Origin of the sequence: Nocardiopsis eucommiae (assembly GCF_965344335.1) — a bacterium.
GTDB lineage: Bacteria > Actinomycetota > Actinomycetes > Streptosporangiales > Streptosporangiaceae > Nocardiopsis > Nocardiopsis eucommiae.
The window spans coordinates 1-55,605 of sequence record NZ_CBDRIY010000040.1 but is presented as its reverse complement, the minus strand read 5'-3'; the positions used below and the strand labels follow the sequence as shown (position 1 = coordinate 55,605).

The 55,605-nt window shown below is 71.8% G+C and carries 54 protein-coding genes, 2 tRNA genes, 1 pseudogene and 1 riboswitch (1 of these 58 only partly in view); of the genes and pseudogenes, 30 read left to right on the top strand and 27 right to left on the bottom strand.

Annotation, left to right across the window (positions count from 1 at the left end; genetic code table 11):
* The 3 genes from eboE to ACRWK8_RS22010 form a co-directional block, all read left to right on the top strand.
* Positions 1-294: the 3' portion of a metabolite traffic protein EboE gene (gene eboE / locus ACRWK8_RS22020; protein WP_378743449.1), read on the top strand. Its footprint begins 870 nt before the window's first position; only the last 294 of its 1,164 coding nucleotides appear in the window; the start codon falls outside the window, past its left edge; its stop codon occupies positions 292-294.
* Between the two features lie 46 nt (positions 295-340).
* Positions 341-1,732 carry an alkaline phosphatase family protein gene (locus ACRWK8_RS22015; protein WP_431872583.1) on the top strand — a complete coding sequence of 464 codons (1,392 nt, stop codon included), beginning with the start codon at positions 341-343 and terminating at the stop codon, positions 1,730-1,732.
* 66 nt (positions 1,733-1,798) lie between these two features.
* Positions 1,799-2,803, top strand: coding sequence for a sugar phosphate isomerase/epimerase family protein (locus ACRWK8_RS22010; protein ID WP_431872581.1), 1,005 nt, complete (start codon positions 1,799-1,801; stop codon positions 2,801-2,803).
* A 46-nt stretch (positions 2,804-2,849) separates the two neighbouring features.
* On the opposite strand, the gene ACRWK8_RS22005 is transcribed toward ACRWK8_RS22010, so the two are convergent.
* Complete coding sequence (locus ACRWK8_RS22005; RefSeq protein ID WP_378743452.1) at positions 2,850-3,095, bottom strand: hypothetical protein; 246 nt, start codon at positions 3,093-3,095, stop codon at positions 2,850-2,852.
* Between the two features lie 73 nt (positions 3,096-3,168).
* Positions 3,169-3,873 carry a carbonic anhydrase gene (locus ACRWK8_RS22000; protein WP_378743453.1) on the bottom strand — a complete coding sequence of 235 codons (705 nt, stop codon included), beginning with the start codon at positions 3,871-3,873 and terminating at the stop codon, positions 3,169-3,171.
* Between the two features lie 276 nt (positions 3,874-4,149).
* On the opposite strand from ACRWK8_RS22000, the gene ACRWK8_RS21995 reads away from it, so the two are divergent.
* The 3 genes from ACRWK8_RS21995 to rsgA all read left to right on the top strand — a co-directional run bounded on the left by ACRWK8_RS21995 (position 4,150) and on the right by rsgA (position 7,092).
* Positions 4,150-4,788, top strand: coding sequence for a TetR/AcrR family transcriptional regulator (locus ACRWK8_RS21995; RefSeq protein ID WP_488186464.1), 639 nt, complete (start codon positions 4,150-4,152; stop codon positions 4,786-4,788).
* 167 nt (positions 4,789-4,955) lie between these two features.
* On the top strand, positions 4,956-5,774 hold the full coding sequence (locus tag ACRWK8_RS21990) for an MHYT domain-containing protein (RefSeq protein WP_431872578.1): 819 nt from the start codon (positions 4,956-4,958) through the stop codon (positions 5,772-5,774).
* 199 nt (positions 5,775-5,973) lie between these two features.
* Positions 5,974-7,092, top strand: coding sequence for a ribosome small subunit-dependent GTPase A (rsgA, locus tag ACRWK8_RS21985; protein WP_431872576.1), 1,119 nt, complete (start codon positions 5,974-5,976; stop codon positions 7,090-7,092).
* 57 nt (positions 7,093-7,149) lie between these two features.
* Here rsgA and ACRWK8_RS21980 read toward each other — a convergent pair whose 3' ends face one another.
* Both ACRWK8_RS21980 and metG read right to left on the bottom strand, forming a co-directional pair.
* Entirely contained in the window at positions 7,150-8,073 is a 924-nt protein-coding gene (locus ACRWK8_RS21980) for a TatD family hydrolase (RefSeq protein ID WP_378743456.1), read from the bottom strand.
* A gap of 236 nt (positions 8,074-8,309) precedes the next feature.
* Positions 8,310-10,127 carry a methionine--tRNA ligase gene (metG, locus tag ACRWK8_RS21975; RefSeq protein WP_378743457.1) on the bottom strand — a complete coding sequence of 606 codons (1,818 nt, stop codon included), beginning with the start codon at positions 10,125-10,127 and terminating at the stop codon, positions 8,310-8,312.
* 252 nt (positions 10,128-10,379) lie between these two features.
* On the opposite strand from metG, the gene ACRWK8_RS21970 reads away from it, so the two are divergent.
* Both ACRWK8_RS21970 and secD read left to right on the top strand, forming a co-directional pair.
* Positions 10,380-10,775 carry a hypothetical protein gene (locus ACRWK8_RS21970; protein WP_378743519.1) on the top strand — a complete coding sequence of 132 codons (396 nt, stop codon included), beginning with the start codon at positions 10,380-10,382 and terminating at the stop codon, positions 10,773-10,775.
* A 119-nt stretch (positions 10,776-10,894) separates the two neighbouring features.
* Positions 10,895-13,546, top strand: a complete 2,652-nt coding sequence (gene secD, locus ACRWK8_RS21965; protein WP_378743458.1) for a protein translocase subunit SecD — start codon at positions 10,895-10,897, stop codon at positions 13,544-13,546.
* A gap of 144 nt (positions 13,547-13,690) precedes the next feature.
* Here secD and ACRWK8_RS21960 read toward each other — a convergent pair whose 3' ends face one another.
* Both ACRWK8_RS21960 and rsmI read right to left on the bottom strand, forming a co-directional pair.
* Positions 13,691-14,353 (bottom strand): AIM24 family protein, encoded by a 663-nt coding sequence (locus ACRWK8_RS21960; RefSeq protein ID WP_378743459.1) that lies wholly within the window; start codon positions 14,351-14,353, stop codon positions 13,691-13,693.
* Between the two features lie 82 nt (positions 14,354-14,435).
* A complete protein-coding gene (gene rsmI, locus ACRWK8_RS21955) occupies positions 14,436-15,311 on the bottom strand; it encodes a 16S rRNA (cytidine(1402)-2'-O)-methyltransferase (RefSeq protein ID WP_378743460.1) in 876 nt (291 codons plus the stop codon).
* Positions 15,312-15,421: 110 nt separating this feature from the next.
* Here rsmI and ACRWK8_RS21950 point away from each other — a divergent pair, with 110 nt between their 5' ends.
* The 3 genes from ACRWK8_RS21950 (at position 15,422) to ACRWK8_RS21940 (ending at position 18,085) form a co-directional block, all read left to right on the top strand.
* Positions 15,422-17,059, top strand: a complete 1,638-nt coding sequence (locus ACRWK8_RS21950) for a dolichyl-phosphate-mannose--protein mannosyltransferase (RefSeq protein WP_431872572.1) — start codon at positions 15,422-15,424, stop codon at positions 17,057-17,059.
* 319 nt (positions 17,060-17,378) lie between these two features.
* Entirely contained in the window at positions 17,379-17,582 is a 204-nt protein-coding gene (locus tag ACRWK8_RS21945; RefSeq protein ID WP_017543917.1) for a cold-shock protein, read from the top strand.
* A 191-nt stretch (positions 17,583-17,773) separates the two neighbouring features.
* A complete protein-coding gene (locus tag ACRWK8_RS21940; protein ID WP_378743462.1) occupies positions 17,774-18,085 on the top strand; it encodes a sec-independent translocase in 312 nt (103 codons plus the stop codon).
* 10 nt (positions 18,086-18,095) lie between these two features.
* Here the strand turns inward: ACRWK8_RS21940 and ACRWK8_RS21935 are convergent, their stop codons facing one another.
* From ACRWK8_RS21935 to galU, 10 genes are all read right to left on the bottom strand, one after another.
* Positions 18,096-18,428 carry a hypothetical protein gene (locus tag ACRWK8_RS21935; protein WP_431872569.1) on the bottom strand — a complete coding sequence of 111 codons (333 nt, stop codon included), beginning with the start codon at positions 18,426-18,428 and terminating at the stop codon, positions 18,096-18,098.
* Positions 18,429-19,450: 1,022 nt separating this feature from the next.
* The gene (locus ACRWK8_RS21930) at positions 19,451-19,864 is read right to left on the bottom strand and encodes a hypothetical protein (protein WP_431872567.1); all 414 of its coding nucleotides are present in this window, start codon (positions 19,862-19,864) and stop codon (positions 19,451-19,453) included.
* Positions 19,865-19,866: 2 nt separating this feature from the next.
* Positions 19,867-20,475: a TetR/AcrR family transcriptional regulator gene (locus tag ACRWK8_RS21925; protein WP_431872565.1), complete on the bottom strand. Its 609-nt coding sequence runs from the start codon at positions 20,473-20,475 to the stop codon at positions 19,867-19,869.
* A gap of 452 nt (positions 20,476-20,927) precedes the next feature.
* A tRNA-Ala gene (locus ACRWK8_RS21920) sits at positions 20,928-21,001 on the bottom strand.
* Positions 21,002-21,058: 57 nt separating this feature from the next.
* Entirely contained in the window at positions 21,059-21,721 is a 663-nt protein-coding gene (gene sepX, locus ACRWK8_RS21915) for a divisome protein SepX/GlpR (RefSeq protein WP_431872563.1), read from the bottom strand.
* 404 nt (positions 21,722-22,125) lie between these two features.
* Positions 22,126-22,845, bottom strand: coding sequence for a GNAT family N-acetyltransferase (locus tag ACRWK8_RS21910; RefSeq protein ID WP_378743467.1), 720 nt, complete (start codon positions 22,843-22,845; stop codon positions 22,126-22,128).
* A 252-nt stretch (positions 22,846-23,097) separates the two neighbouring features.
* A complete protein-coding gene (locus ACRWK8_RS21905) occupies positions 23,098-23,607 on the bottom strand; it encodes a MogA/MoaB family molybdenum cofactor biosynthesis protein (RefSeq protein ID WP_431872561.1) in 510 nt (169 codons plus the stop codon).
* Positions 23,600-24,103: a cyclic pyranopterin monophosphate synthase MoaC gene (gene moaC / locus ACRWK8_RS21900; RefSeq protein ID WP_431872559.1), complete on the bottom strand. Its 504-nt coding sequence runs from the start codon at positions 24,101-24,103 to the stop codon at positions 23,600-23,602. Before moaC ends, ACRWK8_RS21905 begins: the two co-directional genes overlap by 8 nt.
* 326 nt (positions 24,104-24,429) lie before the next feature.
* Positions 24,430-25,656: a molybdotransferase-like divisome protein Glp gene (gene glp, locus ACRWK8_RS21895; protein WP_378743470.1), complete on the bottom strand. Its 1,227-nt coding sequence runs from the start codon at positions 25,654-25,656 to the stop codon at positions 24,430-24,432.
* Between the two features lie 110 nt (positions 25,657-25,766).
* A complete protein-coding gene (gene galU, locus ACRWK8_RS21890; protein ID WP_378743471.1) occupies positions 25,767-26,705 on the bottom strand; it encodes a UTP--glucose-1-phosphate uridylyltransferase GalU in 939 nt (312 codons plus the stop codon).
* A 150-nt stretch (positions 26,706-26,855) separates the two neighbouring features.
* Here galU and ACRWK8_RS21885 point away from each other — a divergent pair, with 150 nt between their 5' ends.
* The 4 genes from ACRWK8_RS21885 to ACRWK8_RS21870 all read left to right on the top strand — a co-directional run bounded on the left by ACRWK8_RS21885 (position 26,856) and on the right by ACRWK8_RS21870 (position 29,451).
* Positions 26,856-27,500: a 5-formyltetrahydrofolate cyclo-ligase gene (locus tag ACRWK8_RS21885; protein WP_431872556.1), complete on the top strand. Its 645-nt coding sequence runs from the start codon at positions 26,856-26,858 to the stop codon at positions 27,498-27,500.
* A 274-nt stretch (positions 27,501-27,774) separates the two neighbouring features.
* Positions 27,775-28,155 carry an FmdB family zinc ribbon protein gene (locus ACRWK8_RS21880; protein ID WP_378743473.1) on the top strand — a complete coding sequence of 127 codons (381 nt, stop codon included), beginning with the start codon at positions 27,775-27,777 and terminating at the stop codon, positions 28,153-28,155.
* A gap of 151 nt (positions 28,156-28,306) precedes the next feature.
* Positions 28,307-28,963 carry an SAF domain-containing protein gene (locus tag ACRWK8_RS21875; RefSeq protein WP_378743474.1) on the top strand — a complete coding sequence of 219 codons (657 nt, stop codon included), beginning with the start codon at positions 28,307-28,309 and terminating at the stop codon, positions 28,961-28,963.
* Between the two features lie 80 nt (positions 28,964-29,043).
* Entirely contained in the window at positions 29,044-29,451 is a 408-nt protein-coding gene (locus tag ACRWK8_RS21870; protein ID WP_378743475.1) for an MscL family protein, read from the top strand.
* A 105-nt stretch (positions 29,452-29,556) separates the two neighbouring features.
* On the opposite strand, the gene ACRWK8_RS21865 is transcribed toward ACRWK8_RS21870, so the two are convergent.
* A complete protein-coding gene (locus tag ACRWK8_RS21865) occupies positions 29,557-30,660 on the bottom strand; it encodes a D-alanyl-D-alanine carboxypeptidase family protein (RefSeq protein ID WP_431872553.1) in 1,104 nt (367 codons plus the stop codon).
* A 422-nt stretch (positions 30,661-31,082) separates the two neighbouring features.
* On the opposite strand from ACRWK8_RS21865, the gene ACRWK8_RS21860 reads away from it, so the two are divergent.
* Positions 31,083-31,155, top strand: a tRNA-Arg gene (locus tag ACRWK8_RS21860).
* A gap of 234 nt (positions 31,156-31,389) precedes the next feature.
* Positions 31,390-31,593 (top strand): hypothetical protein, encoded by a 204-nt coding sequence (locus tag ACRWK8_RS21855; protein ID WP_378743477.1) that lies wholly within the window; start codon positions 31,390-31,392, stop codon positions 31,591-31,593.
* A gap of 40 nt (positions 31,594-31,633) precedes the next feature.
* Here ACRWK8_RS21855 and ACRWK8_RS21850 read toward each other — a convergent pair whose 3' ends face one another.
* Together ACRWK8_RS21850 and ACRWK8_RS21845 are read right to left on the bottom strand one after the other, a co-directional pair.
* Complete coding sequence (locus ACRWK8_RS21850) at positions 31,634-32,872, bottom strand: phospholipase D-like domain-containing protein (RefSeq protein ID WP_431872550.1); 1,239 nt, start codon at positions 32,870-32,872, stop codon at positions 31,634-31,636.
* A 227-nt stretch (positions 32,873-33,099) separates the two neighbouring features.
* On the bottom strand, positions 33,100-33,891 hold the full coding sequence (locus tag ACRWK8_RS21845; RefSeq protein ID WP_378743479.1) for a class I SAM-dependent methyltransferase: 792 nt from the start codon (positions 33,889-33,891) through the stop codon (positions 33,100-33,102).
* A 280-nt stretch (positions 33,892-34,171) separates the two neighbouring features.
* Between ACRWK8_RS21845 and ACRWK8_RS21840 the strand changes: the two genes are divergently transcribed.
* The 6 genes and pseudogenes from ACRWK8_RS21840 to ACRWK8_RS21815 all read left to right on the top strand — a co-directional run.
* Positions 34,172-35,224: an STM4015 family protein gene (locus ACRWK8_RS21840; protein WP_378743480.1), complete on the top strand. Its 1,053-nt coding sequence runs from the start codon at positions 34,172-34,174 to the stop codon at positions 35,222-35,224.
* 55 nt (positions 35,225-35,279) lie between these two features.
* The gene (locus ACRWK8_RS21835; RefSeq protein ID WP_431872547.1) at positions 35,280-36,341 is read left to right on the top strand and encodes an STM4015 family protein; all 1,062 of its coding nucleotides are present in this window, start codon (positions 35,280-35,282) and stop codon (positions 36,339-36,341) included.
* Complete coding sequence (locus ACRWK8_RS21830; RefSeq protein WP_378743482.1) at positions 36,338-37,504, top strand: STM4014 family protein; 1,167 nt, start codon at positions 36,338-36,340, stop codon at positions 37,502-37,504. Before ACRWK8_RS21835 ends, ACRWK8_RS21830 begins: the two co-directional genes overlap by 4 nt.
* Positions 37,505-37,539: 35 nt before the next feature.
* Positions 37,540-38,367 carry an STM4013/SEN3800 family hydrolase gene (locus ACRWK8_RS21825; RefSeq protein WP_431872588.1) on the top strand — a complete coding sequence of 276 codons (828 nt, stop codon included), beginning with the start codon at positions 37,540-37,542 and terminating at the stop codon, positions 38,365-38,367.
* Complete coding sequence (locus tag ACRWK8_RS21820) at positions 38,364-39,713, top strand: STM4012 family radical SAM protein (protein WP_431872544.1); 1,350 nt, start codon at positions 38,364-38,366, stop codon at positions 39,711-39,713. The genes ACRWK8_RS21825 and ACRWK8_RS21820 overlap by 4 nt, the downstream gene beginning before the upstream one ends.
* Positions 39,710-40,615, top strand: a pseudogene (locus ACRWK8_RS21815) (STM4011 family radical SAM protein); the annotation flags it as partial. The gene ACRWK8_RS21820 and the pseudogene ACRWK8_RS21815, both read left to right, overlap by 4 nt.
* A gap of 72 nt (positions 40,616-40,687) precedes the next feature.
* On the opposite strand, the gene ACRWK8_RS21810 reads toward ACRWK8_RS21815, so the two are convergent.
* The 4 genes from ACRWK8_RS21810 to ACRWK8_RS21795 form a co-directional block, all read right to left on the bottom strand.
* On the bottom strand, positions 40,688-40,963 hold the full coding sequence (locus tag ACRWK8_RS21810) for a DUF6510 family protein (RefSeq protein ID WP_378743485.1): 276 nt from the start codon (positions 40,961-40,963) through the stop codon (positions 40,688-40,690).
* Entirely contained in the window at positions 40,960-41,685 is a 726-nt protein-coding gene (locus tag ACRWK8_RS21805; protein ID WP_378743486.1) for a ferredoxin reductase, read from the bottom strand. Before ACRWK8_RS21805 ends, ACRWK8_RS21810 begins: the two co-directional genes overlap by 4 nt.
* A gap of 3 nt (positions 41,686-41,688) precedes the next feature.
* The gene (locus tag ACRWK8_RS21800; RefSeq protein ID WP_431872542.1) at positions 41,689-42,288 is read right to left on the bottom strand and encodes a sulfite oxidase-like oxidoreductase; all 600 of its coding nucleotides are present in this window, start codon (positions 42,286-42,288) and stop codon (positions 41,689-41,691) included.
* A gap of 121 nt (positions 42,289-42,409) precedes the next feature.
* Positions 42,410-43,423, bottom strand: a complete 1,014-nt coding sequence (locus tag ACRWK8_RS21795; protein WP_378743488.1) for an alpha/beta hydrolase — start codon at positions 43,421-43,423, stop codon at positions 42,410-42,412.
* Between the two features lie 239 nt (positions 43,424-43,662).
* Between ACRWK8_RS21795 and ACRWK8_RS21790 the strand changes: the two genes are divergently transcribed.
* Together ACRWK8_RS21790 and ACRWK8_RS21785 are read left to right on the top strand one after the other, a co-directional pair.
* On the top strand, positions 43,663-44,475 hold the full coding sequence (locus tag ACRWK8_RS21790) for an HAD family hydrolase (protein ID WP_378743489.1): 813 nt from the start codon (positions 43,663-43,665) through the stop codon (positions 44,473-44,475).
* A gap of 92 nt (positions 44,476-44,567) precedes the next feature.
* Positions 44,568-45,059, top strand: a complete 492-nt coding sequence (locus ACRWK8_RS21785; protein ID WP_431872539.1) for a DUF2087 domain-containing protein — start codon at positions 44,568-44,570, stop codon at positions 45,057-45,059.
* Positions 45,060-45,073: 14 nt separating this feature from the next.
* On the opposite strand, the gene ACRWK8_RS21780 is transcribed toward ACRWK8_RS21785, so the two are convergent.
* The 4 genes from ACRWK8_RS21780 to ACRWK8_RS21765 form a co-directional block, all read right to left on the bottom strand.
* Positions 45,074-45,439, bottom strand: a complete 366-nt coding sequence (locus ACRWK8_RS21780; protein WP_378743491.1) for a VOC family protein — start codon at positions 45,437-45,439, stop codon at positions 45,074-45,076.
* Between the two features lie 87 nt (positions 45,440-45,526).
* Positions 45,527-45,841, bottom strand: coding sequence for a DMT family transporter (locus ACRWK8_RS21775; RefSeq protein WP_378743492.1), 315 nt, complete (start codon positions 45,839-45,841; stop codon positions 45,527-45,529).
* Between the two features lie 31 nt (positions 45,842-45,872).
* Positions 45,873-45,937, bottom strand: a riboswitch (guanidine-III (ykkC-III) riboswitch).
* A gap of 57 nt (positions 45,938-45,994) precedes the next feature.
* The gene (locus ACRWK8_RS21770) at positions 45,995-46,678 is read right to left on the bottom strand and encodes a GntR family transcriptional regulator (RefSeq protein ID WP_431872537.1); all 684 of its coding nucleotides are present in this window, start codon (positions 46,676-46,678) and stop codon (positions 45,995-45,997) included.
* 73 nt (positions 46,679-46,751) lie between these two features.
* A complete protein-coding gene (locus tag ACRWK8_RS21765) occupies positions 46,752-48,119 on the bottom strand; it encodes a molybdopterin molybdotransferase MoeA (RefSeq protein ID WP_431872535.1) in 1,368 nt (455 codons plus the stop codon).
* A gap of 78 nt (positions 48,120-48,197) precedes the next feature.
* On the opposite strand from ACRWK8_RS21765, the gene ACRWK8_RS21760 reads away from it, so the two are divergent.
* From ACRWK8_RS21760 to fdhD, 5 genes are all read left to right on the top strand, one after another.
* A complete protein-coding gene (locus tag ACRWK8_RS21760) occupies positions 48,198-49,181 on the top strand; it encodes a 2-dehydropantoate 2-reductase (protein WP_431872532.1) in 984 nt (327 codons plus the stop codon).
* A gap of 82 nt (positions 49,182-49,263) precedes the next feature.
* Entirely contained in the window at positions 49,264-51,228 is a 1,965-nt protein-coding gene (locus ACRWK8_RS21755) for a molybdopterin oxidoreductase family protein (protein ID WP_378743496.1), read from the top strand.
* A 193-nt stretch (positions 51,229-51,421) separates the two neighbouring features.
* Positions 51,422-53,575 carry an NAD(P)H-dependent oxidoreductase subunit E gene (locus tag ACRWK8_RS21750; protein WP_431872530.1) on the top strand — a complete coding sequence of 718 codons (2,154 nt, stop codon included), beginning with the start codon at positions 51,422-51,424 and terminating at the stop codon, positions 53,573-53,575.
* The gene (locus tag ACRWK8_RS21745; RefSeq protein WP_378743498.1) at positions 53,572-54,513 is read left to right on the top strand and encodes a 2Fe-2S iron-sulfur cluster-binding protein; all 942 of its coding nucleotides are present in this window, start codon (positions 53,572-53,574) and stop codon (positions 54,511-54,513) included. The genes ACRWK8_RS21750 and ACRWK8_RS21745 overlap by 4 nt, the downstream gene beginning before the upstream one ends.
* Positions 54,514-54,650: 137 nt before the next feature.
* A complete protein-coding gene (gene fdhD / locus ACRWK8_RS21740) occupies positions 54,651-55,529 on the top strand; it encodes a formate dehydrogenase accessory sulfurtransferase FdhD (protein ID WP_378743499.1) in 879 nt (292 codons plus the stop codon).
* Positions 55,530-55,605 lie beyond the last annotated feature (76 nt).

Genomic DNA, 55,605 nt, shown 5'->3' with positions numbered 1-55,605 from the left:
GGGCCCCGCCCCCTCGACGGCGGAGGCCCCTGGCGCACCCACTTCCACGCGCCCCTGCACTCCCCCGCCGCCGCGCCCCTGCGCGGCACCACCGACCACCTCGACCACACCCTGTCCCTCCTCCTGGGCCCCGGCGGCGCCCGCACCGACCACCTGGAGGTGGAGACCTACACCTGGACGGTGCTGCCCGAGAACCGGCGGCCCCACGGCGAGGAGGGGCTGATCTCCGGAATCGCCGCCGAACTGGCCTGGGCCCGCGACCGGTGCACCGCCCTCGGGCTCACCCCGCTCTGACGGCCGCCACCGCGCGCCAGGGACCACCTAGGAAGGGAACGCTCCCATGACCAGCCGCCTCCTCGTCGTCAACGCGGTCGGGCTCACCCCCCGCCTGCTCGAACACGCCCCGCGCCTGCGCGCCCTGGCCGAACGAGGATGGCGGGCGCCGCTGGACACCGTCCTGCCCGCCGTCACCTGCACCGTGCAGTCCACGTTCCTGACCGGGTCCGCCCCCGCCGAGCACGGCGCCGTCGCCAACGGCTGGTACTTCCGGGACCTGGGTGAGGTCCACCTGTGGCGCCAGCACAACCGGCTGGTCCAGGGGGAGAAGGTCTGGGAGACCGCCCGCCGACACCGCCCGGACTTCCGCACCGCCAACGTCTGCTGGTGGTACGCCATGGGTGCCACCACCGACTGGACGGTCACGCCCCGGCCGGTCTACCACGCGGACGGCCGCAAGTCCCCGGACTGCTACACCCGGCCGGTGGAGCTGCACGACGAGCTCACCTCGGAGCTGGGCCCCTTCCCGCTCTTCAACTACTGGGGGCCGACCGCGTCGATCCGCTCCACGGAGTGGATCGTGGCCGCCACCCGCAGACTCCTGCCCCGTGCCGACCTCACCCTCTGCTACGTCCCCCACCTGGACTACGACCTCCAGCGCTTCGGGCCGGACTCCGAGGAGGCCCGGCGGGCCGTCCGCGACCTCGACGCCGCGGTCGCCCCGCTGCTGGACGACGCCGAGGCGGCCGGGGCGGCCGTCCTGGTGCTCAGCGAGTACGGGATCACGCCCGCCGACCGTCCCGTGCACGTCAACCGGCTCCTGCGGCGGGAGGGGCTGCTGGAGGTGTACACGCAGGAGGGCATGGAGTACCTGGACCCGTGGACCTCGCGGGCCTTCGCGGTCTCCGACCACCAGTGCGCGCACGTGTACGTCCGCGACCCCGCCGACCTTCCGAGGGTGGCGGAACTGCTGCGGGGACTCGACGGGGTCGACCTCGTCCTGGACCGTGAGGCCCAGGCAGGGTACGGGCTCGACCACGAGCGCTCCGGGGAACTGGTCCTCTTCGCCGAGCCCGGGGCCTGGTTCACCTACTACTACTGGCTCCGCGACGGGTCGGCCCCCGACTTCGCGCGCGGCGTGGACATCCACCGCAAGCCCGGGTTCGACCCGGCCGAGCTCTTCCTGGATCCCGCCGACCCCCTGGTCAGGGCCCGGGCGGCGGCCAACCTGGTCCGCAAGAAGGCGGGCCTGCGCTACACGATGAACGTCGTCCCCCTGGACCCGGGCTGTGTCCGGGGCACGCACGGGCGCCCCCACGACGACCCGCTGGACGGTCCCCTCGTGCTGTGCACCGACCCCTCGCTCTCCCGTGACCGCGTCGCCGCCACCGAGGTGCGCGACCTCATGCTCGGCCTCGTCGGTGTGCCGGCACCGGCGGGGCCGACCCCGCGCTGATCCGACCGGCGCTCCGGGGCCCGGCCGTCCTGCCGGGCCCCACCCCGACACTCTGGAGGCAGCACGATGACCCGACCGGTCACTCTCTTCACCGGCCAGTGGGCCGACCTGCCCTTCGAGGAGGTGTGCGCGCTCGCGTCCTCCTGGGGCTACGACGGCCTGGAGATCGCCTGCTGGGGCGACCACCTGGACGTGACCCGCGCCGCCGTGGACGACGCCTACGTCCGGGAGCGGCGGGAGATCCTCGAACGGCACGGCCTCGGCGTGTGGGCTATCTCGAACCACCTCCTCGGCCAGGCCGTGTGCGACGACCCGATCGACCACCGGCACCGGGACGTCCTGCCCTCCCGAGTCTGGGGCGACGGCGAACCCGAGGGGGTGCGCCAGCGCGCGGCCGAGGAGATGAAGCTGACCGCCCGGGCCGCCGCGAGGCTGGGCGTGTCCACGGTGGTGGGCTTCACGGGTTCGGCGATCTGGAAGTACGTGGCGATGTTCCCGCCGGTCGGCGCGGACGTGATCGAGGCGGGCTACCGGGACTTCGCGGACCGCTGGAATCCGATCCTGGACGTGTTCGACGATGTGGGCGTGCGGTTCGCGCACGAGGTGCACCCGTCGGAGATCGCCTACGACTACTGGTCCACCCAGGCGGCGCTGGAGGCCGTGGGGCACCGGGAGGCCTTCGGGTTGAACTGGGACCCCAGCCACATGGTGTGGCAGGACATCGACCCGGTCGGTTTCCTGTGGGACTTCCGCGAGCGCATCTACCACGTGGACTGCAAGGACGCCCGCAAGCGCGTGGGCAACGGCCGCAACGGGCGTCTGGGCTCCCACCTGCCGTGGGGCGACCCGCGCCGGGGGTGGGACTTCGTGTCCACCGGTCGCGGTGACGTGCCGTGGGAGGCGTGCTTCCGCGTGCTGAACTCGATCGGGTACGCGGGGCCGATCTCCGTGGAGTGGGAGGACGCGGGGATGGACCGTCTGGCCGGGGCCGCCGAGGCGGTGCGGTTCGTGCGGGCCAACGCGTTCGACGCGCCCGAGGCCTCCTTCGACTCCGCCTTCGGGTCGGACTGACCCCCGGGAGGGTGTCCGGTGCCACGGCGTTCCCGTGGCACCGGACTCACATCATCGGCGCGATGACCACTCTGTAGTGTCCGCCGTCGGCGGTGACCACGTCGTGGCGGAAGTCGTTGATCCGATTGACCGAACGCTGCACCGCGTCACTTCCGAAGGCACTGGTGTCCACCGAGGGGAGGTGCTCCCGGAGGGCGTGGACCGCCTCGTCCACGGACAGGGCGGTTCCCCGGTGTTCGGGGGTGATGCGTCGACCCTCGTCGGTGAGCCGACTGATCGCGATCCGGAACATACCGGGTCTCCCTGCACTGCTGGGGGAAGGTCACCGGCATTCTCCCCCATACTCGGCGGGCTGGCCAGTGGGATCAGAGCCAGGAGACCTTGGAGTCCTCCAGGCCGTAGCGGGCGGAGACGATCTCCAGCTTGCCCTCACTGACGAACCCGCCCAGTTCGCTGTCGTCGCGCAGGCGCTGCGCGATGTGCTCGGCGTTGGCCCGGACGCAGTCGTCCAGGAAGTCCGTTCCGTCGTCGGGGGTGGACTCGACGACACCCAGGATCTCCCCGACCAGTCCGCCGATGTGGCCGTGCGGGAGCTGGCCGGTGCGGTGGGCCTCCACCGCGGCGTCGACGGCGCCGCAGGTCTGGTGGCCCATCACGACGATGAGCGGCGTGTGCAGGTGCTCCACGGCGTAGGTGAGGCTGCCGAGCACGGACCCGTCGAGGACCTGGCCCGCCGAGCGGATGGTGAAGAGGTCGCCCAGCCCCTGGTCGAAGACGAGCTCCGGGGGGACGCGGGAGTCCGAGCAGCCCAGGATGGTCGCGAAGGGGGCCTGGCCCTCGACCATCTGCTCACGGCGCGCTCTGCCCTCGTTGGGGTGTCTGGACAGGTACCGGGACCAGCGACGGTTGCCCTCCTTGAGGAGGCGCAGGGCCTCCCGGGAGTCCCGGGCGACGGGGGGAACGGGGGGTGCGTCCGCCCAGGCGAGGGAGGCGGGGATCGTGGTGGCGACGGCGGCACCGACACCACCGAGCAACGACGCCTTGAAGGCGCCGCGACGGGTTATGGCCATGTGGGGCTCTTTTTCCGTTTCACGAAGAAAGTGACTTTTGCCAGCAAAGCGGGTAAAAGCTACTCCCGGTGCACGGAGCCTCACAAGGGGATTGACGGCTTCCTAACGGGTTCTGGCCACATTCAGCCATCCGGGAATCAGCCGGGCCTCGGGGCGGACCCGCAGAGCGGGGTCCGGGGTGACCGACCGAACGATCGTGCTGTCCACGCGCTCCGACGCGGCCGCCCGGGCGGCCCCGCGCACGTCCGCCCCCGTCACGAGGTAGATTCGACAACCGTGTCCCGATCTTCCGCACCCGAACCAGCCACCCCGAGACCGACCGGCAGGCGCCGCTCCGGACGTCCGGGGCACGACGCCGACTCCGTGCTCCGGGTGGCCGCTCGCGTGTTCAACGAACGCGGCTACGACGGAACGAGCATGGAGGACCTGGCCCGCGCCCTCGGCGTGACCAAGTCCGCGATCTACCATCACGTCACCGGGAAGACCGAACTCCTGCGCCAGTCCCTGGACCTGGCCATGGACGCGCTGTTCGAGGTCACCCGCGAGGAGGGCGCGACCACCGGACCGGCCATCGCGCGACTCGAACACGTGATGCGCGGCAGCGTCCGGGTGCTCGTCGAGGAGCTGCCCCACGTCACCCTGCTGCTGCGGGTGCGCGGCAACACCGAGGTGGAGAAGCACGCCCTGGAACGGCGCCGCAGGTTCGACCACCTCATCGCGGACCTGGTCCGCGAGGGCGTGGTCGACGGTGACATCCGCAGCGACGTCGACCCGGCGGTCGCCTCCCGCCTCCTCTTCGGCATGGTCAACTCGGTGGTCGAGTGGTACAAGCCGGACCGCGGGATGTCCTGCGAGGAGATCGCTGACTCCCTGTGCCACATCGCCTTCGAGGGGTTGCGGTCCCACCGGGACTGACTCGCCCCAGCCGCCCCACTGGCCACATCAGGCCAGCGGATCGGCGACGCAACCCTGGCCATGGGTGACGAAGGTCCCTACGCTCCATGAACAGAGGTCACGAAAGTGACCCACATCATGGAAAGCAGAGAACAGGGACCGTGTCCGAACTCCTCCCCCAAGGCTGGATGACTCCCTCGATCGCCTACGCCATCTCGGCGGTCGGTGCCTTCCTGGGCCTCTCCTTCGCCGCCAGGGCCCGCCGAACGACCGGCTTCTTCCGATGGCAGTGGCAGGCCCTGGCCGCACTCGCCCTCGGCGGGATGGCCGTGTGGGCGATGCACTTCGTCGCGATGCTCGGCTTCACCATCCCCGGAACGCCGCTGCGCTACGACGGCCTCCTGACCGCCGTCAGCGGTGTGATCCCCATCGTGGTCGCGGCCCTCGCCCTCCAACTGGTGCTCCGCACCACCACCGCCGTCCGTGTCCTGGCCAGCGGCCTCCTGCTCGGTGTCGGCATCGTCGCCATGCACCACGTCGGCGTGGCCGCCATGAACCTGCACGGCACCCTGCACCACGACCCGTTCACCGTGGCGCTGTCCGCCGTCATCGCCGTGGTCGCCGCCACCGTCGCCCTGTGGTGCGCCGTCCAGCTGTCCGGTCCGACCGCGACCGTGCTCGCCTCCCTGGTCCTGGCGGGCGCGGTCACCGCGACGCACTACACGAGCATGGCCGGGACGCACGTCGTCCCCGCCGACTTCACCCCCGTGGCCGCGCCCGACGGCGCCAAGGCGTGGGACCTGCTGCTGCCGGTGATCACCGGCCTGTTCGTCCTCCTGCTGATCTGCAGCCTCTTCCTCCTGCTCGGTGACGACGAGTACGAGCGCGGGAACCGTTCCCCCCGTCGGGCGACGGAGGAGCGGGAGGCCGGGGAGACCTACACCCCCCGCCACGGCGTCCCGGTGGTGCCCAGGCCCGGGGACGACGTGTGGACCCGTCGCCGCTGAGCGGCGGCCACGAGAAAACCACTGGCACCGCACCGAGGCCCCGTCCTAGAGTCGGTGCGTGCCGTGCGGTCCGCGCCGGCCGCTGACGAGAGGAGCACGCCATGGCCCGCCTCATGCCTGGCCCCGGTTTCCGAACTTCCATCGTCAGCGAGCCCTAGGTCGCGTCCAGCGGCGGCTCGCGCTCCTCAGAGAGAGCACTGTGAGTCACCCCAGCACGAACACATCCGAAGAACACCCCGCCCACCCGCTCGCGGGTCTGGGCTGGAACGCCCGCGTCGAGGCGGCCTTCGACGCCGTCGCCCTCGGCGGACCGGACGTCCTGCTTCCCGCACGGGTCTCCGAGGCACGTCGCGGCGCCGTGGGCGTCCGCATGCCGAACCACGAGACCGCCACCCTGGCACCCACGGTGCGCAGGGCGGCGGAGGCCGACCCCTTCACCGCCCCGACCAGCGGGGACTGGGTGGCCGTCCGCCGGTCCGGCGACACCTGGCTGGTGGAGGCGGTCCTGGAGCGGTCCGGAACCCTCGTCCGCCAGGGCGTGGCCAAGGACTCCCACGACCAGGCCCTGGCCGCCAACGTCGACGCCGTCCTGATCTGCGAGGCCGCCGACCAGGGTCCCAACGTCGGGCGTCTGGAGCGGTTCCTCAGCCTCGCCTGGACCAGCGGCGCCGCCCCGGTCGTGGCCGTCACCAAGGCCGAACTCGCCGGTGACCGTCTCCCCGAGGTGGTCGAACTGGTCGCGTCGGTCACCACCGGGGCCGAGGTGCACGCCGTCAGTGCCCACACGGGCCTGGGGCTGGAGGCGCTGGCCGCCCAGCTGCGTCCCGGGGCCACCTGGGTCCTGCTCGGTACCTCGGGCGCCGGGAAGTCAAGCCTGCTCAACGCACTCGCGGGCCGGACGGCCATGGAGACCGGCGAGATCCGTGACGACCGGCGCGGCCGTCACACCACCACCCACCGCCAGCTGATCCCCATGCCCGGGGGCGCGCTGTTCCTGGACATCCCGGGGGTGCGCCGCATCGACGTGCCCGGGGACGGGACCGGTGTGGACCGCACCTTCTCCGACGTCAACGAGCTGGCCGATCGGTGCCGGTTCCGCGACTGCTCCCACGGCACGGAGCCCGGGTGCGCGGTCAGGGCCGCCGTGGACGAGGGGGAGCTGGACTCCGGGCGCCTCGAACGCTGGTTCCGACTGCGCCGCGAGGCCGAGTGGAACCGGTCCCGGAGCGACGCCCGCGTGCGCGCGGAGCGGCGCAAGGAGTGGAAGCGCAACACCCGCGAGGGCCGGGAGGCGGGCCGACTCAAGCGCGGCCACTGATCCCGGTCAGTCCCGTCCCAGCTCCGCACGGCGCGGGTTCTGACCGGTCCTGGCCGGTCAGAACCCGAAGGCCCGGCGGGCGTTGTCGGCGACGATCCCGGCCAGCTCGTCCTCGCCGAGGCCCTTGGTCTCGGCCAGCACCCGCAGTGTGAGCGGGATGAGGTAGGGGGCGTTGGGGCGGCCCCGGTAGGGCTTGGGGGTGAGGAAGGGGGCGTCGGTCTCCACCAGCACCAGTTCGGGTGGGGCGACCTTCGCCGCCTCACGCAGGGGCTCGGCGCTGGCGAAGGTGACGTTCCCGGCGAAGCTCATGAAGTAGCCCCGCTCGGCGCACACCCGGGCCATGTCGGCGTCGCCGGAGAAGCAGTGGAAGACCACCCGCTCCGGTGCGCCCTCCTCCTCCAGGACGCGGAGGACGTCCTCGTGGGCCTCGCGGTCGTGGATCATGAGCGCCTTGCCGTGCCTCTTGGCGATCGCGATGTGGCGGCGGAACGACAGCTCCTGCGCGCGGGCACCCTCGGGACCGGTGCGGAAGGTGTCCATCCCGGTCTCTCCGACCGCCACCACCTGCGGCAGCGCCGCCAGCGCGTCGATCTCGGCCAGCTCGGCCTCCAGGGCCTCGATCCCCCCGGCGGGGCGAGCCTTCCCCGCCCAGTCGGTGTCGTCGGCCTCCACGCCCTCGGCGCCGTCGCCGTGCACCACGCGGGGCGCCTCGTTCGGGTGCAGGGCCACGGCGGCCCACACCCTGCCGGGATGCTTCGCGGCGGTCTCCGCCGCCCAGCGCGAGGAGGACAGGTCGACGCCCACCTGCACGAGCGGGGTCACTCCCACGGCCTCCGCCGCCGCGATGACCTCCTCGACCTCGGGGGTCTGCATGTCCATGTGGGTGTGGCTGTCGGCCACCGCGACCCGCAGCGGCTCGGGTGCCGGTGGCGGGGTCTGCGCGTTGCGCTCCCTGACCGCACTGCCCTTGCGTCTGCCCATGTCATGCCCCCATCACGTGTACTGCGTGCGCCGTGGAGATTCTAGGCCGCCCCGGCCGTCGGATCGGTCGGTCACGACCCGGCGGCCGTCGCCCCGGCCCGCAGCCGAACGCTCGCGGCTCCCGGTACACGCCGGAGGAGGCCGCGCGGGTCCCGGAGCGGGCCTGACCGGGGCCCGGGCCCCACGAAGGCGGGCACCGGTCCGCGTGGACCGGTGCCCGGGCGTCGGGTCGGAACCTACTCGGCGTCACCGGCCAGGCGGGCCAGCTCCTCGTCCACCACGGACGGGTCGAGCTTGGTGAACAACGGGGTGGGGCGGCTCAGCGGGGTACCCACAGCGATCGGCACCGACTCCCAGCGGGCCGCGTTGTCGGCGTAGTCCCCGGTGATGACCGGGTAGTCCACCTTCTCCTCGGAGCCGCCGATGGTGTCGTGGCCGGACTCGATGCGCGGCATCCCGGTCCAGGTGCCGGTGCCGCCGAGCATCGCGTACACCTTGTTGGCCGACTCCGGCAGGAACGGCGTGAGCAGGGTGTTGGCGTCGCTGACCAGCTGGAGGGCGACGTGCAGGACGGTCGCCATCCGCTCCGGGTCGGTCTTCTTGAGCGCCCACGGAGCCTGGTCGGAGATGTACTTGTTGGCCTCGGCCACCGTACGCATGGCCTCCTGGAGACCGGCCTTGAACTGCGACCTCTCCAGACGGGCGCCCACGGTGGCGAACGCCTCCCGGGAGGCGGCCAGGACCCTGCGGTCCTCGTCGTCGAGCTCGCCGGCGGCGGGGATCTCACCGAGGTTCTTCGCCGCCATGGAGACGGAGCGGTTGACCAGGTTGCCCCAGGCCGCCACCAGCTCGTCGTTGTTGCGGCGGACGAACTCGGCCCACGTGAAGTCGGTGTCCTGGTTCTCCGGGCCCGCGGCCATGATGTAGTACCGCAGCGCGTCGGCGGAGTAGCGCTCCAGGAAGTCGCGCACGTAGATCACGACACGGCGCGAGGAGGAGAACTTCTGCCCCTCCATGGTGAGGAACTCGCTGGAGACCACCTCGGTGGGCACGTTCAGCTCACCGAACGGGCCGACCTCGCCGCCCTGGTCGCCCCTGCCGCTCGCGCCGAGCAGGATGGACGGCCAGATGACCGAGTGGAAGACGATGTTGTCCTTGCCCATGAAGTAGAAGGACTCGTTGTCCTCCCCCTGCCACCAGCGGCGCCAGGCCTCGGGCTCACCGACGCGCTGGGCCCACTCGATGGACGCGGACAGGTAGCCGATCACCGCGTCGAACCACACGTAGACGCGCTTGGCCGCGTTGTCGCTCCACCCGTCCAGCGGGATCGGCACGCCCCAGGTGAGGTCACGCGTGACCGCGCGCGGCTGGAGGTCCTCCACCAGGTTCAGGGAGAACTTGAGGACGTTGGGACGCCACTCGCCCTCCTTGCCCTTGAGCCACTCGGTGAGGACGTCCGCGAAGGCGGGCAGGTCGAGCATGAAGTGCTCGGTGTCCACGAACTCCGGCGTCTCGCCGTTGATCCGCGAGCGGGGCGAGAGGAGGTCGATCGGGTCGAGCTGGTTCCCGCAGTTGTCGCACTGGTCGCCGCGCGCGCCGTCGAAGCCGCAGATCGGGCAGACGCCCTCGATGTAGCGGTCGGGCAGCGTGCGGCCGGTGGACGGGGAGATCGCGCCCTTGGTGGTGCGCGTGAAGACGTAGCCGTTCTCGTAGAGCGTGGTGAACAGCTTCTGGACGACGGAGTAGTGGTTACCGGTGGTCGTGCGGGTGAACAGGTCGTAGGACAGACCGAGCGCGACCAGGTCCTCCGCGATGATCCGGTTGTAGCGGTCGGCCAGCTCCCGGGCGCTCACGCCCTCCTGGTCGGCCAGCACCTGGATCGGGGTGCCGTGCTCGTCGGTGCCGCTGACCATCAGCACGCTGTTCCCCGACATTCGCTGGAAGCGCGAGAAGACGTCGGAGGGGACTCCGAAGCCGGAGACGTGGCCGATGTGGCGCGGGCCGTTGGTGTAGGGCCAGGCGACCGCGGTCAGGATGTGGCGATTCGACGACATGCCTCAAGACTAAAGGTGGCACGGGGCGTCCGAGCACCAAACGGCGCCCGGGTGCCGGCTCGTCCACAGGGGCGACCACGTGATTCCCCCGGGAGGGTACCTACCCGTATGCTCTGCTGGATGGAGCCGCGTGCCCCCGGGGCACCGGCCCAAGCCAGCACGACCCTCCAACCCGGCTCCGAGGCGGTGGTCACCACGGTTACCCGTGCCCTACCCCGTCCTGCCCTGCGGACCGGGTCGCTGATCACCAGCGTGGTCCTGCTGGTCATCCTGTCCTTCCCGGTGGCCTCCGGCCTCTCCGGAGAGAGGGACACCGTCGCCCTGCCCTCACACGGAGGGCACAGCGCCCCCGAGCGCGACGCCGCGCACGCCTCCTCCGACGACCCCTCGGGTCCGTCGGAGGAGGCGCAGCCCTACCGGGGGACCGAGACGGTCTCGCTCGGGCCGCCCGTCTCCGTCTGCGACCAGCGGTCGGTGCTGCGGGACCTGCCCGACGCCGTCCCCACGTGCGCACTGCGCCTGGCGGTGTGGGACCAACCCTGGTGGCCGCTGCCCCCGCCGCACCACGATCCCGTTCCCGAACGGGTCGACGCGGAGGAACTGCCGCCCACCCGGGCACCGCCTCTCACCGCGCACACCCTCGTCTGACCATCCCGGTCGGCCGCCTCCCGGAGCCCGACGGCGCCGGGACCGGCCCCACGCACCCCCCGCCCGGCGCCGCCGGGCACGCGACCGGTACCCACCATCCGCAGTGAGAGGTTCACCCCTTGTCCAGTCAAACGGGAGCAGGGGCGCGCTGGACACGCGCGCTCATCTCCCTCCTCGTCATCCTCGTCGCGTTCGGCGCGGCGTGGTTCATCCCACCGCGTCTGGGTCTCGACCTCAGCGGCGGCACGCAGATCGTCCTGGAGACCCAGGACGGCACCGACGGCACCCAGGCCAACTCGGAGAACACCGACAAGGTCGTCGAGGTGCTGCGCCAGCGCATCGACCGCCTCGGTGTGGCCGAGGCGACCATGTCCCGTTCCGGTGAGAACCGGATCATCGTCGAGCTCCCCGGCGTGCAGGACCCGGCGGAGGCCGCGCAGATCGTCGGCCAGACCGCCCAGCTGTCCTTCCACGAGGTCCTGGGCGTCGGTGAGCAGGGCGGCCAGGGCGTCCAGGCCCCCGGCGGCGGCGACTTCGCCAACGCGCCGGCCGACGAGGCCCGTGCCCCGTCCGACGGCCAGGAGGGCGCCCCCGAGGGCGGCGGCGAACTGCCCGAGGGCATGGAGGGCCTCGAGGGCATGGAGGGCCTGGAGGACATGCTCGGCGGCCAGGGCGGGATGCCCCAGGCTCCCGCGGGCCCGTCGGCGGAGAACCCCGAGGACGTCGCCCTGACCCTGCCCGACGAGCAGGGCACCATGCTCCAGCTGGGTGAGACCTTCATCCAGGGCGACCGGGTCTCCACCGCCGACGCCGGCCTGGACAGCGCCAACCGTGCCCAGTGGGTCGTCAACGTCAGCTTCCGTGGCGAGGGCCGCGACCAGTGGCGCGAACTCACCGGCCAGGCCGCCTGCTACAACGACGGCGACCCCCGCCGCCGCGTGGCGATCGTGCTGGACGACCAGATCATCTCCGCCCCGCAGGTGGGCCTGGAGATCGGCTGTGAAGCCGGGATGTCCGGTGGACAGACCACCATCAGCGGCAACGACTTCACCAGCGAGAGCGCCAACGAGCTCGCCGTGCTGATCGAGGGCGGTTCGCTGCCGCTGCCGGTCACCGAGGTCCAGCGCCAGACGGTGGGCCCGACCCTCGGTGCCGCCGCCATCGAGGCCAGCGCCATCGCCGCGCTCCTCGGCATCGCCTTCACCGCCCTGTACATCACGGTCGTCTACCGCCTGGTGGGCTTCCTGGCGTCGATCGCGCTGGCGTTCTACACGCTGATCGCGTACGGAGCGCTGGTCGCCTTGGGGGCCACGCTGACCCTCCCGGGTCTGGCCGGTTTCGTGCTGGCGATCGGTATGGCCATCGACGCGAACGTGCTGATCTTCGAGCGCGCGCGTGAGGAGTACCAGCGCCAACAGCGGACGTACGAGGCGAACAAGTCCGCCGGGATGAAGGACGCGGGCGACTCCGAGGGGACCAAGGCCGAGGGCGGAGCCCTGGCCCGCCGTCGGCGCCGCGCCATCGCACCCAACCTGGAGAAGGCGTTCGTCCAGGGCACCCAGAAGGCCTGGAGCGCGGTCCTCGACACCAACGTCACCACGTTCCTCGCCGCCGGTCTGCTGTTCTTCTTCGCGTCCGGCACGGTGCAGGGCTTCGGTGTCACGCTGAGCATCGGCACCATCGCCTCGATGATCTCCGCGCTGATCATCGCGCGCGTGTTCGTCGAGTGGGCCGTGCGGCGCGCGGTCATCAAGAAGCACCCGTCGATCACGGGGCTGGACCGCATCGGCCCGGTGCGCACCTGGCTGGTCCAGAAGAACCCGCAGCTGATGGACCACCGCCGCACCGGTCTGATCGTCGCGGCGCTGATCGTGCTCGTCGCGATCGCCGCCCCGCTGGTCCGCGACACCAACCTGGGCGTCGAGTTCACCGGCGGCCGGGTCCTGGAGTACGAGATCACCGGCGACGAGTCGCTCTCGGTGGACGAGGCGCGCTCGCTCATCTCCGGCCTGAACTTCCCGGGTTCGGACACGGCCGTGGTGCAGGAGTCGGGTGACGGCGACATCGCCGTGCGCACCGGAGACATCTCCGACCCCGAGGCCGCGACCATCGCCGACGCCCTCGCCGAGGAGACCGGCGGCGTGGAGCTGGTCAGCGACGAGCTGATCGGCCCGAGCATGGGCGACGAGCTGCGCAACCGGGCCCTGATCGCCCTGGGCGCGGCCCTGGCCCTCCAGATGATCTACCTGGCCTGGCGCTTCCGCTGGTCCTTCGGTGTCTCCACCATGTTGTCGCTGGCCTTCAACATGCTGCTGGTCATCGGGCTGTTCATCTGGCTGGGCAAGCCGATCGACGGCGTCTTCCTCGCCGCGATCCTGAGTGTCATCGGCTTCACCGTCAACGACACGGTGGTGGTGTTCGACCGTGTCCGGGACGAGTGGGCGAGGGACGAGAAGTCCTCGTTCAAGGAGATCGCCAACCGCGCGGTGCTCAACACCCTGCCGCGTACGGTCAACACGACCGTCGGCGCGTGGATCATCCTGGGCTTCCTCACCTTCCTCGGCGGGTCCTCGCTCCAGGACTTCTCCATCGCGATGCTGGTCGGTCTGACCACCGGTGTGGTCTCCACGGTGTTCGTCGCGGTGCCGCTGGCCATCTGGCTCCAGAAGTGGGACCGGACCCCGGCCCCGCACGTGCTCAAGGAGCGCAAGGCCAAGGAGAAGGTGGCCGCCAAGGCCGCCCGCGACGCCGACGACGGCGCCGTGGTCTGACCCGCTCCACAGGCACGGGAGGGGCCCCGGGCCGCGCACATCGCGCGGCCCGGGGCCCCTTCCCGTTTCGGGGGTTCGACCGTCTCCCCCGGGGGCCAGCAGCGGCGCCTCGGGGGTCCAGACGGTGTCCGGAGGCCGCCCTGGTCAGCCCTGGGGCTGCGGCACCGGGGCGCCCTCCGAGGCCTGTACCAGCACGAAGCCCTGCCCCTCCAGCGAGAGCTGGAAGGCCTCACCGCTGCCGCGCCCGATGATGGCCCCCGCCTTGGCCGTGCGCCGGATGCCGGTCCGCAGCGTGCTGGACCACGCCACGGCGGCGTCGGTGTCGACGAAGGTGGGCTGGTCGATGTTGAGCAGCACCGGTGTGCCGTGGCAGGCGACCGCCACCCGTCCGTGTCCGCTGAACACCGTGTTGAACAGGCCCCCGGCCATCATCCCGGCGCCCTGCACGCGGCGGATGTCCCAGTCCAGGCCCGGCTCGAAGGCCAGCACGTTTTCCCCGCTGACAGTGATGGAGTCCCCCTCCAGGTCGATGAGGTGGACGTCCCAGGCGTCCCGGGCCAGGAACACGTCGCCCCGCCCGGTGACCCGCATCAGCGGCATGCCCTCCCCGGTGAAGGCCTTCTTGAAGAACTTCCCCACGCTCCCCGCGCCCTGGTAGGAGAAGTCGATGTCGCCCTGGTAGGCGACCATCGAGCCCTGCCTGGCGAGGAACTCGCCGTTCAGGCCCACTCTCAGCATCTTGTGGTTCTGGAGGTGCATGCCGGGCCGCTGGGTCTCCTGGGCCTGCTGGAAGAGTTCGCTGCGCATGGTCGGATTCTCGTTCCTGTCGCCGGGTACTGACAGGTTCGACGCTCTCCGCCCCAGAAGGTTCCCACCCGGGACGAAGGTCTCACTCCGCCTCGACGACCCCGTGCACCAGGTCGTACACGCGGCGCTTGGGCACCCCGGTCTCCTTGGCGACCCGGGTGATCGCCTCCTTGCGGCGCACGCCCTCCTCCTCCAGGGCGGCGACGGCCTCCACCAGGTCCGTGTCACTGGTGCGCTCGGCCCGGGGACGGGCACCCTCCACGACCACGGAGATCTCGCCGCGCACGCCCTCGGCCGCCCAGGAGGCCAGCTCTCCGAGGCCGCCCCGGCGCACCTCCTCGTAGGTCTTGGTGAGCTCACGGCACACCGCTGCCCGGCGGTCCGCGCCGAAGGCCCCGGCCATCGCCTCCAGGGTGGCGGCGACCCGGTGCGGGCTCTCGAAGAACACCATCGTGCGGCGCTCGTCGGCCAGCTCGGTCAGGTACCCCTTCAGCCCCTTGCGCGGCGGGAAACCCTCGAAGCAGAATCGGTCGGTGGGCAGTCCGGACACCACCAGGGCGGTGGTCACGGCCGACGGGCCGGGGATGGCCGTGACCGGGATCCCCTCGTCCGCGCAGGCGGCGGCCAGGCGGTAACCGGGGTCGGAGACCCCGGGCATCCCGGCGTCGGTGACGACCAGGACCTCCTCGCCGTTCCGGAGGTCGTCGAGGAGCTCCTCGCTCCGGCGGGTCTCGTTCTGGTCGTAGTAGGAGACGATCCGGGCACCGGTCGCACCGCCCAGCCGGAACCCCACACGGGAGGCGAACTGCTTGAGCCGACGGGTGTCCTCGGCCGCGATCACGCGCGCGTTCTCCAGCGCGCGCAGCAGTCGGGGCGGCGCGTCCTCCTGGTTTCCGATGGGAAGGCCCGCCAGCACGAGCCTCCCGACGCGCCGCGTCCCGTCAACGTCCTCAACCACTGTGATCCCCGTCCTGTCGCGCTACGGTTGGCTCTATCGCGCCACCCGAAACCCGGTTTCGCGGCCCGTCCGCAACGGACCCCATCTCTGACCCCAACCTACGAGCCGAGATGACCACCACCGCACTTCACAGCGAGGTACCGCCCTCGAACCCCCCGGCCGCGGCCCAGCCGCCCACGCTCCGTTCCCGTTTCTCACCCCGCCTCCCCAGCCCCTGGTGGCTCGGCTGGCTGGGTGCCCTCGTCGTCGCGGGCTTCGCGGGCGCGCTGAGGTTCTTCAACCTCGGTCAGCCGGACCGCATCTACTTCGACGAGACCTACTACGCCACGGACGCCCACTCCCTGTGGAGGTTCGGGTACGAGCACGACACGTCGGAGAACTCCGACGACCTGCTGAGCAACGGCAACCCGGACATCTGGACGGGGGCGGGTGACTTCATCGTCCATCCGCCCGTCGGCAAGTGGATGATCGCGCTCGGTGACTGGCTGTACTCGATCATGCCGTTCGGCTCGGCCGTGACGCCCGAGGGGTGGCGCGTGGCCTCGGCCGTGGCCGGGGTCCTCTCGGTGCTCATCCTGGTACGGCTCGCCACCCGGATGACCCGCTCGGTGCTGCTCGGGTGCACGGCCGGGCTCATCCTGGCGCTGGACGGCCTGCACTTCACCCTGAGCCGCATCGCCATGGTGGACATCTTCCTCACCCTGTGGGTCCTGGCCGGGTTCGCCTGTTTGGTGATCGACCGGGACAAGACGCGGGAACGGCTGGTGCGGCTCGCGGAGGCCGGGGCCGACGTCACCACTGTGGGCTGGCTCGGGATGCGCTGGTGGCGGCTCGCGGCGGGGCTGTGCTTCGGTCTGGCGATCGGCACCAAGTGGTCGGCGCTGTTCTTCGTGGCCGCCTTCGGCCTGCTCACCGTGGCGTGGGACTACGGGGCCCGCCGCAGCGTCGGCCAGCAGCGCCCGCTGGGCCGGTGGTTCGGCTTCGACGCCGTCCCCGCGTTCGTGCAGACCGTGGTGGTGGCGGGCGCCGTCTACCTGGTCTCGTGGTCCGGGTGGCTCCTCACCCGTGGCGGCTACAACCGGGACTTCGCGGACGGGCTGCTCCCCGGCTGGATCCCCGGGTTCCTGCGCTCCCCCATGGAGGCGCTGTGGAGCCTGTGGGACTACCACGGCCGCATGATGAACTTCCACTCCAACCTGAGCAGCGACCACTCCTACATCTCCGCGCCGTGGGAGTGGCTGGTCATGCGCACCCCGGTGCTCTTCCACTACAACGGCCAGGCCGTGGGGTGCGACACCGGGAACTGCGTGACCTCGGTGGTGTCCATCGGCACGCCGGTCGTCTGGTGGCTCAGCATCATCGCCGTGACCGTGATGTTCGGCTGGTGGATCACCTTCCGGGACTGGCGCGCGGGCGCGGTGCTGCTCGCGGTCGCCGCGGGCTGGCTGCCGTGGTTCGCCTACCCCGAGCGCCCCATGTTCCTGTTCTACGCACTGCCGATCCTGCCCTTCCTGGTCCTGGCGATCGTGCTGGCGCTGGGGCTGGTCATGGGAGCGGGCGAGGACAGTCCCCGGTTCGCCCCGTACCTGCGGGCGTTGGGCGGGGTGGTCTTCGGCGTGGTGGTCCTGCTGACCATCGCCCACTTCGCGTATCTGTACCCGGTGTTGTCGGCGTATCCGATACCCGAGGAGACCTGGCGGGACCGGCTCTGGTTCGACGTGTGGGTGTACGGCCGGGACGCTTCCTGACCCCCTCCGGGGAACGGGGTAATACCGTTCCCCGGAACACATCTCCATTAGTGGCAGAAGGGCTGGAAAGCAACAGTTTCGAGTTGCCGAAACAGGACACTCCGGAAACGCGGATTCCTGCCGGAAAGGCCTCGGCAGGGCCCCACTCCCCCTGGTACTGTCTGCAACTGGTTGCTGTTGTTGTTTCCATGGATGCCCAAGGCGCCTCGCGGAACTTCACGTGGGCGCTTGTCGATTCGGGATTACCCTTCGTCGGTCGGCGCCCGGCGACCCGGGACCAGCAGGGTGCGGTCCCGCCGTAGTCCCCAAGGGAGAGCACATGGCTCAGGGCACCGTGAAGTGGTTCAACTCTGAGAAGGGTTTCGGGTTCATCGCCGTCGAGGGTGGTCAGCCCGACGTGTTCGTGCACTACTCAGCGATCGCGGGCACCGGCTTCCGGAACCTGGAAGAGGACCAGAAGGTCGAGTTCGACATCATCCAGGGCCCGAAGGGCCCGCAGGCGGCGGACGTTCGCGCGGTCTGACCGTCACACGTGCGTCTTCCCAGCCCTCCGCTCTCCGAGCGGGGGGCTGGACCGCGTTCCGGGGGCGTCGTGGCTGGTCGGGAGCGCCGCGCCGCGCCGGGAGCGGCGAAGGGGGTACGCGGTTACCCAAGCCCGGCGATACCGGTTAACCTGCTTGAAGCCGGTCGGTACACCAAGAGCGAGGACTGAACATGTTCGGCATCAGTGGGGGAGAGTTCGTCCTACTCCTTCTGCTCGCTCTCCTGATCTTCGGCCCCGACCAGCTCCCCAAGGCCGCCCAGCAGGTCGGCCGGGTCCTGCGCCAGCTCCGCACCATGGCCAACTCCGCCTCCGCCGACATCAAGGAGGGGCTCGGCCCGGAGTACAAGGACTTCGACGTCCAGGACCTCAACCCCAAGCGCTTCATCCAGAAGCACTTCTGGGAGGAAGAGGAGGAGGCGGACCGCAAGCCCGCCTCCCAGCTCAACGGCAAGCGCCCGCCCTTCGACGACGAGGCCACGTAGGGCCACGCCCTCAGCCGACGAGCATCAGGAAGAAAGCTCCCAGCGCGAGCAGCACCACCGCCCCGATGATGATCGCGGGCGATCCCAGGGTGACGATCAGGATCTCCACCGTCACGGCGCCGCCCACCGCCGCGGCGATCCACGGCCACCGGGCCCGGGGCGCCCAGTCGTGGCGACGCTCGCGTGCCGCGGAGACCAGGAACGCCAGCCCGATCAGGAGCCAGAAGCCCAGGTGGGCGGCGATCCGTGTGCCCGGCTCGACGTAGTCGGCCATGCCGCCGACGATCATCACGTAGAAGACGGTGCCGACGGCCAGGTGCCAGAAGCCCCGGCTCCGTTCCACCGGGATGACCTTGCTCCTGGCCCGGGTGGTGCGTCGGAAGCGTTCGGCGGCGACCGGCGGCTCCCGCTCCCCCGGTCCGGGTTCCGGCCGGGGACCGGGGTGACGCGGTCCCGGCTCGGGTGGGGTGGGGCGGACGTGCCCGCCCGTCGGCTCTGGTTCCTCTGGTTGGTATCCGCCTGGGTACTGGGGGGAGTCGGACACGGAGGTTCCGCCCCTTCACGGTCGGTCCGGACCTGACTGTCCTGTTGTCGTACCGGCTACCTACCCGTCACTGTCGGGGGTCAAATCCCCGACACGCGCGTTCCGGGGGACACGGAAGGGGCCCGCCGACGTCGTCGGCGGGCCCCCTACACGTGAGTTCACTGAAGAACACACGGCGGTCTGGTTACCACCAGGCCCAGCCGTTGCTCTTGCGAGAGGCCTTCGCGTGCGTGGTCATGGCATCCACCTTTCCATCGATGTCTCCGGCCCATCCCGCCAACCAAGATGTCCCATGCGGGCGGGCTCCACAAGACCCGTGCTCGAATATTCGACATTCCGTGGTCGACATACGACCAAAGATTGCAGCAGTGGCCTACGAAAGCCCACTGAGATCACTGTCGTCGCAGTTCAGGCAAGTCCCCTTTGCCCACGCCAAACACACCCTCCCCGATGACCTGCAAAAACAAGACCGGCGTGGAGCAAAATCCCCGAAGGCGAACATAACAGAGTGTGATGGTATCGCTATTGCGGTTTGGGCGCTGCGAAACGGCGCAATCGCCCTCGCGGGGACCGGACTCGACACGGAGACCCGCGCCATTACAGGGACAAGGAGCCAGAAACCGACACAGACCATCGCTTCTTGGGCTTATCACCAGAAGACGGACGATCACGCTTCGTGTCCACGGAGGGACGCCCACCCTCATGGAAGTCGGTCCCCTTCAGCACCCCGAGACCCGGTTTCGGCCTCTCACTAACAGCGGTAATCCCCGCCGCTTATCGGCGCGAACGGCCCCGGCTCCGTCCCGGGGCGGAAACGGCGGTCAGACCGCCGTCAGGCCGCCGAGGATGAGCGCGACGCCCGCCGCGACCAGGCCGATGACCAGGCTCGTCGCGCCCACGGGGATGAGCAGCCGCCACCGGTTGGGGGTGCTGGGGTTCCGACCGACCACCGACAGGAAGAACCCGGCCGGCATGAGGATCGCGGCCAGGAGCACCAGGTCCCCGAGGAGCCGCCCCCAGTTCGGAACCGTGGGCTGGTCCAGCAGGAGCCGCACGACCAGTCCGAGGATCACCAGAACTCCCGCGTGCGCGTGCCCCGCGCGGAAGTAGGAGCGCTGGAGTTCGTTGGCGGGGAAGGCGCCGTTCACCACGCGGAGCAGGAACGTGCCCCCGTAGGCGATGCCGACCACGGTGAGCAGGACGACGCCTGAGGTGACGAGCGCTGTGGATGACATGGTCACTCCTGAGCTGGTGAGGGGGGTGGTTCCGGGGAACCGAAAAGGAGCCCGGCGCTGCGCCGGGTGACGGCCAGCAGGTCGGCGTCCCCGAGCAGCGCGCGCACCCCGGAGCTGTCGAGGTTGCCGGTCAGCGCCAGGGTGGCGATACCGTGCACGATCGACCAGCCCGCCACCACCCCGGCGGCAGGGTCCTCGACGCCGTCGGCCAGGGAGGCCACCCCGGAGCGCAGTTCGCCGAAGGCCGCGCCGCGCGCGGCCGAGAGCGCCGGATCGTCCTGGTCGAGCAGGCTCGGCGCGAACATCACCTGGAAGTGGGCCGGGTGCTCCATAGCGAAGCGCACGTACTCGACTCCGGACTCCAGGAATCCGCCCTCCGCCTCCCGGTTGGCCGCCAACCTGCGGGCCAGCTCGGTGAATCCGTCTGTGGCCAGGGCGCTGAGGACACCCTCCCTGCTGCCGAAGTGGTACCTCGGGGCCGTGTGGCTCACCCCCAGGTCGGCCGCGAGCGACCGCAGGCTGAAGGCGTAGGGGCCCTCCTGTTCGATGACCTCGGCGGCTCGCGCGAGCACGGCGGCCCGCAGGTTCCCGTGGTGGTATCCGTCTGCCATGCGGCGACCATACACCGGAAAGTTTTCACTGTATAGATTCGGTTGTGGAGATCGGCGGTCCCTGACCCATAGGACATCCGGACTCACCGGGGTACTCTGGGGTACACACCGGTCACCCGCCTGAGGGTATAGACGCTTCGCCGGTGACACTCGGGGCTCCGGTCCGGACGACCGCCCGCCGCAGGGAACAGCAGCATCAGTCCAGGACGACCAGAGACACAGTCGAAGGGCCCGGTTCATCGAACCGGGCCCTTCGACTGTGTCCGGGGCTCCCGGACCCAGGGGGTCGCCCCCCTGGGGAAACACGAAACGACCCCGCGAGGAGGCCGCAGGCCCCCGAGCAGGGTCGCCTCAGAGCAACCGGGGGCTCAGGGGGTCGCCCCCCTGGGGAAACACGAAACGACCCCGCGAGGAGGCCATAGGCCCCCGAGCAGGGTCGTCTCAGAGTGAAGTGGAGCTATGGGGATTTGAACCCCAGACCCCCTCGATGCGAACGAGGTGCGCTACCGGACTGCGCCATAGCCCCTGAAGACGTTTGAAAGACTATCAGGAGATTGCGGGTGGTCCGAACCGAAGCCCGTGGTCAGTCTCCGGCGGCCCTCAGCCGGGCGTCCGCGTACTGGTCGTAGACCTGGCTGCGGCGTTCGATGAAGGCGATGATCTGGGCCTCGCGCTCGGCCTCGCGGGCCTGCTCCGCCTCGGCGCGGCGGGCCCGACGGACCGCCTGTCGCCGTGCCCTGGCGACGGCCTCGCGGCGCTCCGCGTCGGCCTTGGCGGCCTCGCGCAGCAGGGCCACGTGCCCGACGAGCAGCAGGACCGGCGGGGCGATCACCCACCAGGGGCCGAGGCCGAAGGCGACCGCCACGACGGTGCCGACGTTCAACAGCGTGAGCACGGTGGTGCGTCGGCGCCGACGGGCGATGACGCGGGACCGGGGCTCGTGGCCGACGCGTTCCTCGGCGACGGGACGGCTCCGCTCGGGAACCTCCTCCTCGGCGCCGTGGTCGCCCCTGACGGCGGGACGGTGGATCACCTGGGTCTCGGTGAGGTCCGGGTCCCCCTCGTCGCCTGAGGCGTCCTCAGCGCGCTGGTCGGCCTCCTCGTCGGACTCGGGCGCCTCGACGTCCTCGTCCTCGCGCCGGGCGTCCTCGGGGACGGTGTCCACCGCGTCCTTCCGCAGCAGCATCGGGACGAGGACGATGAGCCAGACCACCACGATGGCCAGGTACAGAGGAGAGCTGCTCATCACCCCTCCTCACGATGACGGCCACTGAACGTTGGTCGACACTTCGTCGACACCGCCCCGCGTGTGGCTGGACGTACTCCCGGAAGTAGAGACGTCCTCCGGCTGGACATCGTTCCTGGCCCTCGTCGGACCGGGGTCGATTCCCGTGTGCCATATCCACGCGTTGCCCGCATCGTCAATGCGTCTATGTTCCGCACGGTACGACCCCGTGTCCATAAATGCGCCACATTCCGACCGGAGTGTCGCAAGATTGTGGACCCTCAGTTTCGGTCGTCAGACCCTCCTGAACGAAAGAGCAGGTCAGGCGGTGACTGCGGAGCGCAGTGCCAATTCAACGCAAAGTAATGAATCATTGTGCTTAAAGAGGGGTTTAAGATCCGGACGCATCCGTGATCGTGCCATGTTCAGTGCGATCCCGGGTACGGACTCGCCGGATCCCACGGATCACCGCCACCGTTCGGGCCCTCTGGCCCCAATGCCGAACCAGGGCCGGAACCCCCCTCCTCGGGCGGACCGGAAGGCGTCCCGTCGTACCAGCGGCGCAGCACACCCCGGGGTACCTCCTCCGCCGTGAGGCCGTAGCAGATGTGGTCCCGCCAGGCACCGTCGATGTGGAGCTGACGTCTGCGCACCCCCTCGTCACGGAATCCCAGCTTGGTCACCACTCGTCGGCTGGCGCGGTTCTCGGGACGGATGTTGGCCTCGATCCGGTGGAGTCCGACAGTGAAGAAGGAGTGGTCGACGGCCAGGGCGACGGCGGTCGGGGTGATCCCCCGCCCCGCGTAGGCGCTGTCGACCCAGTAGCCGACCTGCGCGGACCGTGCCGAACCCCACACGATGGCGCCCACGGTGAGCTGACCGACGAAGCGGCCCTCGTAGGTGATCGACCACGGCATCGACAGACCCTGCCTGGCCTCGCGGCGGATCGCCTGGAGCATGGCCACGTAGGGCGTCAGCCCGGTGGTGCGCAACGGCATCTCCGGGTAGGTGGGTTCCCAGGGCCGCAGCCACTCGGCGTTGCGCGCCCGGGTGTCCCGGAGCACGGGGGCGTCGCGAAGGCGCAGAGGGCGAAGCGCGATCGGCCCCTCCTGAAGGGTGGCGGGCCACCCCTGTCTGCGGTTCACGTCCGTCCTTCCGAGCCCTCCGGACCGCCCTGCGCGGTCGCACCACCGCCCCTCGGTACTCGTGGAGCACCCGGTGTCGGTGACGCCTTCCAGTATTCCACTCCGTCGGTGTGAGGTGGCGGGCGTCACCCCCACAGCACGAGAATCGGATGTTGCCAAACTCCATTCAGGCCAGTACCGAAAACCGATACCAGGTCAAGGAATTCTCCGTCTCCGGAATGCCCCCGATGTGATTCCGGTCATTGTTGGGTGTCATTCGGGCCGAGGGTGGTCCCCGCCACGGAGCTGGTCGATCGCGTGGCCCAGAACCGGCTCCAACACGTCCATCCCGTCGCGCACCCCGCCCCTGGAACCGGGCAGGTTGACCACGATCGCCCGGTGTCCGGAACGCTCCGCGATCCCCGCGAGGCCGCGCGAGAGGATGGCCGTGGGCACGCCCTTCTCCCGGCCCGCCGCCCGCAGCGCCTCCGCGATCCCGGGGATCTCCCGTGCCAGGAGGGGCCGTGTGGCCTCGGGGGTGAGGTCCTGCGGCGTGAGCCCGGTGCCCCCGGTGGTCAGGACGGCGTCCACGCCCTCGTCGAGGGCCCTCTCGATCGCCTCGGCGACCGGTGCGCCGTCCGGCACCACCCAGGGCCCGACGACCCGGAGGCCCATGGCCCGGAGGCGTTCGACGATCACGGGACCGGAGCGGTCCGGATACACCCCGGACGCCGCGCGGTTGGACGCGGTCACCACCGCGACCCGGTGCGCGGCGTCACTCACCGCGCCTCCAGTGGCCCTTCTTCCCACCGGTCTTCTCCTCGACGCGCACCCGGGTGACCTCGGCCTCGGGGTCGATCGCCTTGACCATGTCGACCAGGCCGAGGGCGGCGGTCATCACACAGGTGAGCGCCTCCATCTCGACGCCGGTGCGGTCGGCGGTGCGCACCGTGGCGCTGACGTCCACCCCGTCGTCGGTCACCGTCAGGTCCACGTCGACGCCGTGCACGGCGATCGGGTGGCACAACGGGACGAGGTCCGGGGTGCGCTTGGCCCCCTGGATACCGGCGATCCGGGCGACGGCGAGGGCGTCGCCCTTGGGGACCGCCCCGTCGCGCAGGGCGGCGACCGTCTCCGGGCTGAGCAGGACCCGGCCGGTCGCCGTGGCGGTACGAGCGCTCACGGACTTGGCGGAGACGTCCACCATGCGCGCGGATCCGGACTCGTCGAGGTGCGTGAGGCCGGAGGGGTGCGCCTCCGGGCGTGGGGTGTCGGTCATCGCTGTGGAGCCACTCATCGTCTCGTGCGGGCTCGCGGCCGCCCGGAACGGTCGGCCACGGGGTCGCGTGGTGACGCGTCCAAGGACGACCGTACTCCTCCGGGACGACAGCCGCCCCCGCCCTCCGTCGACCGGCCTCCCGCGCCTCCGCCACCACCGCGCGGGGCGCGGCCCGGAACCGCGCTCCGGTGGCCCGCGCCCCGGGGTGCCGGTCGTCGCCACGAACGGATCCGCGTCGGCCCGCCTCGGCGCCCCGCCCTCGCCCGGGAGCGACAAGAATCCGGAACGGCACCGCCCCGGTGCCGCTCGCGCCGGGGCCGCGCGCGTCAGTGCTCGGGCAGGACCAGCACCTCGACCAGGTCACCGGCGGCAAGCTCCGTGACCTCCTCCGGAACGACCAGGAGCCCGTTGGCCTCGGCCAGCGCGGACAACTGGTGGGAGCCCTGCCGAACCGCCGGGGCCACGGAGGGCACCGGGTCCAGGGCGGTGGGGTCGGAGAGCACGGCGCGCAGGTAGGAACGGCGGTCCCGGGGCGAGCCGACCGGGGTGGCGAGCCGGGCCCGCACGCTCGGCAGAGGGGTCGTGGGCAGGCCGCGCAACCTGCGCAGGACCGGCCGGACGAACAGGTGGAAGGACACGAAGGCGCTCACCGGGTTGCCCGGGAGCGTGAGGATCGGCGTGTCGTCGGGGCCGATCGTGCCGAACCCCTGGGGCTTGCCGGGCTGCATGGCCACCTGGGTGAACTCCACGGTGCCCTTGCTGGAGAGCACCTCCTTGACCACGTCGTAGGCGCCCATGCTGACGCCCCCGGTGGTGACCACCACGTCCGCGCGGACCAGCAGGTCCTCCAACGTGTCCCAGACGGTGACCGGGTCGTCTCCGACGAAGCCGTGGCGGTACACCTCGCAGCCCTCGTCCCGGGCGGCTGCGGCCAGCATGTAGCTGTTGGACTCGTAGATCTGTCCCGGGCCGAGGGGGCGCCCGGGCTCGACCAGTTCCTCACCGGTGGAGAGCACCACCACGCGCGGCCGGGGGCGGACCGGGACGGTGCGACGCCCGACCGCCGCGAGCACCCCCATCTCCCCCGACCCGATGCGGACCCCGGCGCCCAGCACCGTCGCGCCCTCCCGCACGTCCTCGCCGCTGCGCCGGACGAACGCGCCCTCCCGCGCGGGTCGGTCGATCGCCACCTCGACGGTCCCGCCGTCGGTCCACTCCACAGGAACCACGGCGTCCGCTCCCTCGGGCATGGGGGCGCCGGTCATGATGCGGGCGCAGAGCCCGGGCCGGATCGCGGTGGGGTCCGCGTCGCCCGCCGGGATGTCGGCCACCACCCGCAGCCTGGTCGGGGCGTCGGCGGTGGCCCCGGCCAGATCGGCCGCGTGCACGGCGTACCCGTCCATCGAGGAGTTGTCGAAGCCCGGCAGGGACACCGGGGAGACGACCGGCTCAGCCAGCACCGTTCCGTGTGCCTGGAGCAGGTCCAGCTCGATCGGCTCGGCTACGGCGACCAACCCCAGGAGGTCGGAGATGTGCTGTTCGACGCTCTTCATGAGGTCCTTCCGGGTCGTGGACGCGCTGGGGGCCTCCCCCGTCACGGGAGGAGGCTCCGGACCCATTGTGACCATGACCGGAGCCGACGTCCCGGACCCGGCCTCCCGGGTCAGCCCCGGAGGCGTTCCTGGCGGTCCAGGAACTCCCGCAGCCAGGGCAGGAGCTCGTCCGCCAGATCCGGGCGGCGGCAGGCGAACTCCACCACGGTGCGGATGTACTCGGCCTTGTTCCCCGTGTCGTAGCGGTTCCCTCGCAGGAGCACGCCGTGGACGCCGCCGCCCTGGTCGGGGCTGGTCCGGGCCAGTTCCTTGAGGGCGTCCGTCAGCTGGATCTCGCCGCCGCGTCCGGGCGCGGTGTCGTGCAGGACGGGGAAGACGGCCGGGTCGCACACGTAGCGGCCGATGATCGCCCAACGGCTCGGCGCCTGCTCGGGGGAGGGCTTCTCGACGAGGTCGGTGACGGTGACGACGTCGGCCTCGTCCGTGGGCTCCACCGCCGCGCAGCCGTAGAGGGAGACCTGTTCGGGCTCCACCTCCATGAGCGCGACGACGCTGCCACCGTGGGTCCGCCGCACCTCGATCATGCGGCGGAGCAGGTCGGCGGACTCGATGATGTCGTCGCCGAGGAGCACCGCGAAGGGGCTGTCCCCCACGTGGGCCTCAGCGCACAGCACGGCGTGGCCCAGGCCCCGGGGCTCGCCCTGGCGGACGTAGTGGACCTGCGCGAGGTCGCTGGACTCGCGGACCGAGTTGAGCTTCTCCTTCTCGCCCTTGGCGGCCAGCGCCTCCTCCAGCTCGTAGGCGCGGTCGAAGTGGTCCTCGATGGAGCGTTTGCTGCGCCCGGTGATCATGAGGACGTCGCTGAGCCCGGCTTCGACGGCCTCTTCCACGACGTACTGGATCGCGGGTTTGTCCACGATCGGCAGCATCTCCTTGGGAGTGGCCTTGGTGGCGGGCAGGAAACGGGTGCCCAGCCCCGCCGCGGGGACGACCGCCTTGGTCACGGCGGCGTCGGTGCGGGGTCGCTTCTGGTCGGTGTCGGCGCTCATGAACGGCACTTTAGGACAGACAACCGCCAGCACGTGGACCGATGGCTTCCCGTGGCCGAGAAGTCCCCGTCGTTTCGGGCGAAGTCGTGGTAACCGCAACCGAGTGTTCACCCCTCGGGGGAGGCGGGGGCCGGGTGCCACACTGGGCTCATGGGTGCCACGAACGAACACGACCGCGACGCCAAGCGCGCGCTCCGCGCCCGGCTGCTCTCCGCTCGGCGGGAGAGGGACGCGGCGGAGCGCTCCCGCGTGGGTTCCGCCGTCCGCGACACCCTCATGGAGCTGCCGTGGCTCGCCATGGGCGGGACCGTCGCCTGCTACTACTCCGTGGGCGGCGAGCCCGGCACCCGTGGCCTGGTCAACGCGCTGTGGAAGCGCGGCACGTACGTGCTGCTGCCGATCTTCCTGCCCGACGGGACGCTCGACTGGGCGGCCTACGACGGCCCCGACGGGCTCGCGTCGGCCGGGCACGGTCTGGTGGAGCCGACCGGGCACCGCTACGGACCGGAGGTGCTGGCCCGCGCCGACGCGGTGATCTGCCCGGCCGTGGCGGTGGACCGCCGTGGCACGAGGATGGGTCGCGGGGCGGGCTGCTACGACCGCGCACTTCCGCTCAGGGGCCCGCACACGCCCGCGATCGCCGTGGTCCACGACGAGGAGTTCGTGGACGAGTTGCCCGCCGAGGCGCACGACCGGCCGGTGGACGCGGTCGTGACCCCGGGCGGCGGACTCCACGTGTTCGACCCGGACTCGGCGGTCTGGCCCGGAGGCGCCCCGGACGGCCGCCCTGGGTGAGGCCCGTGGGGCGGGGGAAGCGGAGCGAGGGGGCGGGTCGCGGGCGGGGACGCGGAGCCGAGGGGATTAAGCCGCCGGGGCGGAGCGTTATGGCTGGCGGTCGTGTCCCGGACCCGCCCCGGTACGCGCGTTCCCCCCGGCCCTCGGCCCGGTGCCGCCCGACCCACGGGACGCTCCGCGCCGCAGCGGTGAGGGGTTGTCGCGGCCGTGGTCGGCGAACGCGTACTATTTAGCAGTCGACGGGTGTGAGTGCCAGCAAGGAGGACCCGGAACAGTGCCTACGTACCAGTACGCGTGCACCGAGTGTGACGCCCAGATGGAGGTCGTGCAGAGCTTCAGCGACGACTCGCTGACGGTCTGCCCCGAGTGCGAGGGTCGCCTGCGCAAGGTGTACTCCGCGGTCGGCATCGTCTTCAAGGGCTCGGGCTTCTACCGCACCGACAGCGGTAAGTCCACCACGAACAGCTCCGCCCTGACCGGTTCCAACACCGACGGCGGCTCCGAGGGCAAGAGTGAGAAGTCCACCGACTCCGCCAAGCCCTCCTCCGACTCCGGTGGCACCGGCACCCCCGCCGCCGCCACCGCCAGCACGGGCGGCGGCGACAAGTCGAGCAGCAAGAGCACCAGCGGCAGCACCGCCGCGACCAGCAGCTGAGCCACCGCACCGTTGACCGTGGCCGCGCCGCCGAGGCCCCTCGGCGGCGCTTTCGTCGTCTCCGGGGTTCCCGGACCCGGCGGGATCCGAGCGCGAATCCGCCCTGTGGACAACCCTCCGGGGCCACCTCCCCCGGCCTAGCGTTGGAGGCATGAGCCACCCCCCGCCCCCGTTCCGGCACCGGCGCGGCCCGCTCCGCCTCCTCGACCGTCACCGCCGCGCCGTCGCCTCGGTCCTGACCGCCCTGGCCGTGGTCTGCGCGGTCCTCGTCCTGCGTCCCCCGCCCCAGCCCGAGGCGGAGGTGCTCGTGGCGGCGAGGGACCTCGACCCGACCGCACCGCTCTCCGGGGACGACCTCGCCCCCGTGGTCGTGGCCCAGCGCTCCGTCCCGGACGGGGCCCTCTCGCCCGGGGACCCCACGGCCGGGCTCACGTTGAACGCTCCGGTGCGCCGGGGCGAGGTGCTGACCGACGCCCGGCTGAGCGACCCTCCGGCGGCTCGCTACGGCGCGGACATGGTCGCGGTGCCGGTGCGGGTCGCCGACGCAGGGGTGGTCGGCCTGCTCTCCCCCGGCAGTCGGGTGGACGTACTGGCGGCCACGGGCGCCGACGAGTTCGGCGGGCCGCCGTCCGGGGCCGGACCGGCCGTCGAGGTGGTCGGGGACCGGCCGGTGCTGGCGGTTCCGGCGGAGGAGGGTCCGAGCGGGGAGGTGGGATCGCTGGTCGTCATCGCTGCGACCAGCGAGGAAGCCAGAACCCTGGCAGGGCACGCGATCTCCTCGCGACTGTCTGTCACGATTCGCGGTTGACCGATGACCAGGGGTGGTGAAAGCTATCCCGGGCGCCCCACCGGGCGCATCCACCACTCACGAACACGTAGGGCAGTTCCATGGAAGGCTTCAAGAAGTTCCTGCTCCAGGGAAACCTGGTGCAGCTGGCGGTCGCGGTCGTCATCGGCTCCGTCTTCGCCGGTCTCATCTCGGCGTTCACCGAGGGGTTCATCACCCCGCTCCTGGGGATCTTCGGCGGTATCCCCACCTTCTCCGACCTCTACTTCGAGATCAACGGCAGCAGATTCCTGTACGGGTCCTTCGTGGACGCCCTGGTCTCCTTCCTGATCACCGCCGCGGTCCTGTACTTCTTCGTGGTCCTGCCCATGGGCAAGCTGATGGAGAAGTTCATCAAGGCCGAGGAAGCCACCACCCGCGAGTGCCCGCACTGCTTCTCGGATATCAACAAGAAGGCCAGCAAGTGCGCCCACTGCACCAGCGAGGTCACCCCGGAGATCGTTTCGTAGGGCGCTCAGGGGCTCGCACGGCCCCCGCCGCGACACACGTGAGGGCGGCCCCGCGGGGCCGCCCTCCGGATCGCCTGACGGGCCGGTCCGAAACCAGCGCGCGCCCTAGCCCTCGTACTCCCAGTGCCAGGGTTCGAAGGGGCTGGACTTCGCCCAGGCGGGGTGGATCCAGTTGTACTTGGCCCCGTTGGTCTCCATCCAGTTCCACCGTTCCGAACGGAAGTTCTGGATGCCGCACCCGAGGTCGATCGCCTGCCCCAGACCGTGGTTACTGGTGCCGGGCACGGCGGCGAAGCCGGGCGGCTCCTGCGCGTAGACGCGGTGCTGGTTCGGCAGGTCGCGGTAGGCGCTGGTGATGCACATGTTCTCGCCGAACTCCTCCACGTACTCGACGTTCAGCTGGAGGAACTCGACGGCGGCGTCGGCCCTCAGGAACTTGTCGTCGTACAGCGAGCAGAGGGCCTCCTGCGGGAGCAGCCCGTTGGGGTAGCCGCCCGCGTTCGAGGCCGCGCTCGGGTCGCAGTCGGCGGCCGCCATGTACGCCTCGGGGTCCAGACCGCGCGACTCCAGCTCGTCCGTCAGCTCGGTCATGCTCGTCTCGGACTGTTCACGCAGTGAGTCCACCTCGGCGGCGAGCTCGGCCTGTTCCAGCTGGGTGAAGGTCTGGAGTTCCTGGGCCTCGCCCGCCAGACCCACCTGCTCCTCGCGCAGGTTGGTGGCGTCCTGGATGAGCGCCTGGTTGTCCTCCGACAGCTTGGCCGCGTAGGACTGCGTCTGGAGGTCGTCGTCGAGGTCGCCCGCCGCGAGGATGCCGAGGACACCGGCGTCGGGCTGCTGGTACATGGTGCTGGCCAGGCGCGCGAGAGGCTCGCGCATCTCGTTCAGGTCGCCCTCGATCTGCTGGAGGTCGTGGAGCGTGGAGATCAGCTCCTCCTGAGCCTCCTCCAGCGCGTCCTGGCGCTCGACGTACTCGTCGGTCGCCTTCTCCAGCTCCTCGGCGGCGGACTCGGCGCGCTCGCGCAGGTCCTCCAGGCTCGCCTCGGCTGGTGGAGCCAGGGGTACGGACCCCGGCACGACGAACAGGGACGTGACCAACATGAGTGTCAGCGCCTGCGCGATCCGGACCCGGTGGTGTGCCCCCAGGACGGTCAGCACCCCGCTACCCGGTGCGCGGGACCTACGCCGCGCCGACTCGGAAGTGAACGGCACGAATGATCCTCCGGCTGCATTTTCCTCGAACACCTACTCGTGGCCGCAAGGCAACGTACTACATGTCCACATGCGGACACACTGGACCGTACGGCCCGACGGCCGAACCCGTGGACGGTTGGTCGCCGCCCTTCCGGCCGTCTCGCACGGCCTCTGGAAGAAGGCCTGGTCGTCGGGGTGCGGTGACCGATCACACCCGCCCGCCCAGAGTGACCGAAGCGCGCGGGCGGCTCTCATCACGACACGCGAAATGAACAACATCACACCACAACCAGGACAACCAATCGTAGGTCAGCGTACTGTGCCGCGCACGCAGAGTGCCTCGGCCGCACCCTCCAACACCAATCGACACCCCACGCACACCCATCCTGGGTTAGGCTTGGCCCCGTGGCCGGGTAACGTCCGGCCACGGGATCACCCATGGCTCCATAGCTCAGGGGATAGAGCACCGCTCTCCTAAAGCGGGTGTCGCAGGTTCGAATCCTGCTGGGGCCGCCTCGACGCAGGGGCGCCCCTCTCCACCGAGAGGGGCGCCCTTCGTCTTTTCCCGCGTCTGGAATCCGTCCCGACACCGTCAAGACGTCACAAGTCCCCACGAGACCCTCCGGGGTCACGAGAAAGTTGGCGGACCCCTCCGTGTCGGGCGACGGCGCCCGCGCCCTTCCGAGCCATCATGGACAGCGAAGGTCCAGGCAGGAGACGTGCGCGAGCACGGACGGGGGTGGCCGGATGGCGGACGGGGACGACATGGACGAACTCGGGGCCGACACCAGGGGGCGCCAGCGGGGCGGGTCGCCCTCCGCGATCTCCGGGGCACTGAAGAGGGACCCCCAACCCGGCCCGCAGCACTGGGGCGGGCCCCGGCCCCGCAGGGCCGACCCGGACCGCTTCTTTCCCAGGAAGTTCCCGCGGCTGTCCCCGAAGGACGTCTGAACCGGACCCTGCGGCGCGGACCGCGCTCAGGTGGCCGAGCTCACAGGAATCCGCGCCAGGGGGCCAGGACGATCTCGCTGAACTTGGCCGCGAACGGGCGCCCGCGCCACTCCTCCTCGGTCAGCTCGCGGGCGTTGGTGAGGTCGGTCTCGAAGACCTTCTCCAAGTGCCGGGCGACGCCCTCGTCGAAGATCTCCACGTTGATCTCGTAGTTGCCGGTGAGGCTGAGGCGGTCCACGTTGGCGGTGCCGATCGAGCTCCACCGGCCGTCCACCGTGGCGGTCTTGGCGTGGACCATGGCGTCCTCGTAGAGCCACAGCCGCACCCCGCCTCGCAGCAGCTCCGAGTACCGGCCGCGCGCCATCCAGTCCGCGACGACGTGGTTGGAGTTCTCCGGAACGAGCACGTTGACGTCCACGCCCCGACCCGCCGCCTCGATGAGGACGTTGGCGAGCTCGCGGTCCGGGATGAAGTAGGCCTGGGTGAAGATCACCCGTTCCTTGGCCCGGTCCACCGCCTCCAGGAACATCGCCCGGATCGGGAAGATGATCAGCTCGGGGACGTTGCGGTGGACGCGGATGCGCGAGTCCCACTCCGCCTCCCCCATCCCCCGCAGCTCGGGCTGGTCCGCGCGCCGGTTGGTGTTCCAGAAGTCCACGAAGGCGTTCTCCAGCTCCCACACGACCGGGCCGACGACCCGCAGGTGGGTGTCGCGCCACTCGATGGCGTAGGTGGAGCCCACGTTGAACCCGCCGACGAAGCCGGTCTCCCCGTCCACTGTGAGGATCTTGCGGTGGTCGCGGCCGGACTTGCGCACGTTGAGCAGGAGCACGCCGGGGCGGAAGGCCGGGTAGCGCATGACCCGCACGGAGGGCGGGAAGCGGAAGAAGGAGCGCGGTACCACGAGGTTGGCGAAGCCGTCGTAGATCACGTAGACCTCGACCCCGCGCTCGGCCGCCTCGATCAGCGCGGCCTTGAACTCCTGTCCCACCGCGTCGGACTTGAAGATGAAGGACTCGAACAGGACGCGGTGGCGGGCGCCCCGGATCGCGGACAGCATGTCCTCGAACAGGTCCTCACCGTAGGTGTAGACCGTGGCGGTGGTCTCGCCCACCGGCACCGAGGCGGGGTCGGTGCGGGGGAAGTTGGCCCGGTGCGGCCGCACCCGCTTGCGCCAGTGGTCGATACCGACGAGGGTCGCGACCACGGCGACCTGGGTGGCCAGCAGCCCCAGCAGCCCCCGTCTCACCCAGGTCGTGATGGTCGAGCGTGTCACCATGCGGTCGCCTCCCGAACGGACCGTCCGCCGCACCCCCGGAACGGCGGCCACCCGGCACCAAGGTGGAGCACCACCGTAACCCGGCGCCCGCCCCGGTCCCGGGCACGAACCGCGTTCCGGGGCGAACTCGACTTCACCCCCCCGTTCGTCCCGAACCAGGACAGAAAGTCACCTACTGCCCGGGGTCGGTCACCCCCGGGACCAGGTGTCTCCTCGGGGTCCGGGGATCAGGTGTCCTCGCGGCGGCGGAGCACGAGGAGTTCGGTCGTGGGGCTCTCCCGGCGACCGCGCACGAGCCTGCGGTCCACGCGGTACAGGAGCGCCCCGGCGAGCCACCCCGTCGGCGCGGTGACGGTGGCGGCGCGCAGCACCCCGCCCCAGACCTTGCGCCACGGCAGGGAGGCGTCGACCTGGGCGTTCATCAGCATCAGCATGGGCACTCGGTGCACGATGTCGAACCCGGCCTTGTCGGCCAGCGAGGCGATCGTCTCCAGGGTCCGGTTGACCTGGTGCTCTCCGCGCTGCTCGGGACGCTGGAGGCAGTTCTCGGAGATCACCAGGGTGCCGCCGGGGCGCACGACCCGGCCGAGGGACCGGAAGGCGGCGGCGTACCGGTCGTCGTCGGTGATGTGGAAGAGCACGTCCATGCAGGAGGCGGCGTCGAAGCTGGCGTCCTCGAAGGCGTCCAGTTCGGACACGTCCTGGCGGAGGAAGCGGTGGTTCGGGAACCGGCCGCGCAGGCGCTCGACGGCGGCGTCGGTCATGTCGCAGCCGGTGACGTCGCCGGCACCCAGGCGCTCCCACTGGCTCACGTAGAACCCCGTGCCGCTGCCCGCGTCGAGCACGCTGGCGCCCTCCAGCCCCAGCTGGCCGACCTCGCGGAGGAAGACCTCCTCGCGCACCCGGTACATCCAGGTGTTGAAGGGCCGTCCGAGGGCGCGGTAGCCGACGCCGCTCTCGGTCCAGTCGCCTTCGAGCCGGTGTTCCCAGAAGTCACGGAGTTCACTGTGCGTAGCCATGCGACCACTTTCACATCGCGATCCGCCGTTGTCCTGCCGCACCGCCGTGGTCCCGGCGGCGGGTCGCCCGGTCGGCGGAGATCCCGTGTCCACACCTGTGGACAAGTCCGGATCGCCCTTGTCAGCTGCTAAGAAAGAGGAATCCGCCCGCATCGGGGCGTTCACGGCCTTCGCACCGAGCCGCCGTGACGGTCCGGGACGGGTGCCCCACGCCGGTCTGTCACCCTCCGCTGCTAGAACCTGTGGCACACCCCTCGGCCAGGACGGAAGGCTCCCCTCCATGATCCGCGAACACCTCACCGAGCACGCCGGACTCCCCGTGGTCGAGTTCCTCGACGCGGAGGCGGAGGAGCACTACCTCCACCTCGCCGGGACACGTCCGGGCTCCGGACGGGGCACCCGCCCCCGCTCCTCGGAGCACGTGCGCATGGAGGAGGCCAGGGAGGACCCCGGCTCCGTGGCGTGGCGGCTGCGCCTCGCCGGCTACGCCGAGGAGTTCGTGCCCTACCTGGACCGGTTCGTCGCGGAGGTGGACACGTCGCGGGTGTCGGCGCTGGTCATCGGTGACTGGGGCTTGGAGGACGACTGCGAGGTCCCCTCCGTGGACGCCCGCGACGCGCTCGTCCGTCACGCGGACGCCTTCCCCGCGCTGCGCTCGCTCTTCCTCGGTGACATCACCTTCGAGGAGAACGAGATCTCCTGGATCCACCAGTGCGACCTCGCTCCCCTGCTCGACGCCTACCCCAGGCTGGAGGAGCTGACCGTCCGGGGCGTCGGTGAGACCTACGGCGGCGGCGAGACGCTGTCCCTCGCGGTCGGTGGCCACCGGTCCCTGCGCTCGCTCACCGTCCAGAGCGGCGGCCTGCCCGGACGGGTGGTGCGCGAGATCGTCGCGGCAGACCTGCCCGCGCTGGAGCGGCTGGAGCTGTGGCTGGGTGTCGCCGACTACGGCGGCGACACCGCCGTCGAGGACCTCGCACCGCTGCTCCGGGGCGAGGCCCTGCCCGCCCTCCACCACCTGGGAGTGCGCAACTCCTGGCGCACCGGCGACTGGGTGCGGGCCCTGGCGGAGGCCACGCTCACCTCCCGTCTCCGCTCGGCCGACCTCTCCCTGGGCACCCTGCGCGACGACGACGTCGAGCACCTGCTGGCCTCGGTCCCGGCCCTCGCGCACCTGGAGAGCCTGGACCTGCACCACCACTTCCTGAGCGAGGAGGGGGCCGAGCGCGTGCGGGCCGCGTTCACGCGGGCCGGGGTCCGCGTCGACCTCTCCGACGGGCGCGGGTCCCCGACCGACGAGGACGTCGACTACTACCCGGCCGTCGGGGAGTGAGCCCCGCCGTGACCGCCCCCGTCCCCGTCCCCGTCCCACCCCCGACAGGATTCCCATGCCCAACAGCAGCCATCTGACCGAGTACGCGGGCCTCCCCGTGGTGGAGTTCACCGGGTGGGAGGCCCTCCGCACCGAGTTCCACATCGCCATGTCGTGGGCGAGCAACCGAAGGGAGCGCCACCCCGACCTGCCGTCCTCGTACGAACCGCTCTTCGCGGCGATCGCCGCCCCCGGATCGGTGGCGTGGCGACTGCGCGCGGAGGAACCCGGTTACCACCAGCGGACCGCGCAGACCCTCTCCGAGTACCTGGACGAGTTCGAGCAGCTGGTCCCGCGGGACGAGGTCCGGGCCCTGGTCGTCGGGCACGTCGAGGACGAGGCCCGGGTGACCGGGAACCTCCTCGACGAACTGGTCGGCCGCGTGTTCGCGTACACCGGCCTGCGGTCGCTCTTCTTCGGGGACGTCACGCGGGAGGAGAACGAGATCTCCTGGATCGAGCACGGGGACCTGGGCCCGTTGCTGACCGCGCTGCCGTACCTGACGGCGTTCACCGTGCGCGGCGGGAGCGCCGGCCTCGACCTGACGATCACCGAGCCCCACGGCCTCCGGAGCCTGACCGTGCAGTCCGGCGGGCTGCGCCCCGAGGTCGTCCGGACCGTGTGCGCCGCGCCCCTGCCCGAAGTGGAGCACCTGGAGCTGTGGCTGGGCGCGGAGGAGTACGCCGGGGAGCACACCACGGAGGCGGACCTCGCCCCGCTCCTCTCCGGGACCGCGTTCCCGAAGCTGCGCTCCCTGGGGCTGCGCAACGCCGAGAACGCCGACGACTGCGTGGCGGCCCTGGCCGAGGCCCCGGTCACCCGGGGCCTCTCGGAGCTGGACCTGTCGCTCGGGGCCATGACCGACCGGGGCGCCCGGATCCTGCTGGACACCCCCGTCTTCCACGGTCTGCGCCGCCTCGACCTGCACCACCACTACCTGTCCGAGGAGATGGCCGACAGGCTGGGGGCCGCCCTGACCGCCTCGGGGGTCGAGCACGACCTCTCCGGGCGCCTGGAACCCGAGGAGAACCCCTACGCGGACGGCGGCCTCTCCTACTACACGGCGGTCTCCGAGTGACCCGGGACCGGTCGCCGCTCGACCGTCCGCTGGTGGTGGTGTGCGTTCCGGGCAACCGTCGCCTGGCGCTGTTCACCGAGGCGGCGCGGGCGGCCGGGCTCCCCGCCCCCGTCCCGCTGGCCTGGCGCGACCTCGCGGACCCGGCGGCCGGTCCCGTCACCCTGCCCGAGGGCGCGCTGGTGCGCGTGGACTCGGCGGGCGAGGACGTCGCCACCGCCCGTCTGCTGCGCGGCTGGCGGCACGATCCCGACCTCCACCGGGTCGAGGGCGGGGCCGATCAGCACCGCGGGTTCGTCCGCGCTTTGGGGCGGCTGTCCGAGGCCGTGGCGGCCACCCCCGGGGCACACCTCCTCCAGGACGTGAACGACCTGGCCGACCTGTGCGACAAGCGCCGCTGCCACGCGAGGCTGGCCGCGGCCGGGGTGCCGGTCGCCCCGGCCCTGCCCGGGCCGGTGACCGGATACGCGTCCCTGCGCTCCGCGATGGCCGGGGCCGGCTGGCGGAGGGTGTTCGTCAAGCCCGCGCACGGCTCGTCGGCCTCGGGGGTGGTCGCGCTGGCCACCGCCCCGGGCGGGCGGATCCGGGCGGTCACCTCGGCCCACCTGGTGCGCGAGGGCGGGTCGGTCGAGCTGTACAACGTGCTGCGGCCGCGCACCCGCACCGACGAGGCCGACGTGGCGGCGATCGTGGACGCGCTCGCCCCCGACGGACTGCACGTGGAGCGCTGGGTCCCCAAGGCGGGGTTCGAGGGGCGGGTGATCGACCTGCGCGTCCTGGTGGTCGCCGGTCGGGCCACGCACGCGGTGGTGCGCTCCTCGCGCTCCCCCATGACCAACCTGCACCTGGGCAACGCCCGGGGCGACCTGTCGGCGCTGCGCGAGAGCATGGGCCCGCACGCCTGGCGGGCGGCCACGGCCACGGCGGAGGCCGCCGCCCGGGTCTTCCCGCGAACGCTGCACGCCGGGGTGGACCTGCTGGTCTCCCCCGGCTGGCGCCGCTTCACGGTCTGCGAAGTCAACGCCTTCGGTGACCTCCTGCCCGGGGTCCTCCACGAGGGGCGGAGCACCCAGGCCGAACAGCTGCACGCCCTCGCCACCGGCCGGTTCCCCCTCCCGGCACCGCGCCCGACGTCCGAACACGCACTCTCCGGGGGACGCCCTTGACCACCGACGCCACCTCCGAGCTCCCGACGCCGGACATGAACACCGTGGTGGGCACGCACGACATCCTGCTCCTCACCCTGGACACCCTGCGCCACGACGTGGCGGTCGAGCTGGCCGAGGCCGGACGCACCCCGAACCTGGCCCGGCTCCTGCCGCCCGGCGGGTGGGAGGAACGGCACTCCCCCGCGAGCTTCACCTACGCCTCCCACCTGGCCATGCTCGCCGGGTTCCTGCCGACCCCCGCCGCGCCGGGGCCGCACCCGCGCCTGTTCGCCGCCGCCTTCCCCGGCAGCGTCTCCACCGCGCCGGGGACCTGGACCTTCGACACCGCCGACCTCGCCTCCGGGCTGGCCCGGAAGGGCTACCACACGGCCTGCGTGGGCGGCACGGGCTTCTTCAACCGCAGGTCGGAGCTCGGGTCGGTGCTGCCGAACCTGTTCGCGGAGAGCCACTGGGAGGAGTCGTTCGGCGTGGCCGACCCGCACTCCTTCGAGAACCAGGTGGCCCGCGCGGCGGAGGTGGCCGCCGCCGTGCCCGCCGAGCAGCCGCTGTTCCTGCTGCTCAACGTCGCCGCGCTGCACCAGCCCAACTGGTTCCACCTGCCCGGCGCCACCCGGGAGGACGGAGACACCCTGGCCAGCCACGCGGCCGCCCTGGAGTACGTCGACCGCCACCTGCCCCCGCTGCTGACCGCGATGTCGGCCCGTCGGCCCTGCTTCGCCATCGTGTGCTCGGACCACGGCACCGCCTACGGCGAGGACGGCCACACCGGGCACCGGATCGGCCACGAGACCGTCTGGACCGTCCCCTACACCCACGCCGTCCTGCCCCACGGCCACGGCACCGAGGAAAGCCCCGCGTGAGCGTCACACCGAGGGCCGAGCCCGTCCGCGCGGACTCCCCCTACCGCTCGTACGTGTACGCCTACCCCCACAAGAGCGCCTACCGCCCCTTCACCGAGCGCCCCCACCTGTACGACCTGTGGATGCGCGAGGACACCCGCGCGCTCTCGCTGTACGCGCACGTGCCGTTCTGCGAGATGCGCTGCGGGTTCTGCAACCTCTTCACCCGATCCACGCCCCCGGCCGAGCAGGTCACGGCCTACCTGGACGCGTTCGAGCGCCAGGCGGAGACGGTCGCGGCGTGCCTCCCCGAGAACACCGCGTTCGCGCGTCTCGCCCTGGGCGGGGGCACCCCCACCTACCTCACCGCCGACGAACTGGCCCGGGTCTACGACACCGTCGTACGCCACTTCCCGCTCGACCCGCGCACGGTCCCGGTGTCCGTGGAGACCTCCCCCGCCACCGCCACCCCGGACCGCCTCCAGGTCCTGGACGCGCGCGGGATGACCCGGATCAGCATGGGTGTGCAGAGCTTCCTCGACTCCGAGGCGCACGCCGCCGGTCGGCCGCAGAAGCGCGCCGAGGTGGACCGGGCCCTGGCCGCGATCCGCGAGCACGCCGGGGCCGACCTCAACCTGGACCTCATCTACGGCATCGACCGCCAGACCCCCAGGACCTGGGAGTACTCGTTGGACACGGCGCTCTCCTGGGGACCGGAGGAGATCTACCTGTACCCGCTGTACGTCCGGCCGCTCACCGGGCTGGGCCGCCGTGCCCGCGCCTGGGACGACCACCGGCTGGCGCTGTACCGACAGGGGCGCGACCACCTGCGCGAGCGCGGCTACGAGCAGGTGTCCATGCGGATGTTCCGGCGGGCCGACGCCCCGGAACCGCTGGCCTCCGCTCCGGACCACAGCTGCCAGACCGACGGCATGGTGGGGCTGGGCTGCGGCGCCCGCTCCTACACGGGCACCACCCACTACTCGTTCGACTACGCGGTGGGCGTGGGCCGGGTGCGGTCGATCATCGCGGACTACGTGGCGCGCGACGCCGCCGACTTCGCGCGCGCGGAGGTCGGGTTCGTGCTGGACGAGGACGAGCGGCGCCGCAGACACGTGCTCCAGTCTCTGCTGCGCGTGGAGGGGCTGGAGGTGGCCGACTACGCGGCCAGGTTCGGTGCGCACCCGGCCGCGCACCTCCCGGCGGAGTTCGCGGCCCTGGCGGAGCGCGGCTGGCTGGAGGACGGGGCCCCGGGTTCCGACACGGTCCGGCTCACCGAGGAGGGACTGGCCCACTCCGACTCCGTGGGTCCCGACTTCTTCTCCGCCCGCGTCAACCGCCTGACCGCCGAGTACGAGGCGTCGTGAGCCCCACCGTGGACCTGCCCGACCCGCTGCGACGGCGGCCGGACACCGCCCTGCCCGACCACCTGACCCTCCTGTACCGGGGTCCGCTGGCCAGCTGCGACTACGACTGCCCGTACTGCCCCTTCGCGAAGCGCCGGGACGGACCCGAGACCCTGCGGGCGGACCGCGCCGCCCTGGAACGCTTCACCGACTGGGTGGCCGGGCGCCCCGGCACGCGCTTCTCGGTGCTGTTCACACCGTGGGGTGAGGGTCTGACCCGCTCCTGGTACCGCCGCGCCCTCATCCGGCTGAGCCACCTGCCGCAGGTGGAGCGGGTGGCGATCCAGACCAACCTCAGCGGCCGCACGGCCTGGCTGTCCGGCTGCGACCTCGCCTCCGTCGCCCTGTGGACCACCTACCACCCGGGGGAGGTCGCACACGACCGCTTCCTCGGCAAGGCGCGCGCGCTCACCGCGCTCGGGGTCCGGTTCAGCGTGGGGGTGGTGGGCCAGCCCGAACACCTGGAGGCCGCGCGCCGCATGCGCGCCGACCTCCCCGAGGACGTCTACCTCTGGGTGAACGCCGCCGAGGGACTCACCTACACGGACGCCGAGGCCGAGGCCTGGCAGGCGATCGACCCCCACTTCCACTACAGCCGCGACCCGCACCCGAGCCTGGGGGCGGCCTGCCGCACGGGTGACGGCGTCCTGTCCGTCGACGGCGACGGCGAGGTGCGCCGCTGCCACTTCGTGGACACCCCGCTCGGCAACCTCTACGACGGGTCCTTCGCCGCCGCCCTCGGTCCGAGCCCGTGCCCGCTCACCACCTGCGACTGCCACATCGGATACGTGCACCTGGAGACCCTGGACCTGTACGACGTGTTCCGTGGCGGGGTGATCGAGCGTGTCCCGGCCGTCATGCCCCCGCGTGCCCCCGGGCCCCCTCAGGAGGCCCCGCACGGCCGACGCCCCCGAGGGCCGACGGTCGTCCCGGCCTCAGCGCGCCTCCGGGATCGGGATGGTGACACAGCCGGTCCCGCCCAGGTCCAGGACGACTCCCCGCGGGGTCCGCACCAGACGGAGCACCAGCACGGCGCAGTTCGGGCAGCGGGCGACCAGTCCGGGTCCGTCCGCGTAGACGAGCAGCTGGGCGCACACGCCCTCGTCCCCGCAGACGGCGCATCGGCGCACGGCGGTGGTCAGGTCCACGCTGAAGACCTCGGACAGGGGACCGGCGAGCACGTTCCCGTCCAGGTGGGTCGGTTCGGTCATCGTCCGCCTCCGCTGCCGTAGCGTTCGGTTCGGATCCCGCGCGGGTCGTGGCCCAGCGCGACGAGCGCGTCCGCGACGGTCTCGACGAACCCGGTGGGTCCGCACACGTAGCACCGCGGGGCGAACTCGGCCGGGAACCCGTGGGTGTTCAGGTCCGCCACGCCCACCCGCCCGGGCCCGCGCGCCGAGCCCGGCGGGGCCTCCCGCGTGTAGGCGAGGAAGACGTCCACGCCCGGGTCCGAGGCGGCGCCGAGCTCCTTGGCGTAGTAGCGGTCCTCGGGTGTGCGCAGCGAGTACAGGACGCGGAACAGGGCCCGGCTCCCGGTTCGTCGGCGTTCGCGCACCATCGACGCGAGCGGGACGACACCGGAGCCGCCGCCGATGAGCACGACGGGGTCGGTGTCGTCCGACCGCCAGACGAACCAACCCCCCAGGGGTCCGCGCACCCACACCCGGTCCCCGGGCCGGAAGTCCCGGACCAGGTACGGGGAGACCTCCCCGTCCGGTACCAGCTGGACGGTGAGTTCCAGGCGGTCCGGCCCGGAGGCCGACGCGACGGAGTAGGAGCGCTCGGCGGTGTACCCGTCCTCCGCCCTCAGCCGCACGTCCACGTGCTGTCCGGGCCGGTGCCCGGTCCAGCCGGGCACCGAGAGCACCAGTGTGCGGGCGGTGGGGGTCTCCCACCGGTCGGACTCCAGGACCGCCGGCGTCCATGAGGGCATCGGTCAGTCTCCCCGGTAACGCTGTTCACGCCAGGGGTCGCCGTAGTCGTGGTACCCGCCCTGCTCCCAGAACCCCGGTTCGTCCTCCTGGGTCAGGGTCAGGCCCCGCACCCACTTGGCGGACTTCCAGAAGTACAGGTGGGGTACGAGCAGGCGGGCGGGGCCGCCGTGCTCGGCGGCGAGCGGCTCCCCGTCGAAGGTGTGCACGACCCACGCCCGCCCGTCCGTGAGGTCCTCCAGCGGCAGGTTCGTGGTGTAGCCGCCGTAGGAGTGGGCCAGGACGTACTCGGCGGTGCTCTCCACGTCCGCGAGCAGTGTGTCCAGGGAGACGCCGACCCAGTCGGTGTCGAGCTTGGACCAGCGGGTGACGCAGTGGATGTCCACGTGCGGCCGCTCCTGGGGAAGTCCCAGGAACTCGTCCCAGGTCCAGCTGTGGGCGGCACCGGTCTCGGCGGTGACGGTGAAGGTCCAGTCGTCGGTGTCGACGCGCGGCGTGGGGCCCACGCTCAACACCGGGAAGTCGTCGGTCCGGTACTGCCCTGGCGGAACGCGGTTGGACTCGGCGGTGCGCCGACCCTGGAACCCGCGCGTGAACATGTTCATGCTCGACCCCTGTCGTGTGTGACGTTCCGACGGAGCGCGCGGCCGTGCCGGGGGCGGGGCGGACGGCGTGCCCGCCCCGTCCGGACTTCACCCTCGTCCCACGCCGCGCGCCCGGGACGGTCTAGCGGACCCCCGCGCCGGTGGAACGCGCGGCCTGTTGGCGGGGCACCGACGAGCGGGTGCCGAGGACGTCGCCGAGGAAGTCCCCGGCCAGCACCAGGGCCGCCTGGTTCGCGTGGGTGTCGCGCAGGCTGTCCACCATCATGAAGTCGTGGATCATGCCCTGGAAGCGGACCGCCGTCACCGGCACTCCGGCCTCGCGCAGCTTGCGGGCGTAGGCCTCGCCCTCGTCGCGCAGCACGTCGGCCTCGCCGTTGAGCACCATCGCGGGCGGCAGTCCGCGCAGCTCCTCCAGCGAGGCCCGCAGCGGCGAGGCGTGGATCTCCGCGCGCTGCGCCGGGTCGGGGGTGTACTGGTCCCAGAACCAGATCATGCCGTCCCTGTTCAGGAAGTACCCGAAGGCGAACCGGTGGTACGACTCGGTGTCGAAGTCGGCGTCGGTCACCGGGTAGAACAGCGCCTGCCCCCGGAAGGCGACGTCTCCGCGTTCCTTGGCCATGAGCGTCAGGACGGTGGCCATGTTGCCGCCGACCGAGTCACCGCACACCGCCATCCGGCCGCCGTCGAGGTTCCTCTCGGCGCCGTGGCGCACGACCCACTGGGCGGCCGCGTAGTTCTGCTCGATCGCGGTGGGGTACCTGGCCTCCGGTGAGCGGTCGTACTCGGGGAAGACCACGGCGGCACCGGTACGGGTGGCCAGTTCACGAACCAGCCGGTCGTGGGTGTTGGCGCTGCCGAACACCCAGCCCGCGCCGTGGACGTAGAGGATCACCGGCAGGACGCCCGTGGCGCCCGCGGGACGGACGATCCGGATGGGCACCTGGCCGGTCGGGCCGCCCTCGACGGTGATCCACTCTTCGGTGATCTCCGGCTTGGGCACCCCCTCACCGCTCTGCACACCCTCCAGGACGTCCCGGCCCTGTTCGGGAGGGATCTGGTAGATGAACGGCTCGTTGGCGTTGGCGTCGGCGAACTCCTGGGCTTCCCTCTCCAGGACCACCTTGTTCTCGGACATGCCTGCTCCATGGGTACGGCGTCAGCACGGGCCGGGTCTCCGAGCGCGCACTCCGTCCCGGAACCCGGGAGAGGGGATGCCCGACCGCCTCGGCCGGGTAACCGGGTTTTCGCAAGATTGGACGCCCGCAAGACAGAAATTGGCGGCGGCACGAACGGTGTTCCCGGCGTACGGGCCCCGGGTGTGAGATGACCCGAAACCCCTTCGAATCCGTCACTCCCCGACGCCATAATGTGCCCATGGCCCTTCCTCGCGTGATCGCCACCGACCTTGACGGAACCCTCCTCGACCAGAACGGCCTGGTATCCCCCCGCAACCACCGCGCCCTCACGGCCGCCGTGGAGGCCGGGATCAGGGTGGTCATCGTGACCGCCCGTCCGCCGCGCACCACCGAAGCGTTCGCCGCCATGTTCGACTGCGCCGCCGTGGTCTGCGGCAACGGCGCCCACACCCAGCTGCCCGGGGAGGCCGAGCCGCTGGTGCGGGCGATCGACCGCGACACCTCGGGAACGATCGTGGAGCGGCTGCGGCACTCCCTGCCCGGCCTCGGGTTCGGAGTGGAGACGGGCACGGACTTCTACCACGACACCGACTACCACCTGGAGCCGTGGATCCGGAGCGAGTGGGTCAGGGGCGTGCTGGAGGGCACCGACGCCCTGCTGACCGCCGCGACCCCGGTCACCAAGCTCATCGCCCGGTCCAACCAGTACCCGGTGCAGCGCATGTACGAGGCCGCCGTGGACTCCGTCGGCACGCTCGCGGAGCCGACCTACTCGGGCGGGGCGGGCCTGGTGGAGATCAGCGCGGTCGGGGTCAACAAGGGGAGCACGTTGGCGATGCTGTGCGAGCGCTGGGGGGTGGACCGCGAGGAGGTCGTGGCCTTCGGGGACATGCCCAACGACCGTTCCTCACTGACCTGGGCGGGGACCGGGTACGCGATGAGCAGCGGGCACCGTGACCTGCTCGACCCCGCTCTCGGCCTCAGGGTGGCCCCGTCCAGCTTCGAGGACGGCGTGGGCCGCGTGGTGGAGGAGATCCTGGAGCGGGCCTGACCGACGGTTCCGGACGGATATTCACTGGCCGGGGTCGCGGCGCGGCTCCTACTGTGGCGGGGTCCGATCGACCTCCGTCCAGAGGAACCGCCTTGCCGCACCCCGCCCAGCTCGTGTCGTCGCTCTCCGCCCCCGAACGTCTGTCCCTGTTCGCCAGGGTCGTCACCTCCGGGCCCGAGGGCCTGGACCGGGAGGAGGTCCGGGGAACCGCCCGACACCTGTCCCGGCTCCTCCGGGACGGGCTGGTACGCGAGGAGGGCACGCGGATCGTCGCCGTGCCCGGAGTCTTCGGCGAGGCCATGCGCGAGCACAAGGAGGGGACCCGGGTTACCGACCCCGTGGACGCGCTCTTCCACGAGGGGCGGCTCACCTCGATGCCCGCCCGCCGCGAGCTGCGTCTGGCGGCCCTCGGCCGTGTCACCGGGCGCCTGTTCGCTCCGGAACTGGAGTACACGGAGAAACAGGTGAACACGGCACTTCTGACCTGCTTCGACGACCCCTCCGCCCTGCGCCGCTACCTGGTCGAGGAGGGTTTCCTGGAGCGTGAGGACGACGGCAGCCGCTACCGCCTCGCCCGGAGGTAGCGCGAAGGGTGCGGTCAGGAGCCCTGGGGGTCCGGCTCGACCAGGCAGAACTCGTTGCCCTCGGGGTCACGCAGAACCTGGAACGAACCCTCCTCCTCGGTGACCACCTCCCCCACAGTGGTGGCGCCGTGGTCCACGACGGAGCGGACGGACGCGGAGAGGTCCTCGACGATCACGTCCGCGTGGACGCGGTTGGGGCGGGCCTTGAGCTCCGGGGTCGGTTGGAACGACAGCCGGGGCTGGCCCGCGGCTCCGTGGAGGACGGCCCAGCCGTCCGCCTGGAGCTCGACCTCCCCACCGATCACGAAGGCCCAGAAGCGGGCGAGTGCGGGCGGGTCGACGGCGTTCACGACCCACTGGGCGACGGATCCGACAGTCATGGCGGCACAGTAACACCGCGTGGGGCGTCCGCCGGGGCACCGAACCACGGCGGACGGGAGACGGGGGCGTGTTCCTCGGAGCGGGTCCTAGTGGAGGACCTTCAGTCCGACGACGCCAGCGACGATGGCGAGCAGGCAGAGGGCCTTGGGCACGCTGAAGCCCTCACCGAGGACGAACATGCCGATGAGCGCCGTACCGACGACACCGATGGACACCCAGACGGCGTAGCCGGTGCCGAGGGGGATGGTGCGCAGGGCGAAGGCCAGACCGGCCATGCTCAGGGCGAGGGTGACACCGAAGATCACCGAGGGCCACAGGCGGGTGAAGCCCTGTGAGGAGTGGAGCGCGGCGGCCCACGCGGTTTCGAGAAGACCGGAGATCACGAGAACGACCCAGGCCATGACTGGTACCTCCCAGACGTGCGAACTGTGGTTCGCGCCGTCTTGTCTTGACCGGGTACGGCGCCCCTCGTCCGGAGTCTCGGGTACGCAACCTACAACCACCCTCGGGAGGCGGTGCTTCCGGGGTGGGCGGTCAGACGGGTCACCACGGGGTCAGGTCTGGGTGCCGTCGACTTCCTCGTGGTAGGTGCGACGGGTGCGTTCGGTGTGCTCGCTCATGAGCTCGCGGGCCCGAGCCGTGTCACCCCGCTCGATGACCTCGACCAGCTGCTCGTGCTCGTCCCAGGAGGCGGAGCCGCGGATCCGGGCCACCGGGGCGTAGTACCAGCGGACCCGGCGGTCCACCTGGGCGGCGAGCTCGGTGAGCACCCGGTTGCCGGAGGCCTCGGTGACGGTGCGGTGGAAGTCGGCGTTGGCCTTGACGACGGCGTCGGTGTCGGCCCGCTCGGCGGCGGTGCGGCCGGCGGAGACCAGTTCGCGCAGTCGGCCGATCTGTTCCGCGGAGGCGTGTTCGGCGGCGAGCCGGGCGGACTCGGCCTCCAGCATGGCGCGCACGGCCAGGAGCTGGTCCGCCTCGCTCTCGGTGGGGGTGTGCACGAACGCCCCGTAGCCGGGCCGCAGGTCCACCCACCCCTCGTTGCTGAGTCGCTGCATGGCCTCGCGGACCGGCTGGCGCGAGACCCCCAGGGTGCGGGCCAGCTCGGTCTCCACCAGGTGCTGGCCCGGGGAGAGCGCACGGGTGGTGATGAGGTCGAGAATCGCCTCGTAGACGGCCTCGCGCAGCGGAACCGGGCGCTGGATGCGTCCCGCGACGGCGTTCAATCCCTCCGAGGGCATGAGGAGTCTCCAGTGTCCGGCTGCACGGTCAGAGTCGTTGTAGACAGTGTACGAAGTCCGGTGTGTGCGTGGGTCACGCCGGAACCCCGACGAGTTCGACGAGGCCGGGGACCCGGCCGGGCGGGACCACCGCGAGGGCGTCGGCCACGGCGGCCGCGCGCAGGTCGGCGGAGCCGCTCGCGGGCAGCTCCACCGCGAGGTCGCGGCTGACCCGCACGGGGACCAGCCGGGTGTCGCGGGCGTGCGGGAGCACGTCCCCGACCAGCCGGACCCGCCGCCCCGTGTGCGCGGGGTCCCGCCGGTCGGCGCGCCCGCTGAGCACGGGCACCAGCAGGGTGAGGGCGGCGGCGAGGGCGGCCCCGGGGTTGCCCGGCAGCCCCACGACCACGGCGCCCGAGGGCAGGACGGCGAGCAGCTGCGGGTGTCCGGGTCGGCAGGCCACGCCGTCGACCACGAACCTCGCCCCGAGGGCGGTCAGGGCTGGGCGCAGGTGGTCGGCGGGACCCGCCGAGGAGGAGCCGCAGACCGCCACGGTGTCCGTCCCCGCCACGGCGTCCAGGCGCTCCTCCAGGGCCCCGGCGCGGTCGGGCACCGCGACGCCGGGTTCGCCGCGCCCGCCCGCCCAGGCCACCAGCCCGGGCAGGATCGGGCCGATGGCGTCACGGACCGCGCCGGGGCGCGGCACCCCCTCGCCCACCACCTCGTCGCCGGTGACCAGGACGCGCACGCGCGGGCGCAGCACCGTGAGGGTGTCACGGCCCAGGCTGGCGGCCAACCCCAGGAGTGCGGGGGTGACCGGGCTGCCCGCGCGCGCGGCCACCGTCCCGGCCCGGGTGGTCTCGCCCCGGCGCCGGAGGTGCCGCCCCGGAACGACCTCGCCGCTGAGGAGCACGCCGGGCTGTCCGGGCGGCCCCGGCCGGGGGGCCCGCGTCCGGCCGCTTCCCCACCGGGGCGCGCCCTCCGGCGGGAACGGTCGCCCCGCCTCGTCGGCCCGTCTCCCGGGCGCACCCTCCGGCGCGGTGCCGTCCTCCCCCAGGCGGGCGAGGGTGGCGTGTTCGTGGGGGAGGACGGCGGTGGTCCCGTCCGGCGTGACGGCACCCGTGGCCGTCTCCACCGCCTCCCCCGGGTGCAGGCGCACGACCGGGCCGCGATGCCCGGCGAGCGTCCGACCGACGACGGTCCAGGGGCCCTCGCCACAGACGGCGTATCCGTCCATGGCGGCGCTGTCGAGGACGGGGACGTCGATGGCGGAGACGAGGTCGGCGCCCAGGGTGGCCCCCCGGGCGGCGGACAGGGGCACGTCCTCGGCCTCCGCCCCTCCCGCGGCTCCGACCTCCCTGGCCAGCTCGCGGGCCCGGGGCCAGGGGGTGGGCGCGTGGTGTCCGGAGGGGCGGCGGTCACGAAGAAGCGGAGAAGTTTCCCAGGCACCCGAGTCGGGCATTCCTTCTCTCCCTGCCGTGGTGAGGGGACGGATGCGAGTGAGCATACTGTATACAGTATGGAATAGGAAGGAGTCCTCATGCGCATCGCCATCCTGGGCGCCGGTGCCATCGGCGCCTACGCGGGGGCCGCCCTGCACCGCGGCGGAGCGGACGTCCACCTCATCGCCCGGGGCGCCCACCTGCGCGCCCTGCGCGAGCGCGGAGTCCGGGTCCTCAGCCCCCGTGGCGACTTCACCGCGCACCCGCACGCCACGGACGACCCGGCCGAGGTCGGCCCCGTGGACGCCGTCCTGCTCGGCCTCAAGGCCCAGCACTACGCCGACTGCGGGCCGATGCTGCGTCCCCTCCTGGGCCCGGCGACCGCCGTGGTCGCCGCTCAGAACGGCATCCCCTGGTGGTACTTCCACGGAGTCGAGGGACCGCTCGCGGGTCACCGGATCGAGAGCGTGGACCCGGGAGGGGCGGTCAGCCGCGCCATCCCGGTCGAACGCGCCGTCGGCTGCGTGGTCTACGCGGCCACGGAGATCGTGGAACCGGGGGTGGTCCGGCACATCGAGGGCACCCGCTTCTCCCTGGGCGAACCGGACCGCTCCGACTCCCGCCGCTGCCGCGACCTCTCCGAGGCGATGACGGCGGGCGGGCTCAGGTGCCCGGTCGAACCCGACCTCCGCGTGGACGTCTGGGTGAAGCTCATGGGCAACATCGTCTTCAATCCGCTGAGCGCGCTCACGCGCTCGACCATGGCCCAGATCTGCCGTCACCGCTCCACCCGCGACCTCGCCCGCACCATGATGAACGAGACCCTGGACGTGGCCGCCCGGCTGGGCGTGCGCACCGACGTCTCCGTGGAGCGCAGGCTCGCGGGCGCGGAGCGGACCGGGGACCACCGCACCTCCACCCTCCACGACCTCGAACGCGGCCGCCCGATGGAGCTGGACGTGATCCTGTCCGCCGTGGTCGAGCTGGCGGACCTCACCGGCGCACCGGCGCCCACGCTGCGCGCGGTCGACGCCGTGGCCGGACTGCTCAACCTGCGGGTCTCCGCCCCCGTCCTGACCTAGCACCCACCTCCACACCATTGCCCCTTCACTCCACATTGCATACAGTATTCCCTTTGAGGCCACGAACCCCGAGCGAGGCCACATGCGTCGTTCCGCAGACCACTCCAACCCCCTCGACCGACTCACCCGACCCCTCGTGCGCGAACACGGAGAACTCCGTCCGGCCACGTGGGAGGAGGCCCTCGACCGCGCGGCGGCGGGCTTCCGGGCGGGCGTCGAACGCCACGGACCCGACTCCTTCGGCATGCTCTCCTGTGCCAGGGCCACCAACGAGATGAACTTCGTCGCGCAGAAGTTCACCCGCGTCGTCGTCGGCACCAACAACGTCGACTCCTGCAACCGCACCTGCCACGCGCCCAGCGTCGCGGGCCTGTCCGCCGCCTTCGGCTCCGGTGGCGGCACCTCCTCCTACGCGGAGATCGAGGACACCGACCTCATCGTCGTCTGGGGCGGCAACCCGCGCTACGCCCACCCGATCTTCTTCCAGCACGTGCTCAAGGGCGTGCGCAACGGGGCCCGGCTCTTCGTCGTGGACCCCCGCCGCACCCCCACCGCCGAGTGGGCCGACCGCTGGTTCGGCCTCAACGTGGGCACGGACATCCCGCTCGCGCACGCCGTGGGCCGGGAGATCCTGCACGCCGGACTCGCCAACGAGTCCTTCGTCGAACGCGCCACCAGCGGGCTCGACGAGTACCGCGCCCTGGTGGAGCCGTGGACGCTCGCCGCGGCCGAGGCCGAGACCGGTGTCCCCGCAGAGGCCATCCGGGAGCTCGCCCACACCTACGCCCGCGCCGAACGCGCCCAGCTGTGCTGGACCCTCGGCATCACCGAACACCACAACGCCACCGACAACGTCCGAGCACTGATCAACCTCTCCCTGCTCACCGGGCACGTCGGGCGGCACGGATCCGGCCTCAACCCGCTGCGCGGCCAGAACAACGTGCAGGGCGGCGGCGACATGGGCGCCATCCCCGACCGCCTGGCCGGGTTCCAGGACATCCTGGACGACGAGGTCCGGGCCCCGTTCGAGCGGGCCTGGGGCCGCTCCATCCAGGGCCGCAAGGGTCTGAACCTCACCCAGATGTTCGAGGCGATGGAGGAGCGCGAGCTGCGGACCCTCTACGTCATCGGTGAGAACCCCGTCCAGTCCGAGCCCGAGACGCACAAGACCACCGCCCGCCTGCGGGCCCTGGACCACCTGGTGGTCCAGGACATCTTCCTCACCCGCACCGCCGAGCTCGCCGACGTCGTCCTCCCCGCCAGCGCGGCCTGGTGCGAGTCGGACGGCACCTTCACCAACAGCGAGCGCCGCGTGCAGCTGGTCCGCAAGGCCCTGGACCCGCCGGAGGGCGCCAGGGACGACATCGAGATCATGTGCGCGCTGGCGACCCGGCTCGGACACGACTGGGAACGCCCCTCGGCGGAGGAGATCTGGGACGAGGTGCGCTCGCTGTCCCCCATGCACCGGGGCATGAGCTACGCGCGCCTGGCCGAGCACGACGGCATCCAGTGGCCCTGCTACTCCGAGGACACGCTGGAGCCCAGCTACCTGCACTCCCGGCTGTGGTCGAAGGACCCGGTCGAGCGCGGCGAACCGGCCCCGTTCGGGATCGTCGGCCACTCGCCGCCGGTGGACCTGCTGGACGAGGACTTCCCGTTCCGGCTCACCACCGGCCGCCGCCTGGACGACTACAACACCGGTGTGCAGACCTCCGGCTTCTCCTCGCCGCTGCGCCGGGGCGAACTGCTGGACCTGTCCCCGGAGGACGCCGCCAAGCTGGGAATCGAGGACGGCGAGACGGTCCGCGTGACCTCGCGTCGCGGCTCGGTGCTGGTCCCGGCGTCGGTCACCGAGTCCATGCGGCCCGGTCTGGTGTTCATGACCTTCCACTTCCCGCACCAGGTGGACACGCAGCTGCTCACCATCGACGCCACCGATCCGATCGCGGGGACGGCCGAGTACAAGGCCGCCGCCGTGCGGATCGAGCGGGTCGGGCCACTCCCTCCCGAGCTGCGCCGCGAGGTGCCCGACCAGGTGCCGGGCTGAGGGTCCTGCTCGCGCGCGAAGGCGGACCGTCCCACCAGCCCCGGTGGGGCGGTCCGCCCGGCGCGCCCGGAAGGTCCGCCCCCGCCCCGAACTCCTTGGGTAACGAGGGTTGTCAATCCGGAACACCCATCTTACTGTCTTCTGTATACAGAATCCTGTGATCTGTCTTACACACGATTGAGGTGATCCGGGCGTGGACCTGCGACTTCTGGACGAGGTGGCCACCGACGCCGAACGCGACGCCGTCGACACGCTCCTGGGGGCGCCCGCGTCCGGCTGGGAGGGCGGGACCCGTCAGGACTCCGACCTGCGCTACGCACGGGGCGGGCACGCCGCACGCGACCAGCGCGACCTGCTCCTGCCCGCCCTGCACGCCGTCAACGACCGCGTGGGCTGGATCAGCCGGGGCGCGCTCAACCACATCTGCCGCAGGCTGACCGTCCCCCCGGCCGAGGCCTACGCCGTGGCCTCCTTCTACGCGATGTTCGCCCTGCACGAGCGCCCCCGCCGGGTCGTGCACCTGTGCACCGACATCGCCTGCGCCGCCTCCGGCTCGGGCGCGCTCCGCGACCGCCTGACCGCGCGCCTGGGCCCGCCCGGCGGCCACTCCGACGGGCCGCCCGACGCCCCCGGCACCACGTGGCACGAGAGCCCCTGCCTGGGAATGTGCGAACGCGCCCCCGCCGCGCTCGCCCTCGAAGCCGGGAGCCCCGCGCGGTACGCCGTCGCCGCCCCCGCGACCCCCGACGCCCTGGACTCCCTCGCGGCGGCCCCGCCCACGGAGGGCTCCGCGACCAGCGTCTCCGACGCCCAGGCGCCGACCACGGCGCGCGCCCCGGCGGACACCGCCGATACCGACCCCAGCGCCCACGGCTCGGAGCACACCGCCGCCCCAGCCGCCGCCCACGGCCGTTCCCCCGACGGCCACGCCCCCGGCGCCACCACCTACGCGTCCGAACCGCTCCACGGCGGCGCGCCCGAACCCGACCCGGCCGCCGCCGTCCCCGACGCCGGCTCCCCCGACCACGTCCTGCTGAGCCGGATCGGCCGCGTGGACCCCCTCAGCCTCGACGACTACCGCGCGGCGGGCGGGTACGCGGCGCTCCGCGAGGCCCTGCGCCTCGGCCCGGCCGGGGTGATCCGCGAGGTCACCGACTCCGGCCTGGTCGGCCGGGGCGGCGCCGCCTTCCCCACCGGCCGCAAGTGGAGCGCCACCGCCCAGCAGCCGGACACCCCGCACTACCTGGTGTGCAACGCCGACGAGAGCGAACCCGGCACCTTCAAGGACCGGGTCCTCATGGAGGGCGACCCCTTCTCCGTGGTCGAGGCCATGACCGTCGCCGGATACGCGATCGGTGCCCGCACCGGCTACCTCTACATCCGCGGCGAGTACCCCCGCGCGCTGCGCCACCTGGAGAACGCCCTCGCCCAGGCCCGGGAGCGCGGGTTGCTGGGCCCCGACGTCCTGGGGTCCGGATTCTCCTTCGACATCGAGATCAGGCGGGGCGCGGGCGCCTACATCTGCGGCGAGGAGACCGCCATCTTCGGCTCCATCGAGGGACAGCGCGGCGAGCCCCGCACCAAGCCGCCCTTCCCCGTGGAGAAGGGGCTGTTCGGCAAACCGACCACGGTCAACAACGTGGAGACCCTGGTCAACGTGCTCCCCGTGCTCCTCATGGGCGGTCCCGCGTACGCCGCCGTGGGCACGGACGGCTCCACCGGTCCCAAGCTGTTCTGCGTCTCCGGCGGAGTGCGCCGCCCCGGCCTGTACGAACTGCCCTTCGGGGCCACCCTGGGCGACCTCGTCGAGGCCGCGGGCGGCATGCCCGAGGGGCGGTCCATCCGCGCCGTGCTCCTGGGCGGGGCGGCCGGGACCTTCGTCCGGGGCGACGAACTGGACATCCCGCTGACCTTCGAGGGGGCGCGGGCCGCCGGGACCTCGCTGGGTTCGGGCGTGGTGCTGGTCCTGGACGACACCGCCGACCTCGGGGCGACCCTGGCCCGCGTGGCCGCCTTCTTCCGGGACGAGTCCTGCGGACAGTGCGTGCCCTGCCGGGTCGGCACGGTCCGCCAGGAGGAGTCGCTGCTGCGGCTGCGCTCCGGCGCCTCCCCCGCCCAGGAGCTACCGCTGCTGCGGGAGGTCGGCCGGGCCATGCGGGACGCCTCCATCTGCGGCCTGGGCCAGACCGCGTGGAACGCCGTGGAGTCGGCGATCGACCGGCTCGGCCTCTACTCCGGGTCCGACCCCGACGGCACCGGCGCCCCGGACCCCGACCACCCACGGAACCCCGACCCCGCGCACACCCCAGTCCCGGGCGACCGGGCTGCGACCGAGGAGGCCCGATGACCGTCCCCGTACTCCTGCCCACCCCCCGACGCCTGATCGACGCGACCATCGACGGCGCGACCGTCCGCGTCCCCGAGGGCACCACCGTCCTGGAGGCCTGCACCGCCGAGGGCACCGAAGTGCCCACGCTCTGCCACGGCGACACCCTGACCCCCCGCAACGCCTGCCGCGTGTGCGTGGTGGAGGTGGAGGGCGCCCGCACCCTGGCCCCCGCCTGCTCCCGCAAGCTGGAGGAGGGCATGAGCGTGGCCACCGACTCCGAACGCGTGCGGCACAGCCGCAAGCTGGTCCTCGAACTGCTGGGATCCTCGGTGGACCTGTCCACCACTCCGAAGGTCGACGGGTGGATGGACCGCTACGAGGCGGAGCCGGAGCGGTTCGGCCCCCGGGCCGAACCGGCGGCGCTCGGGGTCCGCGACGCCCGGCGCGCGGGCGAGCACGAGCCCGGCGACGGCGCGGAGGCCGCCACGGTCGAGCAACCCGCCAAGGTGGACAACGACCTCTACGTGCGCGACTACTCGAAGTGCATCATGTGCTACAAGTGCGTGGACGCCTGCGGGGACCAGTGGCAGAACACCTTCGCGATCGGGGTGGCCGGGCGCGGGTTCGACGCCCGGATCTCGACCGAACACGACGTGGAGCTCCCCGACTCGGCCTGTGTGTACTGCGGGAACTGCATCGAGGTCTGCCCGACCGGGGCGCTGTCGTTCACCACGGAGTTCGACATGCGCGCGGCGGGCACGTGGGACGAGGAGAGCCAGACCGAGACGACCACGATCTGCACCTACTGCGGGGTCGGGTGCAACGTCACACTGCACGTCCAGGAGAACGAGATCGTCAAGGTGACCTCGCCGCACGACAACCCGGTGACGCACGGAAACCTCTGTATCAAGGGCAGATTCGGCTTCCAGCACGTCCAGCGGCGCGGGGACGGCTGAGGCCCGGGGCGGCGACCGGGACCCCTTGCGGCGGTCTGTCCTCCATACGCCGATTTGACGCTTCGTCCCCTCGACACCGAATGTCGGGAAGAGTAGACCAGTAAACGCACTCGTGCACCGGAAGGCGGTGGTGGGGAATGGGACGGGTGACCGCCCGTGAGAAGGTCCTCCGGATCAGGGAGGGTGTGGAGAGCGAACGCGTCGACACCCTCGTGGTGGAGGAGCCGCTGGAGATCAGGCTGGACGGCGCCCCGTTGAGCATCACCATGCGGACCCCCGGGAGCGACTTCGACCTCGCCGCCGGGTTCCTGGTGAGCGAGGGGGTGGTCTCCGAGGGGTCCGAGGTCACCGCCATCCGGTACTGCGCGGGGGCCACCGCGGACGGGTCCAACACCTACAACGTGCTGGACGTGTCCCTGGCCCCGGGGGTGGCGCTTCCCGACACCTCGCTGGAGCGCAACTTCTACACCTCGTCCTCGTGCGGGCTGTGCGGCAAGGCCAGCCTGGACGCCGTGCGCACCAAGGCGCGGTGGTCGGTGGCCGACGACGGCCTCCGGATCGACGTGCCCACCCTCACCGTCCTCCCGGACCGCCTGCGTGAGGCCCAGCGGGTGTTCGACCGCACGGGCGGACTGCACGCCGCCGGGCTGTTCACCTCCGAGGGCGAACTGCTGGCGGCGCGCGAGGACGTGGGGCGGCACAACGCCGTCGACAAGCTGCTCGGCTGGGCCCTGCGCTCCGACCGCCTCCCGCTGAGCGAGACCGTGCTCATGGTGTCGGGGCGGGCGTCCTTCGAGCTGGTCCAGAAGGCGTGGATGGCGGGCATCCCGATGATGGCCGCCGTCTCGGCCCCCTCGTCCCTCGCTGTCGACCTGGCCACGGAGGCGGGCATGACGCTCGTCGGCTTCCTGCGCGGCAGCTCCATGAACGTCTACACCGGAAGGCATCGCGTTCTCCTGGAGAGGACGCTCGCGTCCTCGGCGGCCCCAGGGGCCACGCGCCCTCCGGAACGGTAGACGCGGACCTGGTTGGCGCGTTCCAGCCCCCCGCACCAACCAGGTCCGACACCGGCTCACCCCGGGGGGGGGGGGA

Bases quoted from the DNA above. Each gene is read 5' to 3' on its own strand.
- ACRWK8_RS22015 (WP_431872583.1), top strand. From the start codon at position 341: ATGACCAGCCGCCTCCTCGTCGTCAACGCGGTCGGGCTCACCCCCCGC.
- ACRWK8_RS22010 (WP_431872581.1), top strand. From the start codon at position 1,799: ATGACCCGACCGGTCACTCTCTTCACCGGCCAGTGGGCCGACCTGCCC.
- ACRWK8_RS22005 (WP_378743452.1), bottom strand. From the start codon at position 3,095: ATGTTCCGGATCGCGATCAGTCGGCTCACCGACGAGGGTCGACGCATC.
- ACRWK8_RS22000 (WP_378743453.1), bottom strand. From the start codon at position 3,873: ATGGCCATAACCCGTCGCGGCGCCTTCAAGGCGTCGTTGCTCGGTGGT.
- ACRWK8_RS21990 (WP_431872578.1), top strand. From the start codon at position 4,956: ATGACTCCCTCGATCGCCTACGCCATCTCGGCGGTCGGTGCCTTCCTG.
- ACRWK8_RS21980 (WP_378743456.1), bottom strand. From the start codon at position 8,073: ATGGGCAGACGCAAGGGCAGTGCGGTCAGGGAGCGCAACGCGCAGACC.
- metG (WP_378743457.1), bottom strand. From the start codon at position 10,127: ATGTCGTCGAATCGCCACATCCTGACCGCGGTCGCCTGGCCCTACACC.
- ACRWK8_RS21960 (WP_378743459.1), bottom strand. From the start codon at position 14,353: ATGCGCAGCGAACTCTTCCAGCAGGCCCAGGAGACCCAGCGGCCCGGC.
- ACRWK8_RS21950 (WP_431872572.1), top strand. From the start codon at position 15,422: ATGACCACCACCGCACTTCACAGCGAGGTACCGCCCTCGAACCCCCCG.
- ACRWK8_RS21945 (WP_017543917.1), top strand. From the start codon at position 17,379: ATGGCTCAGGGCACCGTGAAGTGGTTCAACTCTGAGAAGGGTTTCGGG.
- ACRWK8_RS21940 (WP_378743462.1), top strand. From the start codon at position 17,774: ATGTTCGGCATCAGTGGGGGAGAGTTCGTCCTACTCCTTCTGCTCGCT.
- ACRWK8_RS21930 (WP_431872567.1), bottom strand. From the start codon at position 19,864: ATGTCATCCACAGCGCTCGTCACCTCAGGCGTCGTCCTGCTCACCGTG.
- ACRWK8_RS21925 (WP_431872565.1), bottom strand. From the start codon at position 20,475: ATGGCAGACGGATACCACCACGGGAACCTGCGGGCCGCCGTGCTCGCG.
- sepX (WP_431872563.1), bottom strand. From the start codon at position 21,721: ATGAGCAGCTCTCCTCTGTACCTGGCCATCGTGGTGGTCTGGCTCATC.
- moaC (WP_431872559.1), bottom strand. From the start codon at position 24,103: ATGACCGACACCCCACGCCCGGAGGCGCACCCCTCCGGCCTCACGCAC.
- glp (WP_378743470.1), bottom strand. From the start codon at position 25,656: ATGAAGAGCGTCGAACAGCACATCTCCGACCTCCTGGGGTTGGTCGCC.
- galU (WP_378743471.1), bottom strand. From the start codon at position 26,705: ATGAGCGCCGACACCGACCAGAAGCGACCCCGCACCGACGCCGCCGTG.
- ACRWK8_RS21885 (WP_431872556.1), top strand. From the start codon at position 26,856: ATGGGTGCCACGAACGAACACGACCGCGACGCCAAGCGCGCGCTCCGC.
- ACRWK8_RS21875 (WP_378743474.1), top strand. From the start codon at position 28,307: ATGAGCCACCCCCCGCCCCCGTTCCGGCACCGGCGCGGCCCGCTCCGC.
- ACRWK8_RS21870 (WP_378743475.1), top strand. From the start codon at position 29,044: ATGGAAGGCTTCAAGAAGTTCCTGCTCCAGGGAAACCTGGTGCAGCTG.
- ACRWK8_RS21855 (WP_378743477.1), top strand. From the start codon at position 31,390: ATGGCGGACGGGGACGACATGGACGAACTCGGGGCCGACACCAGGGGG.
- ACRWK8_RS21850 (WP_431872550.1), bottom strand. From the start codon at position 32,872: ATGGTGACACGCTCGACCATCACGACCTGGGTGAGACGGGGGCTGCTG.
- ACRWK8_RS21845 (WP_378743479.1), bottom strand. From the start codon at position 33,891: ATGGCTACGCACAGTGAACTCCGTGACTTCTGGGAACACCGGCTCGAA.
- ACRWK8_RS21840 (WP_378743480.1), top strand. From the start codon at position 34,172: ATGATCCGCGAACACCTCACCGAGCACGCCGGACTCCCCGTGGTCGAG.
- ACRWK8_RS21835 (WP_431872547.1), top strand. From the start codon at position 35,280: ATGCCCAACAGCAGCCATCTGACCGAGTACGCGGGCCTCCCCGTGGTG.
- ACRWK8_RS21825 (WP_431872588.1), top strand. From the start codon at position 37,540: ATGAACACCGTGGTGGGCACGCACGACATCCTGCTCCTCACCCTGGAC.
- ACRWK8_RS21810 (WP_378743485.1), bottom strand. From the start codon at position 40,963: ATGACCGAACCGACCCACCTGGACGGGAACGTGCTCGCCGGTCCCCTG.
- ACRWK8_RS21805 (WP_378743486.1), bottom strand. From the start codon at position 41,685: ATGCCCTCATGGACGCCGGCGGTCCTGGAGTCCGACCGGTGGGAGACC.
- ACRWK8_RS21800 (WP_431872542.1), bottom strand. From the start codon at position 42,288: ATGAACATGTTCACGCGCGGGTTCCAGGGTCGGCGCACCGCCGAGTCC.
- ACRWK8_RS21795 (WP_378743488.1), bottom strand. From the start codon at position 43,423: ATGTCCGAGAACAAGGTGGTCCTGGAGAGGGAAGCCCAGGAGTTCGCC.
- ACRWK8_RS21790 (WP_378743489.1), top strand. From the start codon at position 43,663: ATGGCCCTTCCTCGCGTGATCGCCACCGACCTTGACGGAACCCTCCTC.
- ACRWK8_RS21780 (WP_378743491.1), bottom strand. From the start codon at position 45,439: ATGACTGTCGGATCCGTCGCCCAGTGGGTCGTGAACGCCGTCGACCCG.
- ACRWK8_RS21775 (WP_378743492.1), bottom strand. From the start codon at position 45,841: ATGGCCTGGGTCGTTCTCGTGATCTCCGGTCTTCTCGAAACCGCGTGG.
- ACRWK8_RS21770 (WP_431872537.1), bottom strand. From the start codon at position 46,678: ATGCCCTCGGAGGGATTGAACGCCGTCGCGGGACGCATCCAGCGCCCG.
- ACRWK8_RS21765 (WP_431872535.1), bottom strand. From the start codon at position 48,119: ATGCCCGACTCGGGTGCCTGGGAAACTTCTCCGCTTCTTCGTGACCGC.
- ACRWK8_RS21760 (WP_431872532.1), top strand. From the start codon at position 48,198: ATGCGCATCGCCATCCTGGGCGCCGGTGCCATCGGCGCCTACGCGGGG.
- ACRWK8_RS21755 (WP_378743496.1), top strand. From the start codon at position 49,264: ATGCGTCGTTCCGCAGACCACTCCAACCCCCTCGACCGACTCACCCGA.
- ACRWK8_RS21745 (WP_378743498.1), top strand. From the start codon at position 53,572: ATGACCGTCCCCGTACTCCTGCCCACCCCCCGACGCCTGATCGACGCG.
- fdhD (WP_378743499.1), top strand. From the start codon at position 54,651: ATGGGACGGGTGACCGCCCGTGAGAAGGTCCTCCGGATCAGGGAGGGT.